Here is a 55,255-nt window from a genome sequence, read left to right as displayed (position 1 = left end):
GGTCGTCGTGGGCTATTTCATCGCCTTCGATCCGCTGAAGAAGACCCAGGCCTACTGCGCGATCATGCCCGACAGCATCGGCCTGTACGTCGGCAATCAGGTGACCATGCGCGGCATTCCGGTCGGCACGGTGACTTCCATTGCCAACCAGGGCAAGGCGGTGAAGGTCGAATTCGCCGTCGAGGCCGATAAACCGGTGTACGCCGACGCCGGCGCGACCACCCTGGCCGACAGCATCGTCGCGGCCCGGCAGCTGGCGGTGGTGTCCAGCGGTAAGAACACCGCGCGCTGGAATCCCTCGCAGTGCATCACCAAGACGCTCACGCCCAAGAGCGTCAGTGAGACGCTGAACGCGGTCGCGCAGCTGTCCAAGGAGATCGACGGCGGCGATTCGAATACCTCCCGTGCGCTGGCCCACGGCCTCGGCGAACTCAACGAGGCCACCGTGGGAACCGGGCCGCAGATCAACGAGATCATCCGCAAGCTCAGCGGCGCCATGGCCTCGCCCGATGCCGATATCGGCCATCTGGTCGGCGTTTTCGACGCCTTCTCCTCGGTCGGCAAGAAGGTCGAGGAGCACTGGGGCGATATCGAATCCATGTTCACCCGCCTCGCGCCGACGCTCATCGCCGCCCGCACCGATCTGCTGGAACCGGGCGCGCAGGTGATCGACGGACTCGCGGCACTGCTGCCGGTGCTCAACGATCTCATCACCGCCTTCGGCGACCCGATTCTGAAGGGCCTGGATGTGACCGTGCCACTGGTGAAATTCCTGCGGGCCCGGGTGGGTTCGCTGTCGCAGATCATCTCGATGATGCCGGTGCTGACCGATGCGGTGCGCTCGGTCGGGCAGTCCGGAATCGCCTATGCCCCACCGAAGGTCGCACTCCCGCAGCCGAATGCCGATCAGGTGTGCGCGGCGGTGAACGCGATGGCGCCGGGGCGCTGCACGCCCGACGGCGGAGTGGCGAAGGTCGACCTGGCGACGCTGGTATTCGGAATGGCGGGTGCGCGATGAGGATTCGACATTTCGTCACCGCGATGGCGCTGGCGCTCGCGGCCGCGGTACCCGCCGCGGGCTGCGCCTTCGACCCCTCGTCGGTCCCGGTGCCCGGGTCCGAGGTATCGGGGGACACCTACAACATCCGTATCCAGTTCGCGAATGTGCTGAATCTGCCCGCGCGCGCCAAGATCATGGCCAACGGCGCTCAGGTCGGCACGGTTTCCGGTGTGTCGGTGGTGGATTCGGCCAAGGCGAGCGGTCACGGCGGCTATGTCGAGGTCGATGCGAAGATCTCGCGTTCGGTTCGGCTGCCCGCGAAGACGCGGGCCGAGTTGCGTCAGAACACGGTGCTCGGCGATATCCACGTCGCCCTGATCACCCCGCCCGACGGCTTCGGCGACCTGCTCCCGTCCGGCGGCACGATTCCGTTGGCCCAGACGAAACCGCCGGTCCAACTGGAGGACACGATGGCGGCGCTGGCCACCTTCACCCAGGGCGGCGCGGTGCAGCAGGTGCAGGACACCATCAATCAGATCAACGACGTCCTGCCCAAGGACACCGCGCAGACCAAGCGGATCGGCGACACCATGGCCGCCGACGCCGTCGATCTGGGCAACCATCTCGACCGGCTCGATTCGCTGCTCGACGGTATCGATAACAACACCAATGTGCTGCACGGCATTCAGCCGGTGCTGGTCGATCTGCTGAACCAGGCGTCGGTGGATCAGATGAACGGCATCGCGCCGTCGATCGTGGGCGTATTCAAGATCTTCGACAAACTCGGCCCGATCGGCACCTCGCTCACCTGGCTGGGCCCGCTGCTGACCAACGCCGACGGCACGGTGCAGGCGTTCCTCCCGCTGCTGGCCTCGGCGCGGCCGCTGGATCTGAGCCAGCCGTCGAATCTGCAGGCGCTGATCTCGCTGATCCGCGACAAGATCATTCCGTTCGCCGAGCACGGGCCGAAGGTGAATATCACCGGCGTGAAAACCGATGCGCCCGTACCGATTCCGGATCAGACCGATCGCATCGTCGCGACCCTGCGCATGATCGGAGTCGTGCGATGAAACTCGGTTCGCTCGCTTCTCTCGGCGGCATCGTCGCCATCACCGTACTCGGCGCGAGCTATCTGACCTTCGGCGTGGTGCGGGCGAATCCGCTCGCCGATTTCACCCACGCCACCATGGTGCTGACCAATTCCGGTGGGCTGGCGGTGAATTCGCCGGTGCTGCTCACCGGCATCGAGGTCGGCCGCGTCAGCTCGGTGAGCAACAGCGGCGGCGGTGTCGAGGTCGGCCTGAAGCTCGCCGCGGACCGCCACGTGCCCACCGACAGCACGGTCACCATCGAACATCTCTCGGCGCTGGGCGAACCGTATGTGGAGTTCCGGCCGAATTCCGACGGTGGACCCTACATTCGGGACGGACAGCAGCTGAAGACCGCGAATGTGCGGATGCCGCTGTCGATTCCGGAGGTCGCCCGGCTGGCCACCAAGACGCTCAACCAGCTCGATCCGAAGGTGGTCGGCTCGCTGGTGAGCACCGCCGAGCAGTCGCTGACCGGCACCGACGGCGCGATTCCCAATCTCGAACGGTCGGGTGATCTGCTCGCGGCGGCCATCATGAGCCGGAATCCGAAGATCGTCTCGCTGCTCAACAGCTTCCAGAACACGGCGGCCGATATGGATTGGGTCGGCCCGTCGTTCAGCGCCGCCGCGCCCGAGTGGGTGAAATTCACGCAGGCATTGAACGAACTGGTCGCCCATGTCGGCCGCATGGTCGACAGCGAGCCGATCGACCAGTACACCACCGGCAACGGCATCGCGCCGTTCACCGAGAAGAACATCGCGGCGCTGCGCGAATTGCAGCCGGAGCTGAGCTCCCTGCCGACCGTGCTGCGCCCGCTCATCGATGCCATAGTCGGCGCCGCGCCGCGCATCGATATTTCCAGCCTCATCTCCCAGGCCCTCGCCGACGTCGATTCCGACGGCGCGGTGCGGGTGCGGGTAGCCGTCAAATAAGGAATGGAGGACGCGATGTCGAATGATGTTGTGACCGAACCGAAGCCGGAAGTCTCGGCCGAGGAGAACGTGAGCGCCTCCGACTCGGCGCACACGCCGCGGACCCTGTCGATCCGACTGTCGACCGTGGCGGTCGCGGTCGCGGGAGTGGCGCTGATCGCCGCGACCGCGATCTTCGCGTCGCTGTGGCTGTCGGCGCGTGGTGAGGTGAGCGATCGCGATGCCGCGGCCGCCGCCGATCGCCACGCCGAGCAGGTCGCCACCGATTACGCGGTGGGCGCCTCGAATATCAACTTCCAGGACGTCAATGCCTGGGTCGCCAAGCTCAAGGCCAACACCACCCCGCAGCTGGCCAACAAGTTCGACGCGACCGCGCCGAAGCTGCAGGACATTCTGGTTCCGCTGAAGTGGACCTCGACCGCCACCCCGATCACCGCCAAGGTGATGAATACCGACAACGGGGTCTACAAGGTCGACGTCTTCCTCAATGTCACCTCCACCAGCGCCCAGACCCCCGAGGGCGCGCAGACCACTGTCACCTACACCGTGAACGTGGATCCGAACAACGGCTGGAAGGTCGCCGACGTCGGCGGAATGGCGGGCGCGCTGCCCAAGCAGTGACCCTGCCCGGAAATGACACGCGCAGCTCGGCGGGGCCGCGCACCGCGGGACGCACGGTAGCCTCGTCGTCATGGTGATGCGGCTTCGCTCGACGGCGCTGATGGTGTGCGCCTTCGTCGTCTCCGCCTGGGCGGCCGTCCTGCTCCCGGCCGGCGAACCGGGTTCGCTGCTGGCCGTCGGCGCGGCCGCCATGCTGGCGCTGGCCGTCGTTGCCGCGTATTCGGCGCGGGTTCCGCTGCTGCCGTTGGCACTACGCGCGGGGCCGCCGGTCTCCGCGCTGCGCCGGAGACGGGGATCGTTCCTGCGCCAGAGCAATCCGGACACACCGGGCCGTGCGCGGCCCAGGGCACCGGGTCACGACCGCTGATCGTTCGATCGGCTTTCTCTCGTCGACCCAATTCACTTTCAACGTGAGGTGTTCTGTCATGCTCGATTTCATCTATTATCCGGTGTCGGCTGTGCTGTGGGTCTGGCACATCGGATTCGCCGCGATTTTCGGCGCCACCAGCGGACTGTCGTGGGCGCTGGCGATCGTCTTTCTCGTCGTCACGCTGCGACTGGCGCTGTATCGACCGTTTCTCGCGCAGGTGCGCTTCGCCCGCACCATGGCCGAATTGCAGCCGAAGGCGCAGGAACTGCGCAAACGGTTCGCCGGTGATCGCGAGCGCATAGCTCGCGAAATGCAGGAGCTGCAGCGGGAGCACAAATTCAACGTCTTCACCGGATTCCTGCCGATCGTCGCGCAATTGGTGATCTTCATCGGACTGCTGCACGTGCTGCGGTCCTTCGATCACATCGGCGGCAATTACGTGTTCTCCGCGAATCAGGTGCAGTCGTTCCTGCGGGCCGATCTGTTCGGCGTATCGCTCGAGGCGACCCTGGCCCATCCCGGCGGAGCCCTGATCTCCGTTGTCGCTCTGATCATTCCGCTGGTCATGATCTCGGCGACGGCCACGCACTGCACCGCCCGCGCCGCCGTAGCCCGCCAGACCCAGGTCACCTCTCAGACCCGCGTGGTCAATGCGATGAGCCTGTGGCTGCTGCCGATCTGCTCGCTGCTGGCCGGCCTGATCATGCCCGTCGGCATTCTGATCTACTTCGCCACCTCGAGCGCGTGGACCTTCGCACAGCAGCTCTACGTGCACCGCAAGGACGAACCGGTGGCCGCGGCCCCGGCGGATGCGGAGAGCTGACAAACGTACCGGTCCTGTTCAAATGAACTGGGCCCCAACAGTTTCCGCAAGTCGTAGCATGAATTGGGTCTCGATTCACGCGGAGGCTCCGATGCGGAAACCGACCATCGACAATCTCTACAACGATCTCACCCAATGGGCGGCCACCGACGCGGTCGCGCTCAACGAGGCCGTGGCGCTGTCCAATAACGCCGGCTGGGAGCAGTGGTGCGTAGTGCAATTCCTGCGCTGGCAGCACCACCAGCCCGAGGCCGCCCAGGGGGTGAACTTCCACCGCGAATGGCGCGAGTGGAACCCCGCCAGCCGCCGCCGCTACGACATCGTCTACAACTCCCGCCCCGAGCCCGACGCCGGAGCTTATCCGGTGCTGGTCACGCAGTGGAAGGCGATGAAGGAGAACGTGAGCTACAACCTGTTCGAGGACATCGGAACGCTGACGGAGATCAACACCTACTGGGAACAGCATCAGCGAGCCTGGCTGCCGGTGCTGGTGGGGCTGACGATCGCGGGGGCCGAATTCCCCGGAGCCCGCGAACTTCCCACGGTTCCGGCGGCCAATGTGCGGTTGTACATCTCGACCGCGGAGACGTGGAAGCCGTTCTACAACAGGGTGAAAACCTGATCTCGTCGAGCCCCCGCCCGCACATTCGGTGCGGGCGGGGGCTCGACACTACTCAGCCGACACCCGGGCGACCCGAACCCCCGCGCCGCCCGGGCGGCCGGGGTGGGTGACCACCACCGCTGCCACGGTGAGGATCTGGTCCAGGTCCACGCCGGAGGCCGCCAGGCGGGCGATGATGCCCAGGCGGCGTTCCGGCCCGTTGGGCCGGATGTGGACCTCGCGTCCGGCGATTCGGGCCACGAACAGGTGGTTCGGGGCGTCGTAGCGGACGGGGACGCCGTCTCGGACCGCTCGGTAGGCCTCGAGGTCGAGGTCTACGTGGTGGTCCGGATCGATCAGCAGGTCGGCAATGAAGCGCTCGGCCTGATCGATCAGCAGCGAACCCGGCTCGAGGCCGAGGTCGGCCGCTCGCTGCGCAATCCGATGCCAGTACTCCTCGATCGGCTCGCGCAGCAACCACCGGTGTCGCTCGGCCTCCAGGCGGAGGCGGGCGACGTCGGCATCGGACGTCGACGAGTACGGATCGGACATGGGTACGCCTCTCGGTTGGTTGCGGAGAACTTTGTGGTGCAACCGGTTCGGCGTCCGATGGATATGAGTATGCCGCAGGGGTACGACAAGTTTCAGAGCGGTTTGGGCGCGCCGTAGCCGAGGCGGGCGGTGACCTCGCGGACCGCGTCCTGCTGGGTGTGGGTGAGTGGGCGGGGGACCCCGGCGGACAGGGCGTCGAGGTAGATGCCGCAGGCCCATTCCAGGAGGAGGGCGTATTCGACCGCCCGTTCCAGGGAATCGGCCGTGGTCACCGCGCCATGATTGGCCAGTAGGACCGCCTGCCGGTCGGTGAGCGAATCCCGTACGGCCTCGGCCAGTTCCGCGGTGCCGAACGGATGGAACGGCACGACCGGGGTCGGACCGCCCAGCGGCAGCTGCTGGTAGTGGACCACCGGCAGTTCGTCGCGGACCAGCCCCAGGGTGATCGCGCGCGGAGCGTGGGTGTGCACCACGGCCGCGGTCTCGAAGGCCCGGTAGATCCCCAGGTGCAACTGGAGTTCCGAGGTGGGGGCCAGCTCTCCGGCGACCACGTCGCCCGCGAGATCCACGACCGTGACCTCCTCGGGCGTGATTTGCTCCAGTACCGTCCCGGTCGCGGTGACCGCGACCCGATCCCGCACGCGCACACTCACATTGCCAGCGGTCCCGATCAGTAGGCCCGCCCGTGCCAGCCGCCCGCAGACCTCGGCGACCTCCGCCCGTTCACTGGACATGATCGTCGGCATCCGACCAGCGTAGGCGCTCAGCAGCCGGAGCTCACGAATGCCCTGATGTACCCGCCGGATTGGCGGATGTACATCCACGCCCAGTAGCGCAGGCCGGACTCGGCGGGACTGGCGACCATGGTGAGCTGTCCGTGGAAGCATTTGCCGACGATGTAGCGGGCGCGGGAGACGTGCGGGGTATTGGTGATCACGATGATGTGCCGCCACCCGTGGCGCGCGGTCTGGCGCGCGATCTCCTGCGCCTCGCCCTGGGTCGTCCAGGGATCGGGGACGAAACAGTCGACGTGGAACGGGTATTCGCGCGCGCAGTATTTGTCCATTACCGAATCGTCGGCCCCGGTGGAACGCGAGATGAGCAGTTCGGGGGCGTAGCCACGTTCGGCCAGATCCAGCCCGATGTCGAAGCGCTCGTAGGCCGTTCCGCCCAGGACGACGATGGCATCGGCCGGGCGCAGCGGATCGACCTGCGGGTGTACGAAGACCGGCAGGCCCGCCAATGCCAGAGCCGCGATCAGCAAGGCCACACCGGTCAGGACGACCGCGGCCCGTCGCAGTGCGCGCACACCGCGACGATACCGACCTCTACTGTGGGGCTTCTGTGGGCAGTGGTTCGGTCTGCCGGGTGCGCGAGTGGGTGCCCCAACCGGCCTCGGACTCCTCGCGCAGGCGCTGCACCATATGCGGATAGTGCAACTCGAAAGCCGGTCGCTCGGAACGGATTCGGGGGAGTTCGTAGAAGTTGTGCCGCGGCGGCGGGGAGGTGGTGGCCCACTCCAACGAATTGCCGTAGCCCCACGGATCGTCGACGCTCACCACCTCGCCGTATCGGTAGCTGCGGAAGACATTCCACACGAATGTGATCATCGACAGGCCCAGAACGAACGATCCGACCGTGGAAATGGTGTTGAGCGTGGTGAATCCGTCGCTGGGCAGATAGTCGGCATAACGCCGCGGCATACCCTCGTTGCCCAGCCAGTGCTGCACCAGGAAGGTCAGGTGGAAGCCGAAGAACGTGGTCCAGAAGTGGAGTTTGCCCAGCCGTTCGTTCAGGAAGCGGCCGGTCATCTTGGGGAACCAGAAGTAGATCCCGCCGAAGGTGGCGAACACGATTGTGCCGAACAGCACGTAATGGAAGTGCGCCACAACGAAATACGAGTCGGACACATGGAAGTCCAGTGGCGGGCTCGCCAGGATGACCCCGGACAGGCCGCCGAACAGGAATGTCGTGATGAATCCGATCGACCACAGCATCGGCGTTTCGAAGGTCAGCGTTCCCCGCCACATCGTGCCGATCCAGTTGAAGAACTTGACCCCCGTGGGCACGGCGATAAGGAAGGTCATCAACGAGAAGAACGGCAGCAGTACCGCGCCCGTGGCGAACATATGATGCGCCCACACCGCCACCGACAGCGCCGCGATACTCAAGGTGGCGTAAACAAGTGTGGTGTAACCGAATACGGGTTTACGGCTGAACACCGGAATGATCTCGGTGATGATCCCGAAGAACGGCAGCGCCACGATGTAGACCTCGGGATGCCCGAAGAACCAGAACAGATGCTGGTACAGGATCGCCCCGCCGGTCGCCGGATCGAAGACGTGCCCGCCCAGATGCCGATCGACCGCCAGACCCATCAGCGCCGCGGTCAGAATCGGAAAGGCCAGCAGCACAAGTACGCTCGTGACCAGGATGTTCCAGGTGAAGATGGGCATTCGGAACATCGTCATACCGGGCGCGCGCAGGCACACCACGGTGGTGATCATATTGACCCCGCCGAGAATGGTGCCGACGCCGGACAGGGCCACGCCCATGATCCACAGATCCGCGCCGACACCGGGCGAGTGCACGATATCCGACAGCGGTGTGTAGGCCGTCCAGCCGAAATCGGCCGCGCCGCCGGGGGTGATGAAGCCCGCGGTCGCGAGGGTCGCGCCGAACAGATACATCCAGTAACTCAGCGCGTTCAGTCGCGGGAAGGCCACATCGGGCGCGCCGATCTGCAGCGGCAGTACGCAATTGGCGAAGCCGAAGACGATCGGCGTGGCGTAGAACAGCAGCATGATCGTGCCGTGCATGGTGAACAGCTGATTGAACTGCTCGGGCGAGAGGAACTGCAGCCCGGGCCGCGCCAGCTCACTGCGCATCAGCAGCGCCATCAGGCCGCCGATGAGGAAATACGCCATGGACGTCACGATGTACATGACCCCGAGCAGCTTGGGGTCGGTGGTGGTCATGACGTCCCAGATATAGGAACCCTTAGGGGCGACCCGCCGCGGATAGGGCCTGACGGCTTCGATCTCGGGGGCGCCACGAGATGGTGCTGTGGTCACAGTTCCTCCTCGAGCCCAACCAGTTCCGAGTGTGGCACCGCCGCAAGATCGTTTGGCCGTATTCGATCAGGCATTCTCCCAACGGCGAGTCGCTCATCGGTGTGGCGGCAGAACTGAAACTCGTTCTAGAGTGTGGCTGTGGTACAGATCCGTGCCCTGAAGTATCGGTACCTGCGGGCGCTGGATCTCGAGTGATGGGACGAATTCGGCGAGACGCTGACCGAGGACGCGACGGGTGATTACGGTTCGCCCTCGGGCGGGCGGCCGCTGCGGTTCGCCCTGTTCGAGTCGATACCGGTCCCGGTAGCAGGCCGCGCCGCGGATCAGCACGCCATATTCGGGCACGATGACCGTATCTTCCAGACACCAACTGCCCATGGCGATTTCACCGTCCACCTCGATTTCTGGATGACTGCACACGTGCACGGGAGCCGAAATCGGCCTTCGCAGCCCTGGCTGCTGTTACGGCCGGGCTTGCGCCGGATCCCGCCGCACCGCCGACGGCGTAGCGCCCCACCAGCGTCGGCAGCACCGCGTGAACGTCGACTGCTCGGACAGTCCGATGAGCGAGGCGACCTGGCTCATCGGCAGATCGGTGGTGGTGAGGTAGCGGCGGGCCTCGCTGCGGCGTACATCGTCGAGAATTGCCGCGAACGAGGATTCGGCCGCCGTCAGGCGACGCTGCAGGGTGCGCGGGTGGATGGTGAGAATCCTTGCCACGGCGGCGATTTCGGGTGCGGTCGTGCCGAGCAGCTGGCGCACCGCGGCGCTGACGCGTGGCACGATCGACGCATCCGCGTCGCCGGACTGTTCGGCCAGATACGCCAGTGCCAACCGCTGCAGCGACTGATCGCCACCGGCGAGAGTGTGCGAGGCCAGGGTGCGCGGCAGCCGCAGCAGTGCGCTGGGGCGCTCGAAACGGACCGGGGCGCCGAAGATTTCCTCGTAGACCTCCGTCGGGGCGGGCGGGCGGTACGGCAGATCCACCGAGCGCAGATCGTAGGGTCCCTCCACGAGCCGCTGGATCGCGCGGTGCAGGAAGGCCAGGCCCAGATCGGTGCCCTGCACCGGCGGTGGGGGCGGTACGCCGTAGCGCAATGCGATCAGCGCGGGATCGCCGTAGGGATCGGGTTCCAGCGTCAGACTCAGCGATCGGGCATGGACGAACAGATAGCGCGAGGTGCACTGCAGCGCCTCGGTCAGCGTGGCCGAGGTGCGGATGGCGAGGGCCAGGGGGCCGAGCATGCCGAGATCCTGGCGGGCGGCGATGCGCAGGCCGAGGTCGGGGCAGTGCAACCGCGCGGCCGCGATCTCCAGTACCGTCGCCATGGCCGCATCGGAGACCAGTAGGTCGTCGGCGTCGAGGGCGGCCACGGGTAGACCGGCAAGCGCCGCGAATTCGTCGGCGTTGCCGCCCAGTTCCGCCACGGTCGCGCGGAAGCCCCGCAGCCCGGCGGATCGGATCACCGACATGTCGTCCAGAATCAAATACTTGTCGCGCAGAGTCAAGGAGTCCGGGCAGTGACGCAGCACACTGGAATCATGGAACATCTCGACGTCGTCATCGTGGGCGCCGGCCTGTCCGGAATCGGCGCCGCCTATCGGTTGCAGACTCAGATGCCCGGTAAGAGCTACGCGATCCTCGAGGCGCGCGATGCGCTCGGCGGCACCTGGGATCTGTTCCGCTATCCGGGCATCCGCTCGGATTCGGATATGTTCACCCTCGGCTATCCCTTCAAACCGTGGCGCGACGCCAAATCCATCGCCGACGGTCCGTCGATCCTGCGCTATGTCACCGAGACCGCGACCGAATTCGGCATCGACAAGCGGATTCGGTTCGGCGTCAAGCTGATCGCGGCGCAGTGGTCCAGCGCCGACTCGCGCTGGACGCTGACGCTCGAGCAGAACGGTGAGCGTCGCGAGCTGACCTGCGGCTTTCTGTACAGCTGCGCGGGCTACTACGACTACGACGAGGGCCACGCGCCGGAATTCCCCGGGGCCGAATCGTTTTCGGGCACGATCGTGCATCCGCAGTTCTGGCCGGAGGATCTCGACTACGCGGGTAAGCGGGTTGTGGTGATCGGCAGCGGCGCGACCGCGGTGACCCTGGTTCCGGCCATGGCCCCCGAGGCCGAACACGTGACCATGCTGCAGCGCACCCCCACCTGGATCTCGGCCCTGCCCGGCCGTGACCGCCGCGCCGATCGGATTCGCGAACTGCTGCCGCCGGGACCCGCGCACCGGGTGATCCGCGCCAAGAACATCCTGTTCAACGTCGGTTTCTATCAGTACTGCCGACGTCGCCCGCAGGCCGCGCGCCAGCTGCTGACCCGGCTGACCACCCGCATCCTGAAGGATGAGGCGCTGGTGGCCGAACACTTCACCCCGGACTACAACCCGTGGGACCAGCGGCTGTGCGTGGTCCCCAACGCCGACTTCTTCAAGGCGATGCGCAAGGGCAAGGCCGAGGTGGTCACCGATCACATCGAGACCTTCGTGCCGGAGGGTATTGCGCTGAAGTCCGGCCGGGTGCTGCCCGCCGATGTCGTCGTCTCCGCGACCGGGCTGAAACTGCTTGCCTTCGGCGGTGTTTCGTTCAGCGTGGACGGCGAGCCGGTCAAGCTCTCCGAGCGTTTCGTCTGGCAGAGCACGATGCTCACCGGCGTTCCCAACTTCGCCTTCTGCATCGGCTACACCAACTCCTCCTGGACGCTGCGCGCCGATCTGACCTCGCGACTGGTCTGTAAGGTGCTCGCACATATGGATCGCCGCGGGCACCGGGCCGTCGCGCCCGAACTAGACGGTCATCTGGAGGAACGGCCGCTGCTGAGCCTCGCCTCGGGATATATCCAGCGGTCGATCGGCGAGTTCCCGCGGCAGGGCGATCGGCATCCGTGGCAGATGCGGCAGAACTATCTGCTCGATTCGCTCACGACCCTGCGCACCGATCTCGATCGCACGCTGAAGCCGGTCCGGCCGTCCCGAACCCTGCAGCGGGCCTGATCACGGACGCGAACGCCATGGCAGATTTCCGCCAGTAGTGGCTGGGGGTGTGCGGCAGATTGAGTGGTGTACCACGACGGGATCGAAGGAAAGGATTCGAGATGACCGTGTACACCACCATCGACAGCCCCCTCGGTGAGCTGCTGCTGGTCGGGGAGGAGACCGGCGCCGCGGTCGTGCTGTCGGCGCTGTCCATCGCCGGTGGCAAGCGCACCGGAGTGCGCGAGGGTTGGGTCGAGCGGCCGGAGGCGTTCGCCGAGATCATCGCCCAGCTGCGGGCGTACTTCGCCGGGGAGCGCACCGATTTCGACATCGAATACCACGGCGTCGGAAGCGATTTCCAGCGCCGGGTGTGGCAGGCGCTGGACGAGATCCCCTACGGCAGCACCGCCACCTATGGCCAGATCGCGGCGCGGATCGGCGCACCGCGCGAGGCCGTGCGGGCGGTCGGGGCGGCGATCGGCGCGAATCCGCTGATGATCGTGCGCCCATGCCATCGCGTGATCGGCGCGAACGGCTCGCTGACCGGCTACGCCGGGGGCGTCGAGCGCAAGCGGCAGCTGCTGGAGCTGGAAAGTGTCGGATGAGGCGGCCCGGGTCGCCGAACAGGATTGGGACCGGTTGGCCGCCGAACTCGACGAGTACGGCCACGCGCTGACCGGCCCGCTGCTGTCCGGCGACCAATGCCGTGAGCTCGCGGGCCTGTACGGCCGCGACGAGTTGTTCCGCACCACGGTCGATATGGCCCGGCACCGCTTCGGCATGGGGGAGTACCGCTACTTCACCCATGATGTGCCCGAGATCGTGGGTGCGCTGCGGGCGGCGTTCTATCCGAATCTGCTTCCGGTCGCGCGGGATTGGGCCGCGCGACTGGGGCGACCCGGATCCTGGCCCGCGCGGCTCGAGGACTGGATCGCCCAGTGTCATCAGGCCGGGCAGCGCAAATCGGCGCAGATCCTGCTGCGCTACGGTCCGGGCGACTGGAATGCGCTGCATCGGGACCTGTTCGGGGAGATGATCTTTCCGCTGCAGGTCGTCATCGGCCTGGATGTGCCGGGCGTGGATTACACCGGCGGTGAGTTCCTGATGGTCGAACAGCGGCCGCGGGCGCAGTCACGCGGCGCGGCGGCGCTGCTGCCGCAGGGGCACGGGCTGATCTTCACCACGCGCGAGCGCCCGGTGCGCGGTGCGCGCGGCTGGTCGGCGGCGCCGATGCGGCACGGGGTGAGCACGGTGCGCTCGGGGCGGCGGCACACGCTCGGCCTCGTCTTCCACGACGCGTGATGTACACGCTGATCGGGGCGGACGGGCGGCCCTATCGCAGCGCGGATCCGGGTGCGCTGGGCGGACATCGGCGGCTGCGGATCTACGGGCGTCTGGACTGTCCGGCGGCGCTGCGGGCGCTGGCTCGGGGTGGATATGTCGCACAGCGGGTGTTCTTCGCCGATCCGGCCACCGCCGTCGCCGCCGGATATCGGCCCTGTGCGGTGTGTCTGCGCGCGGAATACCGACGCTGGAAAAGGAACGGGCGCAATCCGATTCGGGTGATTAGTCCGTTTGCGACGGGGCGCGATGCCGTCGGCGGATCGGGGTCGGATGCGGAGTGAAGCGGCGATGAATGTATTGCAGGGCAACCAGCAGAATCAGCGCGACCCCGGCCGCCAGATAGTCGCCGGTGACCACGCCGAGTATTGCCAGACCGCCGAATACCGGCGGTTCGAGCACCGAACACCAGCCCAGCACCCGCAATCGCGCGGAATGGGCGTCCAGCCAGGCCAGACCGTCGTCGACGATGTCCTCGGCGGTCTCGTACTCCACCAGCCCGTCGCCGACCTGTACGAAACGGTGTACAGCCTGTTCCCGGGTGATCCGGCCGAGCCAGGCCTGGTCGATGAGTCGCTTACCCTCTACGGCGACCTGCGTGATGACCGCGTCCATACTGCGGATCCCTTTCCAGTCAGTGCCGCAGATTCTAGGCTTATCATCTGGCTACCGTGTCGCTAACGTGCCAAAACCGTTAGCGCACGGTCGATGTGGGCATCGTAGTGGTGACACGGTAGCGGAAGCCGGAGAACACACGGACATGGACACATCATGCGAAGTGGTCGCCTCATCGGACAAGCCGCTAAGACGAGGGTCCCCGCGCGGCGAAGGCACTCGGCCCCGCGGCCGCCACCACCTCACCGTGTTCGACGATCAGCCAGCGGCCGCATACACAGCGCAGATAGCGCACGGGTCCGTGGGCCGAGATCGAAGTCGGCGTGGGCCAGGCGCAGGAGGGACAGGTGGCGCTCATGGGTTCCACCCTGATGTAATAGCTCAATGCAGTTCAACCCTTACGGCGGCTCGGCGGCGGAACTGGCCGCGCTGCTGGTGAACTCCGAGCCGGGCGTGGATCTGGTGCGACTGCTCACCGATTTCGGTTACCGGCCCGTCACGACCCTCGATCCGGTACAGGACGCCCGCCTGCGCGCCTGGATCCGCCGCCTCGACGAGGTCTTCACCGATCCCACCGTCGATCGCCTCAATTCCCTGCTCGCCGAAACGACAACCCGCCCATACATTTCCACCCACGACGACCGCCCCCCGCATCTGCACTACGCCTGGGAGGGCGATCCGATGGACGAACGCGTCAAGGCCTATACCGCGGCGGGCCTGGCCACCCTGTTCTGCGAGGCCCCCGGGCGAATCGGACGCTGCTCCCGCGACGGGTGCCCGATGGTCTTCATCGACACCTCCCGAAACGGCCGCCGGCGGTTCTGCTCCACCACATGCTCCACTCGGGTGCATGTGGCCGAACATCGCCGCCGGGCCGGATGAGCTACTTCACGACTTCGAATCGCAGGCAGGCGAATTCGCCGTTGCGGTCCATTTCCAGCGGGCGCAGCTCCACGTGGCGCGGCAGCAGCGGCGCGCCCGCGCCGATGGTGACCGGGGCGATGGACACCCAGACCTCGTCGAGCAGGCCGTGTTCGGCGAACTGGGCCGCCAGCCCGCCGCCGCCGACGACCCAGATGTCGCGGTCGCCCGCGATATCGGCCATCTGCTTGTGCAGAGCGGGGACCGATTCCTGGGTGAAGCGGAGGTCGGCGTCGGCGCGCGGGAGAAAATCGCGGTGGGTGAGCACCCAGGAGGGCGCCTGGTACATCCAGGGTTCGTCGCCGTGGTGATCGAGGAGCCACTGGTAGGTGTTGCTGCCCATGACTATCGCGCCCACGTTCTCGACGAACGCGGTGTATCCCATCGGTCCGTTGGGATCGTTGTCGCGAGTGACGAGCCAGTCCAGGGAGTGGTCGGGCGTCGCGATGAATCCGTCCAGGGTCGTGCCGGTGTAGTAGATGGTGCGTCGCATATCAGCCTCTCTGTCGTAACCACATGATCGGGTCGCCGTAATGGTCTGCGGCGCCTGATATTTCGCCGCGCAGCCAATGCCGCGCGAGCAGGCGTCGGTGTGCCGAGTAGGTGAGGACGTGCGCGAGTACGCTGCCGAGGACAAAACTCTCCGGCGGCTCGCACAGCGCGTCGATGAGGGTGTCGCCCCAGCCGCCGCGCCGATCGATCTCGCGCACGGCGTCGAGCCAGCGCGGCGCGATCTCGTCCAGCCGCCGCACGAGCGTGGGCAGATCGTCGGATCCGTGCTGGGGCTGATCGGAACCCTCGATACAGGCCAGCCAGACCTCCTTGGCCCAGATCAGATGATCGAGCACCACCGCGATGGAATCGTCGGGCCCGTCCCAGTCGAGCGTCATCCCGCCGTCGCGTCGCAGCCGATACCGCTCCTCGTCCAGACCGGCCGCGAGGTCGAGCAATTCGCGAGTGTCGTCCAGGTCGTGATGGATCAGTAGCGAGGTCGGATCCATATCGGGCCTGCCCTTCGTTTCGCTTTCCACCCACAGCGCCATCGGAGGGTGGAAGTGGATCCCGTTCACCGCGGGCAGCCAGCGCGCCTTCGGAGCCGCCGGGGTCGCGCTGGGCGCATGTCCGAACGCCCTGCTGAATGCCCGGCTGAACCCCTCGACCGAGTCGTAACCCGCCGCCCACGCCACCTCGGTGACGCTGTCCCCATTGCTCAACTGCCACGCCGCCCGCTCCAAGAGCACCCGCCGCCGCATGGCCACCGGCGCCTCACCCGCCCCCTTCGCGACCTGCCGCGAAAAGTGAAAAGGCGAGGCGAACGCGCCCGAGGCCATAGCCCCGAGCGTGGTATTCCCCTCGTCCAGCACCGCGTCGATCAGCTCCCGCAGCCGGTCTCGTCCCTTCGTCACGTCCACGAGTCTGACCGGTCCGCAGGTTCGACCGCTTGACCGTTCTTGCTCAGGGTGGGTCGAGGAAATGGCCGCAATTCGACTTAGGTTTGTAAAGCCTTGCGTTGCAATGCATTACCTAATTGTGCTGAGGCTTGCTTTGCTGGCGGTGTGCGAGGAGAGTCGATAATTTGGTCGGGTGACCGAACGTGGGACCGTCCAGATCGATAGACATTCCGAACCGCACGGCAACGGACTTGCGGGCCGGTTGAATTGGCTGCGGGCCGGGGTGCTCGGGGCCAATGACGGAATCGTGTCGGTGGCCGGGATCGTGGTGGGGGTGGCGGCGGCCACGACCGCGTCGGGGGCGATTCTGACCGCGGGGGTGGCCGGGCTGGTGGCGGGCGCGGTGTCGATGGCGTTGGGGGAGTACGTGTCGGTGAGTACCCAGCGCGACAGCGAGCGGGCCGTATTGGCCGTCGAGCGGCGCGAACTCGAGGAGATGCCCGAACAGGAGCTGGCCGAACTCGCGGCGATCTACGAGGGTAAGGGGCTCTCGCCCGCCACGGCGTGGAAAGTCGCCGAGGAACTCACCGCCAAGGACGCCTTCACCGCGCACGCCGAGGCCGAATTGGGCATCGACCCGAGCGATCTGACCAATCCGTGGCAGGCCGCGCTGTCCTCGGCGCTGTCGTTCACGCTCGGGGCGCTGCTGCCACTACTCGCGATCCTGACCCCGCCCACGGTCCGGGTGCCGTTGACGGTCGTCGCGGTGCTCGTGGCACTGGCGGTGACCGGAGCCGTCGGCGCCCGGTTGGGCGAGGCTCCGGTGTGGCGCGCCACGATTCGGGTTCTGCTGGGTGGCGCGTTGGCGATGGCCACGACATATCTTGTCGGGCATCTGGTGGGAATCGCGGTTTGAGAGGGTCGGCCGAGAAGAAGTTTCAGGGCGCCGAACGAGATGTGCCCCGGGATGTCGCAGACTCATCCCGGGGCGCGCCGGCTGCTCGCCGACGCGAAATCAGTGGTTCCCGAGCTGAATTCGCTCGAGTGCGGTGCGCAGCTTGGCCTGACGTTCCGGATCGTCGATCCGCAACCGGATGTGCACGTTCGAGGAGGGTGCGTCCACGATCACCGGCCCGGATTTCCGGACGGTGGCGCGAGCCGCGTGGGGTACTGCAGTCATGTTCACCAGTGTGCACTTACGGCAATCTTCTGGCAATGTGTTCTGCCACTCCATTCCGCGTCGAGACCAATTCGAAATGCTCGGAGGTGCACAAGCTTCCGGCTGCCGGCGAACCGGCTCCGCGAGTACCCAGTCGACAACCAGCTAACACGCGTGTGATCTCGCGGTCTCGCAGCGGGCCCGCAATAACCCTCGAGCACAGGCAAATGCGGCCCCGACGTGCCGAAATGTGTTGGTGAGCTGGACCGCGCCCCCGCGGCGGCAACCCCCCTGACGCGAAAGTGCCCGCGATCCGCGGAAGTCGGGCGCGCCGCCCCCGGAAGTGGCCCGCGGCCGGGAGGAATGGTTCTGGACGGGCCGAAATACCCCCGGCGACGGCGGGTGTAGAGACCGACCGGCCGAATTCCCGGCCCCAACCGGGAAATCGGCCTCTGACCGGCCGAACGGTATGTCGCTCAGCCCTTCGCGCCCACCAGGTCTCGCTTGGCGGCCTCGCGGGCCAGCGCCCGGTCGCGCTGCTCCTCGAACCGCGCGCAGTCCGATTCCAGCCGTTGCAGGAACTCCCCGAGCCGATTGCGGGCCTCATCGCCGCGGGCGCCGAAATCGTTGCGCTCGAAGACATTCCACTTGCGCAACACCGGCATCACGACCTCCTCGAGATGCTGGCGCAGATCGTAGATCCCGTGCTTGGCCATCAGCACGCCGTTGCGCCGCCAGTCGGGCATCCCGGCCCCGGGCATCTGGAAGTTGCAGACGATATCGGTGATGGCCTCGAGCGCCTGATCGGGCGCCAGATCCAAGGCCGCGCCGCACATATTGCGGTAGAAGATCATGTGCAGGTTCTCGTCGGCGGCGATGCGCTGGAGCATGCGGTCGGCGACGGGATCGTTGCAGACCTTGCCGGTGTTGCGGTGGCTGACGCGGGTGGCGAGTTCCTGGAAGGTCACATAGGCGACCGAATGCAGGAATCCGGTGTCGACCAGCTGATCTCCCGCGCCGGCCGCGCGGATGGCCTTCATCGGATTGAAGCCGTTGGTCATATGGATCATCCGCGCGTTCTCCAGCGCGACCGGATCCACGCCGCGCGTCACCACGAGATAGTCGCGAATGACGATGCCGTGCCGGTTCTCCTCGGCGGTCCAGCGGCCCACCCAGGTGCCCCAGGCGCCGTCCTGGGAGAAGTTCTCGGCGATCTCGCGGTGATAGGAGGGCAGATTGTCCTCGGTGAGCAGGTTGGTGATCATCGCCGCCTTGGCGACCTCGCTCAGTTGCGACTGTTCGGGGGCCCAGTCGATCCCGCCCATGGCGGCGAAATTTCGGGCCTCGTCCCACGGCACATAGTCGTGGGGATGCCACGCCTTTGCCATCGACAAGTGCCGGTTGACGTTCTGTTCGGCTACGGGTTCCAGCTCGAGCAGCAGTTCGAGCTGTGTGAGGTTCCTGGCCACGGTGATGCCTTTCCTCGATACGGATCGCGGTTGAGACGTTTCGGGAAGAAGCCGGTACAGTGCATTAGCGACCGGATTGCTGCGTGTCACGCGGTTTGGCCGGTCAGGTACGCCCCGATAATGTAGTCCCGCCTCGCCCTGGCCTTCGAGGCAGGAGGGCGCGTCGCATTAAAGAGGACCGAACTCCTGCTGAAGCAGTTTTCGAGGGTTCGGTCACCGGCACGAAAACGCCTGCTACGCAGGATGTTCCCGGCGCCGAGGTAAGTCACTCCCGCTTGTATTCGCCGCAGTATTGCCCCACCTCCGCAGTGTTGCCACCGAAAGAGAGCCGAGAATGACGATTTCCAGCCGTATGCGCTATCCCGACGTCGTCGTGACCAGCCTCGCGGCGACCACTTCGATAGCCGGTGACGTCGACTCCACGTGGAAGGGACTACTCAACGGCGAGAGCGGTATCGACGTTCTCGACGACCCCTTCGTCGAACGGTTCGAACTGCCCGTGCGCATCGGCGGCCACCTCAAGGTCAAGCCCGAGGCGAGCCTGTCGTGCGAGGAGGCCCGGCGCTACTCCTATGTGCAGCAGATGGCCCTGGTCCTCGGCCGCGAGGTGTGGCGCAACGCCGGTAGCCCCGAGGTGGATTCCGAACGTCTGGGCGTCTCCATCGGCACCGGGCTCGGCGGCGCGGAGATCCTCATCGACGCCGCGAACAAGATGCAGAACGGCGGCTACAAGCATGTGCCGCCGAACGCCGTGCCGATGATCATGCCGAACGGGGCCGCCGCGGTGGTGGGCCTCGAACTCGGCGCGAAAGCCGGTATCTGCACCCCGGTTTCGGCCTGTTCGTCGGGTTCGGAGGCGATCGCCAACGCCTGGAAGATGATCGTGATGGGCGATGCCGACATCGTCGTCACCGGCGGCGTCGAGGGTTCGATCCAGGCGCTGCCGATCGCGGCGTTCAGCATGATGCGCGCGATGAGCATGCGCAACGACGATCCCAAGCGCGCCTCGCGGCCCTTCGATGTGGAACGCGACGGCTTCGTATTCGGTGAGGCGGGCGCGATGATGGTGATCGAGACCGAGGAGCACGCCAAGGCGCGCGGGGCCACCATCCACGCCCGGTTGATGGGCGCCGGAGTCACTTCGGACGGCTTCCATCTGGTCGCGCCCGATCTCGAGGGTAAGGGCGCGGCGCGGGCCATCAGCCGTGCGATCGAGACCGCGGGCCTGACGAAAACCGATGTGGGGCACGTCAACGCGCATGCCACCGCGACCCCGATCGGCGACACCGCCGAGGCGAAGGCGATCGCGTGCGCGGTCGGTGGCCATGCCTCGGTGTACGCTCCGAAATCGGCGCTCGGCCATTCCATCGGAGCCGTGGGCGCGTTGGAATCGGTAATCACAGTGTTGAGTGTTCGCGACGGCATGGTGCCGCCTACGTTGAATTTGGACAATCAGGATCCGGAGGTCGATCTCGACGTCGTCAGGGGTCATGCGCGACCCGGTCGGATCGATTACGCCATCAACAACTCGTTCGGCTTCGGCGGACACAACGTGTCGCTGACATTCGGGCGATATTGAGCGAAATACCGCCGAAGCGCTGCTAGTCTTCGGGCTTCGGTGTCGATCTGTATCGGTGTCATTGCACGGCCCGAAGCGGCGTGCGTGAAAAAGGATAGGGAATGATCGGCGAGACTTACGACGACTATTTGGACGAGCACGGCAACATCACGATCCCGGATGATTCGACCTGGATCGACTTCGTCGACAGGCACAGCGCGACGAATGGTGACGAGCTTGCGTATCGCTATATCGACTATTCGCGCGAAAGGGACGGGGAGTATCACGAACTGACCTGGCGCCAGTTCGGCGTACGGCTGCGCGCGGTGGCGGCCCGGTTGCAACAGGTGACGACGTCGGGCGATCGCGTCGCGATTCTGGCGCCTCAGGGCCTGGACTATGTGGTCTCGATCTTCGCGGCGGTCTACGCGGGCAATATCGCGGTGCCGCTGTTCGATCCGGAGGAGTTGGGCCACAGCGACCGCCTGCACGCGGTCCTGCGGGACTGCCAGCCCTCCTCCATCCTGACGACGAGTTCGTCGGCGGCGAAGGTGCGGGACCTGTTCCGCGAGTTGCCGGCCTCGAAGCGACCGCGCATCATCGCCGTGGACGCGATTCCCGACAGCGTCGGCGCGAGCTGGGTGCGGCCGGACATCAGCATCGATAGCGTGGCGTATCTGCAGTACACCTCGGGCTCCACGCGCGTGCCCGCCGGAGTCGAGATCACCCATCGCTCGGTGGGTACCAATCTGCTGCAGATGATCGATGCGCTCGGCCTGGTCGAGAACGCGCGCGGCGTCACCTGGCTGCCGATGTTCCACGATATGGGTCTGCTGTGCGTGATCCTGCCGACCATCGTCGGCAAATTCATCACGATCATGTCGCCGAGCGCCTTCGTGCGCCGCCCGTACCGCTGGATCAAGGAATTGGCCGCGGCGTCCGACGGCGCGGGAACCTACGCCGCCGCACCGAATTTCGCGTACGAGCACGCGGCCGCGCGCGGTCTGCCCAAACCGGGTGAGAGCCTGGATCTGTCGAATGTGATCGGACTGATCAACGGCAGCGAGCCGGTGTCGGTGACGTCGATGAAGAAGTTCAACGACGCCTTCGTGCCGTACGGCTTACCCAAGACGGCCATCAAACCCTGCTACGGCATGGCGGAGGCGACGCTGTTCGTCTCGGCGACCCGGCGCGACGACGAGGCCCGGGTGGTCTACGTCGACCGCACCGAACTCAATGCCGGTCGCATGGTCGAGGTCGATCCGGACGCCGAAAGCGCTGTGGCGCAGGTGTCGTGCGGTTACGTCGCCCGTTCGCAGTGGGCGGTCATCGTGGATCCGGCCACCGGCGTCGAGCGGCCCGACGGTCAGGTCGGCGAGATCTGGTTGCACGGCGACAATATGGGCATCGGGTACTGGGGCAGGCCGGAGGAGAGCGAGGCCACCTTCCATAATGTGGTGACCGAGCGCCAGCCGGGCGGTAGTCACGCCGAGGGCACCCGCCCCGACGCGAACTGGATGAGCACCGGCGATTTCGGCGCCTACCTCGACGGCGAGCTGTACATCACCGGCCGGGTCAAGGATCTGGTGATCGTCGACGGCCGCAATCACTATCCGCAGGATCTGGAGATGTCGGCACAGGAATCCTCCGACGCGCTGCGGCCCGGCTTCGTGGCCGCGTTCTCGGTGGCGGCCGAGGAGCTACCGGAGGCCGCGCGCGCCGGAATCGGCTCGGGCACCGAGCAATTGGTGATCGTCGCCGAAAGGAACACCGGCGCAGCGAAATTGGATCCGGAACCGGTGGCCGAGACGGTGCGCGGCGCGATCGCCAAGCGGCACGGCGTGACCGTGCGCGAGTTGCTGCTCGTGCCCGCGGGATCGATTCCGCGCACGTCCAGCGGCAAGATCGCCCGGCGGGCCTGCAAGGCGGCGTATCTGGAGGGCACGCTGCGCGGCGGGCATAGGCAGCAGGCGTTTCCGGACGTTTCCGAATGACACGGTCCGGACGCCGTGCCCAAAATTAGCCGGAAACCGCGTTCTGACCAGCAATAGTCCGGACACGACGCGGTTTCGGCGATGGTTTTCGGGCAACCAGGTGTCCGGCCTTTGTCCTGGGGCGATGGGTCGTTCCCGAGCTACTGTGTAGTTACGGACATGGTTGGTTTTCACCCGACCCCAGGGAGTTCGCCATGGAGTATTCGATAGCGGATTTCATTGCACTGACTGCACATTCGGCCCCCGATCGGCCGCTGTCCACCGAGCGCGCGCACCGGGTGATGCAGATGCACACCGATTGCTCCACCGACTGCTGCCGGAACAAGCGCGCCGCCTTCGACGCGCTCGTCCGCGCCGGACATCTGGTGCCCGACAGCTGTCGTCGTTCCTATCAGGCCTCTGGGTAGCACTCGATGATCGTGGCATTGGCCAAACCGCCCGCCTCGCACATGGTTTGCAAGCCGTAGCGGCCGCCGGTCTGCTCGAGATGATTGACCAGGGTGGCCAGGATACGGGTGCCGGAGGCGCCCAGCGGATGGCCCAGTGCGATCGCGCCGCCGCGCGGATTCAGTCGCTGCGGGTCGGCCCCGAGCTCGTGCTGCCACATCAGCGGCACCGGGGCAAAGGCCTCGTTCACCTCGTAGGCGTCGATGTCGGCAATGGTCAATCCCGCGCGCGCCAGCACATTCCGGGTCGCGGGGATGACCGCGGTGAGCATCAGCAGCGGATCGTCGCCGGTTACCGCGAACGAGTGGAATCGCGCGCGCGGCCGCAGGCCCAGTCGATTCGCGGTGTCCTCGTTCATGATCAACGCCGCGGACGCGCCGTCGGTGAGCGGGGAGGAATTGCCCGGCGTGATGGACCAGTCGATCTCGGGGAAGCGGCGGGCGTACTCTTCGTTCACGAAGGCGGGTCGCAGGGCCGCGAGGCCCTCGGCGGTGGTGCTCGGGCGGATGGTCTCGTCCGCGGTCAGTTCGCCCGCGGCCACCAATTCGTTCGCGAAGCCGCCCGCGGCCGCGGTCTCGGCGGCCAGGTGATGGGAGCGGGCGGCGAATTCGTCCAGTGCGGCCCGGTCGAACTTCCAGCGAGCCGCGACTACCTCGGCCGAAATGCCTTGCTGGACTAGACCTTCCGGATAGCGGTGCGCGATGGGCCCGCGATTGGCGTCCGCGCCCTGCGCATTGGAGAACATCGGCGCCCGCGACATCGACTCCACTCCGCAGGCGATGGCGATGTCGTAGGCTCCGGCCAGGACGCCCTGCGCCGCGAAATGGGCCGCCTGCTGGCTGGATCCGCACTGGCGATCGACCGTGGTGGCCGGAACCGACTCCGGGAATCCGGCGGCCAGCACGGCCGTGCGGGCGATATTGAACGCCTGCTCGCCGCTCTGGGTGACACATCCGGCGATCACGTCGTCGACCAGGGCCGGATCCAGATCGTTGCGGGTCACCAGTTCCGACAGCACGCCGGCCAGCAGAGTGGCCGGATGCACTCCGGACAGTCCGCCGCCGGGCTTACCCTTGCCGGACGGTGTGCGGACGACGTCGACGATGACGGCAGAGCTCATGGCGACTCCGATCGAATGGATGCTTCACGTCGCCATTAAGTTAACACGGATTCTCGAGTGGTTCAGCTGGCGGCTTCGGCTTTCGTCGGACTGAAGTTAGCGCCGAATCCGTACAGGATGGGCAGGACCACGGCCGCGATCGGGCTGTAGATGTGCAGTTCCTGCGGCAGCGCGCCCAATGAGTAGGCCCAGATGACGAATGCGCCCACGCCGAAGCCGACGGGCAGCCACCGATGTCGATATCTCGTCGCCGGATACTGCTTGAGCAACAGCGGAATCGTGCCGAGGCCGAAGACCGCGAAGATGGCCAGCATCCACACCGTCCGGGAGGTGGTGTCGGCATCGGTCATACCGGTCACCGCCGCCGAGGCGGCCAGATACGGCCCGCTGGTCTCGATCGGGAAATATTTGGCCAGCCGCTCCTGATAGGAGTCGCCCTTCTCCTCATCGGGCGCGGCGTCCTTCGCGCGCACCACCGGAGCCACCGCACGCGCCATGGCCATACCTCCGTAGTCCCCTCGCTGCGTCCAGAATGCGCCGATCACCGCAGAACGCGGAGCCTATTCGCAAGATCGGGAGCGCGTGCGAACGGAAGCTGAACGTCGCGTGGCGATCAGCGGCCGCCCTCGGGCAGATCCAGCAGGCGGCGGGTCTGATCGGTGACGGCGGTGTGGGACATGGCCGTTGCTCCTTCGGGATGTGGCGCTCAGGCCGTGGGATGCCAGATCCGCTGATGGTCGCGATGCGTCGACAGGTAGGCGGTATCGGTGGCGACGGTGTCGTAGAAGTCCAGGTCGATGTGCTGGGCCTGTAGGTAGTTCATGATCCAGACGCTCGGCACGGTGCCGGGGAACTTGCCGAAGGTCTCATCGATGTAGGTCGCCTGTAGTGAAAGCAGTTCGCGGAAGCGGCGATCCCACGGGGCCGCCGCCGCGCGCACGCCGGGATTGTCGGCGAACGGACCGGGAGTGGCCGGATGGTACGGGCCGCCGGGGCCGAATTTGCGTTCGGCCAGCGCGTCGACGGCCGCGGCCATCGACGGGTGATGCGGTCGGCAGCTGGCCTCGAAGATTCCGGGCAGGCCGGTGGGATTGGGCTGCGCCCAGCGCGGATCGGTGTCGTAGCGGAAGCCCAGGCCCGGAATATCGGCCCGGCCGCTCGCGCCCAGCACGGTCAGGCGATCGATGCCGTCGAAGGTCCAGCCGCCCAGGCCCAGCGCGCCCAGCAGCAGATGGCCGTTGTGCACCGCGGCCATGAGTTCGGCCGTCGCCTCGGTGAGCGAATACTGCTCGACGAAGCTCAGCGGCATCGGATCGGTGAAACGTAAACGGTCCCGGTAGTTTTCGATGCCCGGAATGGGGCGGTCGTGGATGTCGTCGTAGATCGCGAATCCGTTCTGGGTGAAGAAGGCGATATTGGCCAGGGTCTGCTGGGCGATATCGGCGACCGGGATCACCAGCAGTGAGCCGGGGTGATTGGCGATCCACGTGTTGTGGCCCTCGAGATACGGTTCCTCGCGGGGTATGTGAATTCGGCTGTCGGACAATCTGATGACGCGCGAGAGCAGGGCGTTCAACTGATCCTCGGCCGCGCCTTCGCCCTCGGCGTAAACGCGATCGGGTGGCGCGTCGCGGGTCGGCAGGAAGTAGGTGCCGGAATCGTCGGTGAAAAAGAATTCGCTGGTGTGGAATCCCGCCGCGGAGCCGAAGGTGCGGCCGGTGGCCGAACCGTTGTAGTTCGGCCAGGCCGGGGCGTAACCGGGGTGGTGGCTGATGCCGAAATGCCAGCCGGTCCAGCCCGCGACCGTATTGAGCACGATCGCGCGTTCCAGATCGCTGAGCGGCTGCGGCGGTTGGCGGCTGGTGAAGGCGAGCGGGCCCGCGGGAATCGCGCCGCCGACCGGAAAGCGGCGGGAGCGTCGGCCGTAGATGGCGTCCAGGAGCGGGAATTCGGCCAGTTTCCCCAGCGCGGCCCGCTGCTTTTCGGTGAGTTCGAGGGGCGGCAGGCCCCCGGTGGAGGAGGCCGATTTCACAATTCCCGTATCCGTGACCGACATGGCATTCCTCCATCAAAGACGTACCATCTGGTCAACCAATATTCGTTCCGGTCGGAACGACTGTCAAAAGAATGTGATCCGACCCACGTCGCGGAAGGAGCGAAATGTTCGAGCTCGGCGGAAAGTCGGTCGTGGTGACGGGTGCGACGAAGGGGATCGGTTACGGCATCGCGGAGGTGTTCGCGAAGGCCGGTGCGAATGTGGCGGTGGTGGCCCGCACGGCCGAGGAGGTGCGACGGGCGGCCGACGCCCTGGACGCGGTCGGGTCGGGGAGGACGCTCGGCGTATGCGCCGATATCGGCGATCCCGAATCCTGCCGGGAGATGAGCGCCGGGGTGCTCGCGGCATTCGACGGGATCGACGTGCTGTGCGCCAACGCCGGAATCATGCCCCAGGCCCCACTGGCCACCATGACGGCCGCGGAACTGTCCTCGGTGCTGCGGGTGAATCTCGGGGGCACGGTCTTCGTCGTGCAGGCCTGCCTCGACGCGCTCACCGCCTCGGGCGTGGGGCGGGTCGTGCTGACCTCGTCCATCACCGGCCCGATCACGGGCTATCCCGGCTGGTCGCACTACGGCGCGTCCAAGGCCGCGCAGCTCGGATTCATGCGTACCGCGGCAATCGAATTGGCCCCGCGCGGGATCACGATCAATGCGATCCTGCCGGGCAACATCATGACCGAGGGATTGGCGGCGATGGGGGAGGAGTATCTGGCCGGGATGACCGCGGCCATCCCCGCCGGAGTCCTGGGCTCTCCCGCCGATATCGGCCACCTCGCGGCGTTTCTGGCCACGGCGGAGGCCGGATACATCACCGGGCAGGCGATCGCGGTCGACGGCGGCCAGACCCTGCCCGAATCGCCCGATGCCGTGCGGCCCCGCTAGCCGGGCGTTTCGACTGTCCTTCGTTGTCCGCGTCATCGACCGGGTGCCGGGCGCGAATCTGTGGCAGACTCGGCCACGCACAATGCGGCCGCTCGACGACCGTAGGTGGAAGGTGATGCGGGAGTTGGGAACGCGATGGAGTTGAGCGCCATCGAGCAACAGGTGGCCGACGAGAGACGGATCGCCGCTCAGGAGCGGACCGACGAGTCCGAGCTGCGGCTGGCCACCTCGCTGGTCGAACTGGCCAAGGCGTTCATGGCCACCAAACAGGATGGCACCGAACGCGATCGGTCGCCGGCCGCGCTGGAACCGGCCCAGGAGGCCGTGCTGATCCGGCTGCGCTGGCTGACCGCCGGACATGTGAGCGCGCAGTTCGCCGGGCAGGTGCAGGAGGCGATGCGGCTGTTCGAACAGGCCGCGCGCACCATCGGCCACCGCGAATTGGCGACGGCGACCATCCGGCAGGCCTGCGACGCGTATCACCAGGTGGCCCAGCAGTATCCGCAGGCCGCGGGCGTATGCGCCGACGGGTTGTCCAAATGCGGGGTGTGGCTGTGCCGGTTGGATCCCGGTTCGGCGGTCGCGGCGAGTTCGGAGGCCGTGCGAATCCGCGCGGGGCTGTTCGCGGCCGATCCGGATTCGGCGGGCCGATTCCTGGCCAGCCTGAACATGTTGCTGCGCACCCTGATGATCGGCCGTCCGCGTAAACAGGCGCTGGCCATGTATCGCGAGCGCTATTCCGCGTGGACCACCTCCGCGATGACGACGCGGCTGCGCGAAACCCCGATCGAGGAACTGGAATTCACCAGTAAGACCCTCGCCGCCCTGCAGAAGCTGGACACCGCGACCCTCGATCGGGCCGCGCGGCTCACCCAGCAGCAGATCCTGTATCAGACCTCCGGTGATCTGAGCACCATCGAGGAGATCAACTGGAAGCTCGGCCTGGTGGGCCTGAAGCCGTTGATCGCCGGGGCGCTGCCGGATCTGCCCTCCAAACCCGTCGATATCGCCCACTCGTTCGGCACGCTCAGCGTGCGCTGCACCGCGCCCGACGCCCTGGCGCAGGTGCGGGCGGCCGTGGTGGCGGCGTATTCCGTCGACGATGTGCGTCCGGTCGGCAGTGGCTTCTTCCACGGTGTGCACAAGATCCAGTCGGCCATGGCCGATCCGGAGTTGAATCTGACCGAGCGGCTCGGCGACGATGTGGTGCTGATCGAGCGTTCGGGCGGGCACTGGATTTCGGTGATGAGCCTGAACTGGGAGCTCGCGCCGGTGGGCAAACATCCGCTGGCGCTGCGGCTTTCGCAGGACTGGCCGGTCATCGCGGTGAGCACCACCGAGAATCTGGCCTACGAATTGTGCTGGTACGCCGACGGTTCGGCCACCCAGTACGCCGCCCTCGGGCGTCCCGCCGGACAGCCCCCGCTGGACAAACCCTTGGCGCCCTTGGATTTCGCCATGCTCGCCGAGTACGGCGCCGACTACGCCTCCGAGACCCAGGTGCGGGCGGCGTTCGGCAATACGGCCATGTTCGCCAAGCTCACCAACCTGCCCGCCAGCGGTATCCGGCAGGCGGGTCAGACCAGGCCGCTGGCCGATTACGGCGACCAGATCCTGTTCCTGCGCCGCCGGGGGAATGGGGACTAGCGTCTCGGGTATACGGCAACCATGACTGCCGACAAGTCGAAGGTAACGCCGGACGACCTACGTCAGCTGCTCGACGCCGGAAGCCCGCACACCCGCTTGGCCCTGGCGCAGGGTCGCATGCGTATCGAGCCCGCCAGCGACGACGATCTGGATTCGCTGGTCGTCATCACCCGCGGTGAACTGGCCGCCCGGGTGGGCGACCGGCCCGACGCGGCAGCGCTGTCGAGGCAGGCCGCCGCGTTGAACACCGAGATCGGAATGTTGGGGGCGTAGGGCCTCCGCTGGATGTCACCGCACAACCGCCCGGCCGGTTTTTGTGGGTGGGGGAACCATATTCGGGTGCGGAGATATGGGTCTGGCGGACGTGGTCGCGGTCACAGCGGTTGGGGAAATATCTGAACCCTCGCACGATGAAGGGTTCGACGATGAAACGACTTCTGTTGGCTGCGGCGGTGATCGGGTCCGCGTTGGTGGCCGGGGTTGCGTTCGCGGCTGCGCCGCAACCGGTTTCGGGGACGTTGGCCGGCTACAAGATCGATGGTGTGTATGTGGCCGGGGTGTCTTCGGGTGGGTATATGGCCAATCAGTTGCATGTTGCCTATTCCGGAACTTTCAAAGGGGCGGGGATATTCACCGCGGGGGCCTATGACTGTGCGCAAGGAAGTGTGAATACCGCGCAGTACGCGTGTATGCAGACCTATCAGGCGCGGAAGACGCCTGCGCAGTTGGAGCAGGAGACCAGGGATCGGGCGGGGAAGGGGACCGTGGACGCGGTGTCGCTGCTGAGCGGGGCGAAGGTGTACCTGTATCACGGGAGCAGTGACAACACCGTGGTCGCGGCGGTCAATGATGATTTGGCCAGGTATTACCGGGATTTCGGGGCGGATGTGGTGTACGACAACGGCACCGCGGCGGGGCATGCGTGGGTGAGTCCGTTGGGGCCGGTGGCGTGTTCCGCTACCGCGTCGCCGTTCGTGAACAGCTGCGGCAATGATCCCGAGCACGATATGCTCGCGCATCTGCTGGGCGGGGTGCGGGGCCCGGCGTCGGCGTTGAACGGCACGTTGATTCGGTTCGATCAGGGTAGGTACGCCGGGGGGTCGGCGGCCTCGATCAGTATGGACGCCAATGGGTTCGCCTATGTTCCGGCCGCCTGTGCGTCGGGGGGTTCGTGCAAGTTACTGGTCGCGCTGCATGGGTGTAAGCAGGGGTACGGCTACAGCGATCCGGCCGCGGGGGCGTTCGGCGACAAGTTCATGAAGTACGCCTATCTCAACGAATACGCCGATACCAACAATCTCGTGGTGCTGTATCCGCAGGCGGCGGCCTCGACGAATCTCGGTAATCCGAACGGCTGCTGGGATTGGTGGGGCTATGCGGGCGGCGGTTATGCCGAACACGCGGGGCCGCAGATGAAGGCGATCATGGGTATGGTCCACGACCTGACCACCGGAACCACGCCGCCGTCCACGACGACGCCCCCGCCGACCACCACGACCCCGCCCGCGACCGAATGCGTGAAAGCCTCCAACTACGCCCACACCCAGGCCGGACGTGCCCATCAGTCCGGAGGCAATACCTTCGCCAACGGCTCCGGCGACGCCATGGGCCTGTGGAACACCCTCGTCGTGCACAGCCTGAAGAAGACCGGCGACAACTACTGGGTGCTCGCCGACGGTCAGTGCTGACCGTTCAGCGCACAGGTATCGCGCAGACGCAGACGCAGGCCAGGACGATGGTCGCGATTCTCACACGATGACGCTACGAAGATCCGACCGGCGACTCCTACGTGTGCCGGGCACGTAATCGGCGCGTTGGATATGGCGTCGAATCACATGTCCGGGCGGGCAGGCGGATTCAGAATGGGTGCTATGAGTTGGGAGGTCTTCCTCGGATTACTCGAACGGGAGGCCTCCGCGGTCGAGTTCGAGGCCCCGGTGCTGGCGGCCCGGGCGGGCGGCGCGTCGGCGGCCGAACTCGCGCGGCTCGAGGACGCCAAACTCGCCGCGCTGCGGGTGCGGGCGCTGCTGGATCGGCGTGCGCGGCGGGAGGCGGAGCTGGCGGCGCTGTTCGATACCGCGAGCGATCTGGCCGCGCTGCGCGATGTCGACGCGGTGCTGCGGGCGATCGTGCATCGCGCCCGCAGGCTGCTGCGCGCCGATATCGCCTATATATCCCTGCCCGATCCGCAGCGCGGGGACACCTATGTCCGCGTCACCGACGGGTCGGTCTCGCGCATCTTCCGCGCGTGCCGATTGCCGACCGGCGCGGGGCTCGGCGGGCTGGTCGCCGAGACCGGGATGCCGTACTGGTCCGCGGACTACTTCGACGATCTGCGCTTCCGGCACACCGCCGGAATCGACGAGGCCGTGAAGGATGAAGGGATCGTGGCGATTTCGGGCGTGCCGATGAAACTGGGCGAGCGCGTGATCGGGGTGCTGTTCGCCTCGCATCGCAGCGTGCGCCGCTACGCCCCCGAGGAGATGGCGCTGCTCGGTTCGCTGGCCGCCCATGCCGCCATCGCACTGGACTCGGCGCGGTTGCTCAGCGAGATCAGTACCGCGCTGTCGGAGTTGAGTGACGCCAACGAGGCGCTGCGGGAACATAATTCGACCGTCGAGCGGGCAGCCGAGGCGCACGATCGGATGACCGATCTGGTGGTTCGCGGCGGCGGTGTGGCCGATATCGCGGCGGTGGCCGCCGATATCCTCGGCGGCGCGCTGCGGGTGCTCGGCCCGGACGGGCGGTCGCTCGCCGAGGTCGGGGTCGCGCATGGCGATCGGCTCGCCGACGCCGAATCGATACACGAGATCGTTTGTGCCGCACAACGGTTGGGACGCACCGCGCATATGGGCGAGCTGTGGGCCGCGCCCGGTGGCGCGGGTAATGAGACGCTGTGCGTGCTGGTCCTGCGGTGCCCGGGTGAGCTGTCCTCTTCGGACCGCCGGATCCTCGAACGCGCCGCCCAGACCACCGCGATGCTGCTGCTGTTCCGCCGCGGTATCGCCGAGGCCGAGGGCCGGGTGCGCGGCGCGCTGCTGGACGATCTGCTCGCCGATCGAATCGACGCCGAGACCCTGCGGGCCCGCGCCGCGCCACTGACATTCGATCCGGATCGCGCCTACGTCCTGGTGGTGGCCGAGCACGGCGGTCACCGCCGCGCGCCCGCGCACGCCACCGCCTACGCGCTGGTCCGCCGCGGTCTGGCGGCCGCCCGCGGCGATCAGTCCGTGCTGCTGCTACCCGGCGAAAATCCCACGGCCGCAGCGCGGTCGGTCGCGGCCGAACTCACCCGCGCCCTCGCCACGCCGGTGACCGCGGGCGGCTCCGGTCCGGTCGCGCTGCCCGCCGGTGTGGCCCGCGCCCATGCCGAGGCCGAACGCTGCGTCCGGTTGCTGCACGCCCTCGATCGTCGCGGCGCGGCCGCGAGCACCGCCGATCTGGGTGTGACCGGTCTGCTGGTCGGCGACACCCACGACGTGCTCGGCTTCCTGAGCCACACCCTCGGCCCGCTCATCGACTACGAAACCCGGCGCGGCACGCCGCTGCTGGCCACCCTGGAAGCCTATTTCGCCACCGGCTCCAGCCGCGCCGAAAGCGCCGCGCGCCTGCACATCCACGTCAATACCGTCACCCAGCGCCTGGATCGGATCACCGCCCTGCTCGGCACCGACTGGCGCACCCCCGAGCGTGCCCTCGACATCCAACTGGCCCTGTGCCTGCGCCGCCTGCACACCGCCGCGGCCCTGCCGCCGGCGTAAATCGCTTGGCCACCGGGTTGTTCGGCGGTGCCATGACCGGAAGATGGACGACAAACGGATGGTGCGTATATCCAAACGCCGAGACCGACACGATGGATACCGCGACCAAGGTCGGCGCGCGTCGCGGCGCACCGGTGGTGCTGCGGGTGGACGCGGGTCGGATGGCCGCCGACGGCCATCCGTTCTTCGTCAGCGCCAAGGGTGTCTGGCTGGTCGACCGGGCGCCGTCGGAGTATCTGGACGGCTAGTACCGTCGAAATCATGCAGCTCTACGTCGGATGTGCGCAGTGGACGCATCCTGCCTGGCAGGATCGGCAGCCCGATGCGCGGGCGCGGCTGCGCGGATATGCGCGGTGGTGTAATGCGGTCGAGGGCAACACCACCTTCTACGCGACGCCGGCTCGGCGCACGGTGCAGTCGTGGGCCGAGCAGACCGACGCGGACTTCCGATTCGTGGTCAAGTTGCCGAAAGTCATTACCCACGAACGGCGGATGACCGAGGTCGAGGGCGAGGTGCGGGCGTTTCTGGACGCCATGGAACCGCTGGGGCCGCGGGCGCACGCGCTGTGGATCCAGCTGCCTCCGTCCTTCGCGCCGGGCGAACTCGGTGCGCTGGCCCGCTTTCTGCGTCTGCTGCCTTCGGAGCATCGCTATGCCGTGGAGGTCCGCCACCGCGCCTTCTTCGACGATGAGCAGACCGCGCGGCAGCTGGAGTATGTGCTGTCGCGGGCGGATGCGGAGTGGATGCCGTTCGACACCACAACGCTGTTCGCGACGCGACCGAACAGCGCCACCGAGCGCGACGCGTGGACGCGTAAGCCGCGCACGGCGTTGCGTACCCGGGCGCTGACCGATCGGCCGATCGTGCGCTACATCGGCCGCGACGATGCCGAGGCCACCATCGCGGGCTGGCGGCGCTGGGTGGACATCTGCGCCGACTGGCTGACCGAGGGCCGTTCGCCGACCGTATTCATCCACACCCCCGACAACGCCGAAGCGCTGGTACTGGCACGTCGTTTCCATGCCGACGTCCGCGCGCGCCGGCCGGAACTCGAGCCGCTGCCCGAGCCCGCGCCGACCGAGCCCATGACCCTGTTCTGAGAAAACGATTTGCGGACGGGGCCCGGGCCGTGCGTATAGTTGGCATAGGCAACTAGTTGTAGGCGCTAACCAAACACTGAAAGCTCATGGGTAAGAGGGGTATCCCGATGACCACCGCCGGCTTGGACCGCAGTGCGCTCGCCCTCGACGACGCGGATCGTCTCGGCGCGCAGCTGATCCGGTTCGTGCGCGCGATCAATCGGGCGAAGACACAACTGGCCAAACACGGTCCGGACGGGCTGGAGAAGCTCGCCTACGCCGTGCTGTTCTGCCTGGTACACGACGGCCCGCAGCGCACCGGCAAACTCGCCGAACAGCTGCACGCCGAGATCTCGACCATCAGCAGACAAACCCGAACGCTGGTGGCGCACGGCCTGGTAGAGCGCCGGGCCGATCCGATCGACGGCCGAGCGTGCGTATTGGCCGCCACCGACGAGGGGCAGCGGGTATTCGAGGAGAACCGCCGGCTGCGCAATCTCTGGATGGCCGAGATTCTCGCCGACTGGCCCGCGCACGACCGCGGCACACTCATCACCCTGCTCGACCGACTCAACAGCAGTATCGAAGCAACCCCACCACCGACAGCCGAACCGAAATAGGGCCTCAACCATGACGAATTCGACCACCCAGGCACCGGCGGCAGCGCAGCCGCCGAACCTGGAGGCGGGTGCGAGCACGTCACTGTCGCATCGGCAGATCCTGACCATCCTGTCCGGACTGCTGCTCGGCATGTTCCTCGCCGCCCTTGATCAGAACATCGTGAGCGTGGCGATCGTGCGGATCGCCAACAGCCTGCACGGATTCGATCAGCAGGCATGGGCGACGACGGCGTATCTGATCACCGCGACGATCAGCACCCCGCTGTACGGCAAACTCGCCGACATCTACGGCCGTAAGCCGTTCTATCTCATCGCGATCGGCGTCTTCGTCGCCGGTTCGTTCGCGTGCACCTTCGCCACCTCGATGTACGAGCTGGCCGGGTTCCGCGCCTTCCAGGGCCTGGGAGCCGGTGGCCTGATGTCGCTGGCGTTCACCATCATCGGCGATATCGTCCCGGCCCGAGAGCGCGTGCGCTATCAGGGCTACTTCATGATCGTGTTCGGCAGCGCGACCGTGCTGGGTCCGGTGCTGGGCGGCTGGTTCTCCGGCTTCGACCACCTGTGGGGTCTGGACGGCTGGCGCTGGGTGTTCCTGGTGAACGTGCCGATCGGCGCGCTGGCGCTGCTGGTGGTGGCGCGGGTGCTCAACACCCCGCATCAGCGGCAGAACCATCGCGTGGACTGGTTCGGCGCGATCGCACTGGCGATCTGTGTGGTGCCGCTGCTGGTGGTCGCCGAACAGGGCCGCGGCTGGGGCTGGGAATCGCGTAAGGCGCTGGTCTGCTACGCGATCGGCGTCATCGGCCTGCTGCTGTTCGTGTTCGTCGAGTACGTGATGAAGGACGCGGCGCTGATTCCGCTGCGGCTGTTCAAGAGCTCCACGTTCAGCGTCACCATTCTGGGCGGCTTCATCGTCGGTGTGGCGATGTTCGGCGGCATTTCGATGGTTCCGCTGTATTTGCAGGTGGTGCGCGGCTTCTCGCCGACCAAGGCCGGTCTGATGATGCTGCCGATGGTGTTGGGCATCATGCTCGGCTCCCAGATCGCCGGGCAGATCACGCGATTCACCGGACGCTACAAATTCCTGCCGGTGCTGGGCACCTTCATCGTGGCCGTCGGCACCCTGCTCTACGCCCAGGTGCACTTCGACAGCGCGCTGTGGCAGCCGCTGCTCTACAGCGGCGTGATCGGCTTCGGCCTCGGCGGCTGTATGCAGACGCTGATCATCGCGGCCCAGAACGCCGGTCCCCGTTCGGATATGGGTGTGTCGACCGCATCGGCCACCTTCTTCCGGCAGATGGGCGGCACGCTGGGTGTGGCGGTGTTCCTGACCATCCTGTTCAATCTGCTGCCGCACCGCATCGTCGACGCGTTCGGCGGTAAGCTGCCGCCCGGTTTCGACACCGAGAAGCTGAGCCAGCTGCAGAGCAATACCAGCGGTCTGGCCGAACTGCCCGCACAGGTGAAGGAGCCGATTCTGATCGGCTTCACCAACTCGCTGCACGGGGTGTTCTACGCGGCCGGTGCGGTGGCGCTGCTGGCGACGCTGGTGCTGTCGTTCATGAAGGAGATTCCGCTGCAGGATTCCGGCGCACCGGCCGCCGCGCCGAAGGCTCCGGACGAGCCCGCGCGGACCCGGACGCCCGAACCCGAATTCGCGGCCGTGGGTCACGACGCCGGCGACCGGTTCGCCCTGGCGGGCAACGAGATCGGAAACGGGCACGCGCGGGTGACCGCGGGTGCGCGGACGGCCGTGCCCGTGGCCGCGCGCGCGCCGATGGCCACCAACGGCAATGCCGCGTATTCCGGTGCGGTGGCGCAGCTGGCCGAGTCCGAATCGGCCGGATATCCCGAGGGTGAGGATCTGCCGCATCTGGTCGGCGGGCGGGTGCACCGCGAGGACGGACATCCCGTGCCGGGGGCCGCGCTGACGTTGATCGACCAACGCGGACATCAGGTTTCGCGCGGTACCGGCGGTCACGACGGCGGCTATCGGATCGGCGCGCCCGCCTCGGGACACTATGTGCTGATCGTGTCGGCCGGTGGCCATCAGCCCGCCGCGGTGAATGTGAGCATCGGCGACGGATCGCAGGCGCTGGACATCACGCTGCTCGGTTCGGGCGAGCTGTCCGGCGTGGTGCGCTCGGCCGGGACCGGCGAGCCGATCGGCGGGGCCACGGTCACCCTCACCGACCTGCGCGGCGAGGTCGTGGGCGCGGCGGTCACCCGCGAGGACGGCGCCTACGTCTGCCAGGGCGTGGTGTCGGGCACCTACACTTTGGTGGCGGTCGCCGACCATATGCGGCCCAGCGCAACGACATTGACGGTGCCCGACAGCGGCCTGCTACGCCACGACGTCGACCTCGTGCCGATGACGGTGCTGACCGGGTCCGCGTGGGCCGAGGGCCGGATGGTGCCCGACGCGCAGGTCGCGGTGCTCGACCGGCACGGTGACGTGATCGCTACGGCGCGGACGGATGAGAGCGGACACTATGTGGTGACCGATCTGCCCGAGGGTGAGTACACCGTGGTGGCCCGTGGCTATCCGCCCGCGACCAGCCGGGTCACCGTGGCCGGCGGCGAGATCACCCACGACGTGCGGCTGGGTTACGAGGAAACGACGGCGTAAGCGGGTAGTTCCAATGAGTGGTTTGACCGCGCGCATCCACACCGCCGAGGGTTGGCCGGTGCCGGATGCCGTTCTGACGGTGACGGATTCGAGCGGGCGGCAGCTGGCGCGGGCCGTGGCCGACGCGACCGGGGCCGCGGCCACCGAGCCGCTGCCCGCGGGTGTGCACACGGCGGTGGTGACCGCGCCCGGCTTCCGGCCGATCGCGCAGATCGCCCGGGTGGCCGGTGACGGTTCCGGGCGGCTCGGCGATGTCGTGCTCGAGCCCGAGGCGGGCGCCATCGCCACCCCGCCGCCCGGGCCGTGGACCATCGATCCGGTGCATTCGACGGTGCAGGTCACCGCGCGGCATCTGGGGATCGCCAGTATCAAGGCCCGGTTCGCCGAGGTGAGCGGGCGGCTCGACATCGCCGAAAGTTTCGAGCAGTCCAGCGGACTCGCGGAGATCAAGTCGGCGAGTATTGATACCGGAATCGGGATGCGTGACGATCACCTGCGCTCCGCGGAGTTCCTGGACGCCGAGCGCTATCCGTTGATCTCGTTCGCGGCCAAGGGATTTCATCGCACCGGGGCGGATACCTTCACCATGCCGGGCGAGCTGACCCTGCACGGGCAGGTGCGGCCGATCGAACTCGACGTGACCTACGGCGGGTTCGGACCGGATCCGTGGGGCGGGGTGCGCGCCGCCTTCCACGCCGAAACACTGTTGCACCGCAACGATTTCGCCATCGACTACAACGCGATCGTGCGGGCCGGGGTCGCGGCGGTCGGGACCACCGTGCGGATAGAGCTGGATATCGAAGTGGTGCAGGGCGCGCAGCTGCCCGCGATGTGACGGGACCGGGTCATACCCGGCCGACCGCGATGAGCGGCCGGCCGGGCCCGTCCCCCCGGGACGATTCGGGTTCGCCGTCTCCGGCGTGGGCGACAATGCGGCCGTAGAGGCGAATCAGGGCTCGCTCCAGGGTGATTCCCAGCTCTGCCGCGCGGAAGGCGGCCAGCTCCCAGGCGAGGCCGTTGTGCACCAGCCTGGGGTCGCTGAGGGTTTCGTCGAGCACCATGCCGCTGATGGCCTGGTCGCGGGTCAGCGCGGCCTCGGGCAACCAGCTCAGGGTCCAGACGCCGCTCTGTGCGGTCGGTAGGTACTGCGCGAATTCGGGACTGAGATCGCTGGTGATCAACCAGGCGGTGATCCGGAGTGCCATGGGACGGGCCCCTCCTCGGTTGTCGAGGCCATCGAGCTCTGAGAAGCAATGGCCGTCACTAAATGCTAGAAAGCGGCGCTCCCGAGTGTCAATGTAAGCGCAGTGCCACATCGGGATATTTTTGTGGCCGAAATGCCTACTGTGAGTCATAATGTCGACATTTTGTCGCGACTGAGCCCGGGGTCGGGAGATCAATGCGCGAAATGATGCTGATGCCTGCGCATTTGGGCGAGGCGGATCGCATTGAAGCCGATTGGTGTATCGCTACAATCACCCGTCGATGGGCGGTTTGCCCCCAAAAAGTTTGGCACGCTATTTGATTGACACGCGCTGGCATATCTGTGGCTAGAATCGGGCACCGTGACACTCTCTGGGCATGCGAGTGGGGAGCCGATCGGTCAACTGGTGCGCCGCCTCCGCACGGAGCGGGGGTACACGCAGGCCGCTCTCGCGAAAAAGGCAGACTGCTCGCGCAGTCTGATTCAGCAGATCGAGAACGGGACGAGAGTCCCGCCGCTATCGCTGCGCGAACGGTTGAGCTCGGCGCTGGGCGAGGAACTTCCGATGGCGGCCGTGCACGATACCGCCGCCGACACCTCCGGCGGGCACTACGACCTGCGCATGCGATTCAATATCCTGCTGGGCAAGGATCCGGATGTGGTCGAGCGGGTGCTGTCGATCGCGCAGAGCGTGATCGATGCGCGAACCTCGACCGAGGACATCGAACCGCTGCGGCTGATCGCCTCCCGGCAGCTCGACCGGGCCGAGGAGATTTTGGCCCAGATCTCCTCGCGCAGCGCGACGGTGTGGGAATGGAACACCATCAATGACTGGCTGACCATTCTCGAACAGGCCGAACTGTCCATCCGCGCGATACATACCGCCGATCTGGGCACCATCGGCGGCGACGTCGGCGACGACTACCACGCGGCGATCGTCCGGCTGGCCGACGATGTACACGAGCCGAAGGTCCAGGTGCGCCGCATGTATGTGCTGGATCGCATCGAGGACGTCTGGCCCTATGACGACAAGCTGTGGTGGCAGGCGCGCTCGGGTGTGGAAACCGTTCTGGTCAAACGGCAACACGCGCGCAATGCCCAGAGCATGCTGATCGTCGACGATCGCTATGTCTGCGTCGGCGAGTACGACTATTCGCGTCAGGCCCGTGTCGCCACCCGCTTCTCGGTGCTCAAACACGATGTGGCCTTCGCGATCCGGCGCTTCGAGAAGCTGTACGAACTGCGCCAGATCGGTTCGGCGATCGTGGTCGGCGATATCGCGGGCGCGCCGCCGCTGTCCGAATTCGAGCGGATCACGCAGGGTGACTGCCGGGACCTGTTCCGCGATGCCCTCGCCCACGCGTGGGAGCGCATCCCCGCGCCCGGCGAGCCGGTTGTCGAAGCCGGGCAGTCGTGAGCTCGGATCACATGGTCGCCGACATCCGGGCGCTGTCGGATCGGTCGGAGGTGCGTAAACGGCTGGTGCGCCGCGCTCTGGCACCGCGGTCGCTGTTCGAGGGCACGGGCGGGCGGGTCTACTCCGGAATCATCGACGCCTATCACGGCGAGACCGGTCTGCCGATGGACGCCGCCGCCACCAGCGCCCTGGATCGGGCGTGGGGCGAACTGCTGCACACCGAACCGCCGCCGGAGTACGCCGACGGACGGCTCTACGACAAGCGCCAGCCCCTGGCGCTGCGGGAACTGGCCGCGCACAAGCTGTTCGGGCGGCTGGACGCCGTGCGGCCCGATGAGGTCGTCGTATGCCCGTATTCGAGCACGGTGCTATTGGAGGAGGCCGTCGCGACGCTGGCACGGCCGGGCGGCGTAATCGTCTGCCCCGAGGGCTTCTACAAGAGCGCGGCCATCCACATCCAGAAGTCCGGTCTGCGGATCGTCACCTGCCCGGCGACTCCGGACGACCGCTTCGCGATCGATCCGCGGGCGCTGGCGGAATGTCTGGATCGGTATCGGCGCTCCGGCGAGCTGTGCGGAGTGGCGCTGACGCTGCCGGGTAATCCTGTGGTGGCGCGGTATTCGAGGGAGCAGCTGCTGGAGGTCGCGCGGGTACTGGCCGCGGCGGGGACGCGGGTGATCTGCGATATGGCCTTCGATCAGATGGTCGCCGAACATCTGCCCATCGCGGCGCTCGAGGTCACCACCGACGCGGGGCCGGTGCGGCTCTACGACCGAGTCTTGACGATCACCGGTAATTCCAAGGGATACAACGCCTTCGGGCCGTGCAAGATCGGTGCGGCCTGCACCGGTGATTCCGAGTGGCTGGATCTGATTCGATCCCGGCTCACCGTCGCCTTCCAACGCGAGACCACCCATCTGGCACGAGCGGTCATCGAGCACACCCCGGAGAGCTACTTCGAACACAATCGCAAGATCATGCGCGAGCAACTCGTCCGATCGCTCGAGCTGATCGACGGGATCGAGCGGCGGCAGGGGCGTAAGGCGCTGCGGCCGTTGGGCCGTGCCGAGGGCATGTTCCTCACGGTGGTGTTCGACGAGCCGATGCTCGACGCCGCGGGCATCCACTCCGGGGCGGTCCTCGAGGATCTGTTGCTGATCGCGGCCGGGGTCGACAGCGTGGCCCTGGATCGCACCGGGTCGCCGCGGCGCGGGGTGCGGCTCAATGTGCTCGCGCCGCGCAAGGCCCCGCGCCAGGAGTCGCGGGCGCTGACCGATGAGCTGTTCGATCGGCTGGAGCGGTTCGTGGAACGGCTCACCGGCGGGCTCACCTACCCCGCCGCGCTGGCCGAATACGATCTGGCGGAGGTGGATTCGGTGGTGTTGCCGTGATCGTGGGCGTACTGCGGGAGACGGCGGCGCGGGAGCGGCGGGTCGCGCTCGTGCCCGCGGATGTGCGGCGGCTGACCGCGGCGGATGTGGCGGTCGTGGTGCAGTCCGGGGCGGGTGGATACGCCGGATTCGACGACGCGGCGTACCGCGCGGCCGGTGCCCGGCTGGTCGGCTCGGGCGCGGAGGTGTTCGCGCCCGCCGATCTGGTCGCGTGGGTGAAGCCGCCGGTATTCCCGGTGGAGTCGATGCCGCGTCGGCGGGGGCTGACCCTGGTCGGTTTCCAGGATCCCATCCATCGGGCCGCGCAGATCGCGAGCCTGCGCGCGCTGGGGGTGGAATCGGTTGCCTTCGAATCGGTTTCGCCGGGGCAGCTGCCCGCGGCGGATGCGCTGACCGCCATGAGCCGCATCGCCGGGAGTGTGGCGTATCGAGCGGGGCGGCGGCTGGTTCCCGCGCATCGACGGCCGATCCGGTCGCTGCTGCTCGGCTGTGGGCAGGCCGGGCGTTCGGCGCTCGAGACGGCGCATGCCTGCGGGGACGAGCCGCCGGTGGTGGTCGGCAATCGCGATGAGCAACGAGCGATGGTCACGGCGTTGGGGCCCTGCGATTTCCGGACGAACGCCGTGGGTGATCCGGCGCTGATTCGCGATTGGATCCGCGATACCAAACCCGATCTGGTGGTGTGCGCCGCGGCCCGGCGTGGTTCGCGCGCGCCGATTCTGATCGATCCGGCGGGGCTGGCGGCCCTCGGCTCGGGCGCGGTGGTGGTGGATCTGGTCGCCAAGGCGGGCGGCAATTGCGTTGCGACCGTGGTGGATGCGACCGTGATCAGCGCCGACGGCGTGGTGGTGACGCATCGATCGAACTATCCGGCCCGCCGCCCGGCCGCGGCCAGCCGGTCCTACAGCGCCGCGGCCCTGGCCATGATCGGGCGATTGGCGAATGTGTCGGTGGGTGTGAGTAGCGTCGGGGGCGCAGACGACGACTTCATGGGAGGGAGCGACTCATGACCAGCGCCGAGGTGCTGACCGATGCGTTCGAGCGGATTCGCCAGGTGGTCCACCATACGGTCGACGGCCTGGGGGAGGACGCGCTGACCTATCGGGTCGACCCGGAGGCCAATTCCATCGCCTGGCTGATCTGGCATCTGGCCCGAGTGCAGGACGACCACGTCGCCGAGGTCGCGGGCGTCGAACAGGTGTGGACCGCACAGGGCTGGTTCGAGCGATTCGCCCTGCCGGTCGATCCGGCCGATATCGGCTACGGCCACAGCGCGGCCGAGGTCGGGCGGATCACCGCGTCGGCCGAACTGCTCACCGGCTACTACGACGCGGTGCATCAGCAGTCCCTGGACTTCCTGAAGGGGCTCACCGACGCGGATCTGCCCCGGGTCGTCGACCGTCGCTGGGATCCGCCCGTCACGCTGGGCGTGCGGCTGGTCAGCGTGATCTCCGACGATCTGCAGCACGCCGGGCAGGCGGCGTATCTGCGCGGGGTGATCGACCGTACGCGTTAGCGGCGCGTTACTGCGCCGGGCCGACGTATTCGCGTGGGGGCGCGCTTAGTTCGATATCCGAGGCGGGCTCGCCGTTCGGCGAGCGATGCCGCCGGTTGTAGACGACGCTGCTCAGGTAGGCCGCGATGATGATGGCCACGCCGAGCAGGCCGGTGGTGATCTCGTCGATGTGGTGGCCGGTCGAATAGAGCAGGACGAATGCCAGCGCGCCGATCGCCCAGTGCGCGCCGTGCTCGAGGTACACGTACTCCGACAGCGTGCCCTTGCGGACCAGATAGACGGTGATCGACCGGACGAACATCGCCCCGATCAGGCCGAGGCCCAGGGCGATGACGATCGGATCCGCGGTGATGGCGAACGCGCCGATCACGCCGTCGAACGAGAACGACGCGTCGAGTACCTCGAGGTAGAGAAAGGTGAAGAACGCGGCCTTGCCGACCAGTACCGCGGCGGGTGAGGGGGCGCGGCCCTCCTCGTCGATCTCGTGGTCGAAATGCGCGCCGAGCCCGTCGACGAGGATGTAGGTGACCATGCCCAGCACGCCCGCGACCATCACCACATCGGCCTTGTCGTCCGGGGCGACGAAGCCCGCGACCAGCACCAGCAGGATGAGCGAGACGATGGTGGTGAACATGTTGAACCGGCCGAGCCGGGCCAGCGGGCGCTCCAACCAGGACAGCCAGGTCGTCTCGCGTTCGGCGCAGACGAAGTTCAGGAACAGCAGCAGCAGGAACATTCCGCCGAAGGCGGCGATCTTGGGATTGGCCTCGTTGAGCAGCGTTTCGTAACTCGGTCGTCCGTCCGAGAAGTAGGCCATTCCGTCCGGCGGCGGATTGAGCGCCAACTCGAGGGCCTTCACCGGATCCAGATGTGCGGTGATGGCCACGACGAGCAGCGGGAAGACCAGCCGCATGCCGAAGACCGCGATGAGTACGCCGACGGTCAGGAACATGCGCTGCCAGAACTTGCTCATCCGTTGCAGGACAGACGCATTGACCACGGCATTGTCGAATGACAGCGACACCTCGAGCACGCCGAGGATCGCGGCCAGAACCAGCGCCTCGGGTCCGCCGTAGATCAGCGCGACCACCAGCGACAACACAGTGACTATGACGGACAGGGCGAACACACGCACGAACATGGCCGATGCCTTTCGTTAGCCCGACACCCGCGGGGGACACAACTCCACGGGCAGCAGCAGTCAGGTGCTCGCAACCCTCTCTTCGATTCTGCCAGGCGCGCGCGGGGGGTCACAATCGTTACCGGGCGGCACTACCGGTATGTCGAGCTCATCGCGTCAGTACCAGCCGTGCGCCTGCCAGAATGCCCAGGCTCCGTTCGGACTGCCGTAGCGTTGGTTCATATAGTCGTAGGCCCAACGGATCTGGGTGACCGGGTTGTACGGCCAGTCGATGCCGTGCGTGGACATCTTCTCCGGCGGCAGCGCCTGCGGCAGGCCGTAGGCGCCGGAGTGCGGGTTGATGGCGAAGGTGTTCCACCCGCTCTCGCGCGTGATGATGTTGTCGAAGGCGTCGAACTGGTCGGGCGGCACGATGAAACGCGCGATGGTCTGCGGCGCCAGGCGAAACAGCGGCAGCACCAGTCCCACGCTCATGCCGATCATGTTCGGAACGGCGAGGGCCAGACCGGAGGTACTCGAGGAGATGTCCTCGGTGATCTCGTCGGAGGCGATTTCGGTGGAACAGTCTGCCTCGCAATCCGCCGAAGCGGGACCGGCGCAGACCGACAGAGCGCACACCGCCATGGCCGCAATGGCCAATTTCGCGATCGATCGCATTAATAGAGCAAATCATTAGTTATTCGATTTGCCGGTAATGTCCGCGGCGTGTTGATTGACCGTTTAGTCGCGCTCGGGAAGTAGCAGCCTGCGCAGATGTCGGGGAGAGGGCGATCCGTGCGCGAGCATGGCATCGTGCCACTGCCGCAACGGGATACCGCTGGGCCGGTCCGCCGCGATCTCGGACATTTCCGAGTAACCGACAAAGTAGGTGGACAGCTGAGTGGAACCCAGCTGGGCGCGCCGCCATTTACCGGCCGCCTCGCCCTCCTCCTGGAATCCCCGGCGCAGCATGAGATTCATCGCCTCGGCCTCGGTCATCCCGGTGCAGTGCACGCCGTGGTCGAGGATCGCGTTGACGGTCATGCGCAGATGCGATTTCAGCCGCTGCAGCAGCACCGGCAGGCCGCCGAAGCCGTACCGGGACATGAGCTCCTCGGTGTACACGGCCCAGCCCTCGATGAATGTGCCACTGGCGCACAGCGCCCGGACCGGGGTCGAGCCGCGGAAGCGGCGGGCGTGGGCCAGCTGCAGAAAGTGGCCCGGCATCGCCTCGTGCACGGTGATATTGCGCAGCATGTGGTTGTTGTATTCACGGTAGAACGAGGCCACGCGCTCGGCCGGCCAGTCGGCCGGGGTGGGCGAGATGGCGTAGAACGTTGGCAGGTCCGCGGTTTCGAGCGGGCCGACCGGATCGCAGTAGGCCACCGCGACGCCGCGGGCGAATTCCGGCATTTCCTGGACCACCAGTTCGTCGGGCACCGGCGTGGCCAGATCGTGTGTCGCGACGAAGGTTTCGGCCTCGGCGAGGGCGGTGCGGATCCCGGCGATGACCGTATCGTTGCTCGGATAGTCGGCCGCCAGCCGGTCCAGGGCGGTGCGGACGGTCGCGTCGTCGGGATCGGCGACACCCAGCAATTCACCGGCGGCGGCGCGGATCTCGGTGGTGACGCGGTCCATGTGCCGGTGCGCGCGGGCCAGTACCTCGTCGGCTCCGAAATCGCTGTCGAGGGTATGCCAGAGTTTGGCCTCGAAGAGTTTGCGGCCCAAGCGCGGATCGCGGTCGGAGGTGTCGACGCGGGCGCGCAGCCAGTCGACGAACTCGGTCAGGGCGGCGGTCGCGTTCGCGGCGATCGCGTCGATCTTCGCGCCCGGGACCTCGGCGACCAGTGCGGGCACCTGATCGCGGATCAGCGCGGCCACGCCGCCGAACTGACCGATGGCGGTTTCGACGTGTACGCGCGGCGATTCGGTCAGCGTCGCGCGGGCGGTGGCCAGCGCGTCCGGCACGGCCTCGAGCCGGGCCGACAGCGCCGCCAGCCGCTGCTCGGGTGGGGCGAAGGGGCGGGCCAGCAGGTTGTACAGCAGCGGTCCGGGGTTGTGCAGCAACGGGTTCCACTCGTGTTCGCGGATCTCGCCGAGCAGGAACAGGCGCGCGTCGACCTCGCGGTGCAGCAGCGCCAGATCCACCGCGTCCTCGGCGTCGAGGTCGTCGGGGTCCACCTCGGCCAGCGCATGCGAGGCCTCGCGCAACATGGCGGTCCGCGCGCGCACGGCCTCGGGCGACCAGTCGGGCAGTCGATCGTCGGCCCGGTGGTCGCCCGCCCAACCGGCGCCCTCCGGATCCACCTCCAGGATGGCGTCCACGATTCGACCGGCCCGCTCGACGAAGCTCTGCGACATGCCGGTCACCCTACTACTCGACGCGAATGACGTTGTGTCCCTTGCCAAGGACGCGCGGGACTGTTCGATCGGCGGCTCGGCGCGCACAATGCCGGTATGGACGATTCGGCGGCACGGGCGAAGGAACTGGTTCAGCGGGCATATGCGGAGATCACCGCCGCGCCCAATCGTTTCCTGGATCTGCTGGAGGCGGGCGAGCTGCCGCGGGAGCGGCTGAATTCGCTTGCGGGAGAGGAGTATCACATCGTCCGCAGCGATCTGCGCAGCTTCGCGCACTTCGTCACGCGATATCCCGATCCACCCGCGGCGGATTTCTTTCTGACGCTGGCGGGCGGGGAATCGGGGGCGCTGCGGCTGCTGCTGGGATTCGGGGCCGGGCTGGGGCTGGACGAGCAGTGGCTGCGGACCTATCGCCCCCGGCCGCTGGCACAGGCATATCCGGCCTATATCGCCCAGCGCGCGCTGGTGGGCAGCGCGAGCGGGACGGCGCTGGCCATGCTCGCCAATCTCGACGAGTGGGGCGGCTACTGCGCGCGGGCCGCGGACGCGCTCGTGGCCCGCTACGGCCTCGGCGAGGACGAGGTCGGCTTCTTCCGCTACTTCGCGGCCAGCCCACCCGGATTCGCCGAGCAGGCAACCGATGTCGTGGCGCAGGGGCTGCGCGCGGGCGACGATCCCGAACAGGCCCTGCACGAGGCGCGGACGCTGCACGTCTTCGAGACGGCCTTCTGGAATTCGCTCGTCGAGGACTGACCGATCAGCTGCCGCCTGCGGGCGGTACGCCCAGTTCGGCGCCGAGGGCGGGCCGGAAGCCCGCGCCGACACCGTTGTTCGCGTCCAGATCCGTCTGGATCGCGGACATGGTCGTGCCCACCTCGGGTCCGACGCAGCCGACGGCCAGATAGGCGTTGACCATGCCGACCAGGGTCGTCCCGACCACCACGGGCGCACCGGAATCGCCCGGCAGCACGCACATCTGGGTCCAGGTCTCGGTGCCGCGGGCGAAGACGTCGCCCCAGACCACGCCGCAGTTGGTGCCGGTGGTGCGGCCCTTCTTGCAGACCGTCGCCGGGAATTGGGCGGGACCGCCGACCGCGGTGATGCTGACCGAGCCGACCCGCTCCGACGGCGCGACCCGGTCGGCGTCGAAATCTATGACGGCGTAGTCGAGTTCGTGATTGTTCGCGGCGATCCGGCCGATGATCCCGGCGTTCGGATCGGTTTCCGACACCACGCTCTGGCCCGGTTCGCCGCAGTGTCCCGCGGTGAGGCCCACCAGACGGTCCGCATTGTCGTGGCCGATGGTGGTCAGCGTGCATTCGATGGTGTTGGCGATGACGATGCCCGATCCGCCGCCGATGACGGTCGGTTCGGCCGCGTCGGCGCTACCCGCGCCCGCGGTCAGCGCGGCGGCGAGCGCCACGGTCGTGGACAGCGACCAGCGCGCCGGTGCGAGATTCGACATGGGGTCCTCCCGAGATCGGTGACATTCAGGCGGCCTGTCGTGAGCGCGGCGCCTCCAGGGCCTGGGCCTGCAGGGTGCGCAGGGTTTTCGCCAGAATGCGTGAGACGTGCATCTGCGAGACGCCGAGCTCCGTGGCGATCTGGGCCTGGGTCTTCGATTCGAAGTAGCGCAGGATCAGCGCCCGGCGGTCGCGCTCGGGCAGTTCGGCCAGTAGCGGTCGCACCGCCATCGCCTGCTCGAGCAGTTCGTAGCAGGGCTCCACATCGCCCAGGGTCTCGCGCAGCGAGCTCGCGGTCTCCTCGCCGTCGTCCACGCTCGCCTCGAGTGAATCGGTGCGATAGCCGTTGGAGGCGACGAGAGCGTTGGTGATCTCGGTGACCTCGACCTCCAACTCCGCCGCGAGCTCGCGCGCGGTGGGCATGCGGCCCAGGCGCTGCGCCAGTTTCTCGGTGGCCGGGCCGATCAGCTGCTGAATTTCCTTGAGCCGACGCGGCACTCGCACGGCCCAGGTGCTGTCGCGGAAGTACCGGCGAACCTCGCCCATGATCGTGGGAACCGCATACGACAGGAAGTTGGCTCCGCGGGTCACGTCGAAGCGGTCCACCGACAGCACCACTCCGACCCGGGCCACCTGCAGCAGGTCCTCGAACGATTCCCCGCGCCCGGCGAAGCGCCGCGCGATGTGCTCGGCCAAGGGCAGGCAGCGGCCGATGATCTCGTCACGCAATTGGGCGCGGTGCGGATCGTCGGCGTCGAGGGAGGCGAGCTTGTCGAACCAGGGTTCGATGTCGTCGTAGCTGTCCTTGCTCGTCCGAGACTCGTCGTAACGGTTGGCCGTCATCTTCGAGTTCCCTTCGTGGTGCGACTGTGTTCGGTAACAGGCGTATAACCCGGCACGCCGGTTCGAAACGTGCCGGCCGAGTGATGAGAATCGCCCGGTCGTGAGCGTGTTCGAGGCCATGGAGCAGCGAGGCGTTGCCAAAGCTCGGCCGTACCGTTATGGACCCCTAGGCATCGAGGAGGACCCGGCGGCGACCGGAGGATGACCCCGGTCGCGACCGGTGGGCGATGTGTGGAGGGTGTCGGGTTTTCCAGAATCGAGAGGGTAGGAATTCGAACCTCGGTGGACTGGAACGGATATGACGGTCGAGGTGCAGGCGGGGGTGCGGCGGCTGTTCGATCGGCACGGGTCACAGCTGTGGGGGGTGCTGGACTGGGTACCGGGGGGATGGGCCGGGCAGCTGGTGACGCTGCTGGTGATCGCGGTGATCGCGGGTTTGGTGGCGTGGCTGGTCGGCCGGGCGGCTCGCAGTGGGCGTGTCCGATTGAATTCCGACGAATCGGGGTAATCCTGGGACAGGGCGGTCCGGCTGCGGACCCAGCTCAGGAGGGTAAGGCCATGACGTCGACCTCGATCAACTCCTGCACTTCCGCTCACGAGCGGGCCCGGCGCCTTCTCGGTGGCGCCGAAATCGAACCCGATCTGCGGCCCTATCCCGCGCGGCCGCGTCGGGGCGAAACCAAAGTATCCAGATTCGATGCCGTACTGGCGGGTCTGCGCGTGGCCGCGCTGGCCCGGCGCACCGCCGGATGATTCCACCGGTGTAATTCGGCTCCCCGGTGGGAATTCCGCTGTCACTCGAAGTTCCATCCGATCGCCACCGACGAAAGGACCGGGGTGGTGCAGATGATCGAGACAGTGCAGCCCGCACCAGGGATGACCGATCTGTGGCTCGCGCAGTACCGTGATTGCTCGACCGAGCCCATCGGATTGTCCCCGGAGAAGGCGCATTTCCTGCTGGTAGTGCATGCGGGGCACGGCCCGGGATGTCGGCCGTACCTGGCCGCGGCGTCGTTCGAAGGTTGACCCTGTCCGCTGACCCTCCACGGGGCTTATGCAAAATGCATAAGCCCCGTTGATCATTTTCATGTGTCTGCAGGTACCGCTGAAACCGGCTTGTGCTGTTTGCTGATAGCGCATAACCGCGGCGGTGCGGGCTCCTTCCGGGCCGTACGCGGCCGGTCCAGGAAGGTCGAAGTGAGCGTCACCAAGTTTCGCGCGGCACCGCGTCGTCGGTGGCCGTTGATCATAAGTCTTGTCGCGGCATCCGTCGTAGCCGTTGTGCAATCGGGGGTAGCCGCGGCGGATTCACCACCGGTCCCAGTTCAACCGGCACTGCAGTTCCCGGTGCCGCCGTCCCCGCCGGAGCTCGATCCGGCCTTCTACGATCCGCCCGCCGAGGTGGTCGCGTCCAAACAGCCGGGTGAGATCATCGCCGCGCGCGAGGTGCATCTGGCCTTCTATTCGGTGATCCCGTTCAATATCGACGCCTGGCAGCTGTCGTTCCGGTCGACCAATACCCGGGGCGAACCCATCGCGGCCGTCACCACGGTCATGAAGCCGCGCGGCGACAATGGCGGGCAGGCGCGCAATCTGCTGTCGTATCAGTTCCCCACCGATTCGCTCGCCCAGTACTGCCAGCCCTCCTACGTGATGCAGCAGGCGTCGGTGCCGGGCACGATCACCGGGCAGTTCGACATCCCCTTCGAATTCGTCGCCCCGTTGACCGCGCTCGGTGCGGGCTGGGCGGTCAACATGCCCGATCACGACGGCCCCAAAACCGCCTTCGGCGCGGGTCCGCTCGAGGGCAGGATCACCCTCGACAGCATTCGTGCCGCCGAGAATTTCGCCCCCGCGGGGCTGCCCGGTCGCGCGACCAAGGTGGGCATCGCCGGATATTCCGGTGGGGCCATCGCCACCGGTCACGCGGCCGAACTGCATGCCTCCTACGCACCGGATCTGAATATCGTCGGCGCGATCGCCGGTGGTAATCAGCCGGATCTGCGGGACACGATCGCGCTGGCCAACAACAATCTCGGTTCGGCGTTGATCATGGGCGGCATGATCGGCGTCTCGCGCGAGTACCCCGAACTCGACGCGTATTTCAAGCAGCATATGAACGGCTTCGGCCAGGCCATGTTCGGTTGGCCGAAGAACTCGCTGTGCCTGTGGGGCGCGGGCATCCTGCCGTTCGTGAACATCGTGGGGTTGTTCGACAGTCCGGATCCGTTCCACGATCCGGTGCCCGCCAAGGTATTCGACGCGATCTCGCTGGGGCATTCGACACCGGATATGCCGGAGTTCCTGTACCAGTCCAATCCCGACGAATTCGCTCCCGTCGGTCCGGTCAATCGGCTGGTGGACAAGTACTGTCAGGATCCGAAGGCGCGGGTGACCTATGTCCGCGACAACTTCAGTGAACACATCAGCCTCGAAATCGTCTCGATCGCAAGGGTTTTGACCTGGCTGAAGGATCGCTTCGACGGGGTGCCCGTGCCCGACGGCTGCGATATCCACCAGGAGGGTTCCATGGCCCTGGATCCGGCGAGCTGGCCGGTCTGGCTGCAGGGGGTGAACACCCTGCTGGGCGGTCTTCTGCAGCAGCCCATCGGCAGCCGCCGCTGACCCCTGGCGTGGCGTGACCGACGTGGAGTGCCTCGCGCAGTAGCATTCGAAACTGCTGCTCGAGGCACTTTTCGCGGTTACCGGTCAGGTAGGGGAAGGGTGGAATGAGCGTCACGGTGTCGTCCCGGCGTCGGCTGCTGCCGAGTCTCGTCGGTGTGCTCGCGACCGGTCTGCTGATCACCGCCTCGGCGAATACCGCCCTGGGTGAACCGACCTCGGACGGCGACGCCCCCGCCGTCGAGGTGCAACCCGCGCGGCCGTTCCCGCTGCCGCCGAGTCCGCCGGAATTCGATCCCGAATTCTACGAGCCGCCCGCGGATGTGGTGGCCGCCAAACAGCCCGGGGAGATCATCGCGGCCCGGCAGGTGAATCTGGCCCTGTACTCGACGGTTCCGTTCAATATCGATTCGTGGCAGCTGTCGTATCGGTCGACCGACACCCGCGGTGAGCCGATCGCGGCCGTCACCACGGTGATGAAGCCTCGCGGGGACAACGGCGGCAAGCCGCGCAATCTGCTGTCGTATCAGTTCCCGGTGGATTCCGGGGCGCGGTACTGCTCGCCGTCGTATGTGCTGCAGCAGGGGTCGATTCCAGGCAATGTGACCGGACAGTTCGATGTGCCCTTCGAATTCCTGGTCGGCCCGATCACCGCGCTCGGCGCGGGCTGGGCGGTGGCGATTCCGGATCACGACGGCCCGAATACCGCCTTCGCCGCCGGACCGCTGGAGGGGCGGATCACTCTCGACGGTATCCGCGCCGCGGAGAATTTCGAGCCGATGGGCTTGCCGGGCAGGGACACCGAGGTCGGAATGGCCGGATATTCCGGCGGCGCGATCGCCACGACGCATGCCGCCGAACTGCATGCCGCCTACGCCCCGGAGCTGAAGATCGTGGGCGCCGCGTCCGGGGGCGGGCAGGCCGATCTGAGGGCGACGGTGCTCAATGCCAGCGGCAATCTGGGTTCGGGACTGATTCTGGGCGGCCTGTTCGGTGTCGCGCGCGAATATCCCGAACTCGCGCGGTATCTCGACGAACATCTGACCCCGGCCGGTAAGGCGCTGCGCGTGCCGCATCGTTCGCTGTGCCTGTTCGCGGCCGGAATGCTGCCGTTCATGAATCTGGAGAGCCTGTTCGACATTCCGAATCCGCTCGACGACCCCGTGGCCAAGTCGGTGTTCAACAAGGTCTCGCTGGGACATTCGGCGCCGGATATCCCGACGCTGCTCTATCAGACCAAGAACGACGAATTCGCCCCGGAACCACCGATGAAGCGACTGGTGGAGGAGAACTACTGCCGCGATCCGGAGGTCCGCCTGCAATATGTGCGCGATTCGCTGAGCGAACATCTCATACTGCAGACCCTCGCCGCGCCGCGCGTACTGCTGTGGCTCGAGGACCGCTTCTCCGGCGTAGCGATGAAGCGGGGCTGTGAGATTCGCGAGGAGACCTCGATGGCCATGGAGCCGGACACCTGGCCGGTGTGGCTGAAGGGTGCGGGCAATGTGCTGGCCGGAGTGCTGCAGCAGCGCATCGGCCATCCGGACACCGCCTATCCGATCCGGCCGAGGGCCTCGATCGGCGCGCGCTGACCCGCAGCCGGCCCGACCACGATGTCGTAGGCCTGCGACAGCGCGTCCTCGACGAGAGTGTCGATATCGGCGCGGAATTCGACCCGCGCCAATTCGGCCGGGGTGGCGCGGGTGCTCACCTCGGGCGGGACGAACAACCGGCAGCAGTCCTCGTCCGGCAGCGCGGAGATGTCGAAGGTGCCGATCCGCCGCGCCTCGGCGATGATCTCCTGTTTGTCCCAGCCGATCAGCGGGCGCAGCACCAGCAGATCGCACGCACCGTCGGTGGCGGCGAGATTGGGCAGTGTCTGGCTCGCGACCTGACCGAGGCTGTCGCCGGTCACCAGCACCTGATTGTTGTGGCGGCGAGCCAGGCGCTGGGCCACGCGCAGATACAGCCTGCGCTGCGCGACGGTCTGCAGCGGCCCGGATCCGGAGGTGGCCAGGGCCTTCTGGGCGCGGCCGACCGGGACCACGTGCAAGCGCGCCCGCGGTTGATAGCGCGCGAGCCGGTAGGCGAGGGCGTATGCCTTGTAGGTGGAGGCGGGATCGGTGTAGGGCGCGCCGGTGAAATGCACGTAGTCGCAATGCAATCCGCGCCGCATCGAGCGGTAGGCCGCGACGGGGGAGTCGTAACCGCCGGACAGCAGCACCAGCGCCCGTCCGGTGCAGCCCACCGGCAGCCCGCCCTGTCCGGGTAGGCGATCCACCGAGACGAAGATCTCGTCGGGATCGACCTCGACCACCACCGGCAGTTGCGGGGACCGCAGATCCACCGGCCAGCCGAATTCCCGACAGATCCGTGCCCCGACGTAGGCGGCCAGTTCATCGGAAGTGAGCGGAAAGTTCTTGCCGCGCCGTCGAACTCGCACGGCGAAGGTGGGCGCGGTCTCGCCCTCGCGGGCGCGCAGCAGTTCGACGGCCGCCTCGGCCGCGGCCTCGGCGGTGAATGGCACGCGCACCGCGGGCTGCACCACGTTCAGGCCCATGACCTGTTGCAGACGTCGCGTCAGTTCGGCGGATTCCAGCTGCGGTGCGGAGACGATGAGAAAGCCCCCGCGGCGGCGGATGTCGACCCGACGCACGCCGATCGCGCGGCGCATATTGCGAATCAGCGCGTTCTCGAACCAGCGCTGATTGCGGCCCTTGAGCGTGATCTCGCCCAATTTGGCCAACACACAGGTCGCGGCATCCATCGTGCCATTGTGGCCTACCGGCGGGGGCGGTCCTCAGCTGGTCAGAGCGCTCGGCACGGCCGTGTCGGAGCCCGGCGCGGGGAACGCGGCCGGGGCGGGGCCGAAGGCCTTGCGGGCGTTGCCGACCACCGACTTGCCCATCACCCGGTTGCCGAATCCGCCGACGACCGCGCCGATCCCGGCGGGCAGCACCTTGCCGAACATGAGCACCGCGCGCTTGGTGATCAGCTGGACCACGAACCGCTTCATCAGCCCGTCGTTCATGCCGCGAATGCCCGGGATCTTGTTGGCGAGCAGATCGGGCCAGTTCTTCGCGGACTTCCCGACGCCTTGCTCCACCGCGCGCATGCCGGTCTCGCCGAGCGCGACGCCGAGTACCAACGCGCGCCGACGCTCGCGATCCTCCAGCACGATGCCGTGCACCGCGGCGACGGCCAGGGTGAACACCGCGGCGGCCTCGAGGAAGAACGCCGTCTCGGCGGTCATCGCGAACAGCGACAGGATGGTGCCGATGCCGGGGACGGCGGCGATCGCGCCGACCGTGGTGCCGCTCGCGGTCACCATGAATACGAAGCGCCGCTCGAGCCGGGCGATGAGCTGCGCGGGGTTGTCGGTGGGGTGTTTGCGGCGCAGGTTGTCCACATACCGAGCGACGGCTGGCGCCTGCAGCCGTGAACCGTTGTCCAGCAGCGACCGCACCATCTTCTCCACGCCGGTCTTGAACATCCGGGCACCGCCTCTCTCGTTGCGTGTCAGGCACCGAATATCCAGTATTGCGCATTCGACACCCCCGGCCCGCCGTGCTCGCCGAGCGGGGGTGTGCGATTCGCGGTAGGGTTGCTTCTGTTCGAAAGCGATGGGGGCGGGCGACGATTTCGGGGGCTCGATGGAGCATCTGACGGTTCGGACGCCGCGGCTCGAGGTCGAGGTGCGGTTATACGGGGCGACCGGTGGGACACCGGTGTTGCTGGTACACGGCTGGCCCGACGGTCCCGCGGGCTGGGACGGGATCGCCGGAAAACTCGCCGCGCAGGGTTTCCGGGTCGCGGTTCCCGCGCTGCGCGGCTTCGACGGCACCCGATTCCTCGACCCGGCCGCGCCGCGCCGGGGACGGCTGACGGAATTGGCCGACGATCTGCTGGCGCTGGCCGACGCGCTCGACTGGCCGCGTTTCCACCTGGCCGGACACGATTGGGGCGCGCGCACCGCCTATCGCGTCGCGATCCTCGCCCCCGAACGGATCGACCGCCTGGCCACACTGGCCGCGCCGTGGGCGCCGACCGTACCCGAGCCGATCGTCTCCGTGCGGCAGGCCCAGATGTATTGGTACCAATGGCTTTTAAATACGCCCATGGGTCCGCGCCTGCTGGCCGCGGACCGGCACGAATTCGTGCGGCACATCTGGCGGGAGTGGTCGCCGACCTGGCAGCCGGGTCCCGATGAGATCGAATCGGCCCTGCGCGCCAGCGACAATCCGGACTGGATCGCGGTGACCCTGGACTATTACCGCAACCGCTGGGACTGGGGTGGGCCGGACGAGGCGGATCCGGAGGTCCGCGCGACCCGGATCACCGTGCCCACCTTGACGATTCACGGTCGCGCCGACGGCTGTGTCGCACCGGCCGCGCTCGATGGGATGGCCGAGCGCTTCCCGGCCGGATTCGAGGCGGAACTGCTCGACGACGTCGGTCACTTTCCGCATCGTGAGGCCCCCGACGCCGTCGCGCAGGCCCTGCTGCGCTGGTTCGGAAGACCGCAGCGGTGAATGCCGCCCCGCCCCGCGATGTCGACGCCGTCTGCGCCGAGCTGG

At 67.1% G+C, this 55,255-nt stretch carries 59 protein-coding genes (1 of these 59 cut by a window edge); 37 read left to right on the top strand and 22 right to left on the bottom strand.

Going from position 1 to position 55,255, the window contains the following annotated elements:
• From NP4_RS31180 to NP4_RS31150, 7 genes are all read left to right on the top strand, one after another.
• Positions 1–1,018: the 3' portion of an MlaD family protein gene (locus tag NP4_RS31180; protein WP_068005649.1), read on the top strand. 65 nt of this gene lie to the left of the window's left edge; only the last 1,018 of its 1,083 coding nucleotides appear in the window; the start codon falls outside the window, past its left edge; its stop codon occupies positions 1,016–1,018.
• Complete coding sequence (locus NP4_RS31175; protein WP_082876374.1) at positions 1,015–2,070, top strand: MlaD family protein; 1,056 nt, start codon at positions 1,015–1,017, stop codon at positions 2,068–2,070. The genes NP4_RS31180 and NP4_RS31175 overlap by 4 nt, the downstream gene beginning before the upstream one ends.
• Positions 2,067–3,023 (top strand): MlaD family protein, encoded by a 957-nt coding sequence (locus tag NP4_RS31170; RefSeq protein WP_068005593.1) that lies wholly within the window; start codon positions 2,067–2,069, stop codon positions 3,021–3,023. Before NP4_RS31175 ends, NP4_RS31170 begins: the two co-directional genes overlap by 4 nt.
• A gap of 15 nt (positions 3,024–3,038) precedes the next feature.
• Positions 3,039–3,644: a hypothetical protein gene (locus NP4_RS31165; RefSeq protein ID WP_068005643.1), complete on the top strand. Its 606-nt coding sequence runs from the start codon at positions 3,039–3,041 to the stop codon at positions 3,642–3,644.
• 70 nt (positions 3,645–3,714) lie between these two features.
• Positions 3,715–4,011, top strand: coding sequence for a DUF6412 domain-containing protein (locus tag NP4_RS31160; protein WP_082876373.1), 297 nt, complete (start codon positions 3,715–3,717; stop codon positions 4,009–4,011).
• A 58-nt stretch (positions 4,012–4,069) separates the two neighbouring features.
• Positions 4,070–4,837, top strand: coding sequence for a membrane protein insertase YidC (gene yidC / locus NP4_RS31155; protein WP_068005591.1), 768 nt, complete (start codon positions 4,070–4,072; stop codon positions 4,835–4,837).
• A gap of 91 nt (positions 4,838–4,928) precedes the next feature.
• A complete protein-coding gene (locus NP4_RS31150; RefSeq protein ID WP_147288082.1) occupies positions 4,929–5,459 on the top strand; it encodes a hypothetical protein in 531 nt (176 codons plus the stop codon).
• A 48-nt stretch (positions 5,460–5,507) separates the two neighbouring features.
• Here NP4_RS31150 and NP4_RS31145 read toward each other — a convergent pair whose 3' ends face one another.
• From NP4_RS31145 to NP4_RS31120, 5 genes are all read right to left on the bottom strand, one after another.
• The gene (locus NP4_RS31145) at positions 5,508–5,990 is read right to left on the bottom strand and encodes a hypothetical protein (protein WP_068005587.1); all 483 of its coding nucleotides are present in this window, start codon (positions 5,988–5,990) and stop codon (positions 5,508–5,510) included.
• Positions 5,991–6,082: 92 nt separating this feature from the next.
• Complete coding sequence (locus tag NP4_RS31140; RefSeq protein WP_068005584.1) at positions 6,083–6,736, bottom strand: class II aldolase/adducin family protein; 654 nt, start codon at positions 6,734–6,736, stop codon at positions 6,083–6,085.
• 17 nt (positions 6,737–6,753) lie between these two features.
• Positions 6,754–7,299 carry a YdcF family protein gene (locus tag NP4_RS31135; protein ID WP_082876372.1) on the bottom strand — a complete coding sequence of 182 codons (546 nt, stop codon included), beginning with the start codon at positions 7,297–7,299 and terminating at the stop codon, positions 6,754–6,756.
• A gap of 19 nt (positions 7,300–7,318) precedes the next feature.
• Positions 7,319–9,064: an aa3-type cytochrome oxidase subunit I gene (ctaD, locus tag NP4_RS31130; protein WP_068005581.1), complete on the bottom strand. Its 1,746-nt coding sequence runs from the start codon at positions 9,062–9,064 to the stop codon at positions 7,319–7,321.
• A gap of 462 nt (positions 9,065–9,526) precedes the next feature.
• Positions 9,527–10,597 carry an AraC family transcriptional regulator gene (locus NP4_RS31120; protein ID WP_245998553.1) on the bottom strand — a complete coding sequence of 357 codons (1,071 nt, stop codon included), beginning with the start codon at positions 10,595–10,597 and terminating at the stop codon, positions 9,527–9,529.
• Between the two features lie 9 nt (positions 10,598–10,606).
• Between NP4_RS31120 and NP4_RS31115 the strand changes: the two genes are divergently transcribed.
• The 4 genes from NP4_RS31115 to NP4_RS31100 all read left to right on the top strand — a co-directional run bounded on the left by NP4_RS31115 (position 10,607) and on the right by NP4_RS31100 (position 13,674).
• Complete coding sequence (locus NP4_RS31115; RefSeq protein ID WP_068005578.1) at positions 10,607–12,067, top strand: flavin-containing monooxygenase; 1,461 nt, start codon at positions 10,607–10,609, stop codon at positions 12,065–12,067.
• Positions 12,068–12,168: 101 nt separating this feature from the next.
• Positions 12,169–12,654, top strand: a complete 486-nt coding sequence (locus tag NP4_RS31110; protein WP_068005575.1) for a methylated-DNA--[protein]-cysteine S-methyltransferase — start codon at positions 12,169–12,171, stop codon at positions 12,652–12,654.
• Positions 12,644–13,351: a 2OG-Fe(II) oxygenase gene (locus NP4_RS31105; RefSeq protein ID WP_068005573.1), complete on the top strand. Its 708-nt coding sequence runs from the start codon at positions 12,644–12,646 to the stop codon at positions 13,349–13,351. The genes NP4_RS31110 and NP4_RS31105 overlap by 11 nt, the downstream gene beginning before the upstream one ends.
• Positions 13,351–13,674, top strand: coding sequence for an Ada metal-binding domain-containing protein (locus tag NP4_RS31100; protein ID WP_082876371.1), 324 nt, complete (start codon positions 13,351–13,353; stop codon positions 13,672–13,674). The genes NP4_RS31105 and NP4_RS31100 overlap by 1 nt, the downstream gene beginning before the upstream one ends.
• Here the strand turns inward: NP4_RS31100 and NP4_RS31095 are convergent.
• Complete coding sequence (locus NP4_RS31095; protein ID WP_068005571.1) at positions 13,616–14,005, bottom strand: hypothetical protein; 390 nt, start codon at positions 14,003–14,005, stop codon at positions 13,616–13,618. The two genes, NP4_RS31100 and NP4_RS31095, sit on opposite strands and share 59 nt — an antisense overlap.
• A gap of 187 nt (positions 14,006–14,192) precedes the next feature.
• Complete coding sequence (locus NP4_RS41780; protein ID WP_169813833.1) at positions 14,193–14,363, bottom strand: hypothetical protein; 171 nt, start codon at positions 14,361–14,363, stop codon at positions 14,193–14,195.
• Positions 14,364–14,389: 26 nt separating this feature from the next.
• Between NP4_RS41780 and NP4_RS31085 the strand changes: the two genes are divergently transcribed.
• Complete coding sequence (locus NP4_RS31085) at positions 14,390–14,887, top strand: CGNR zinc finger domain-containing protein (protein WP_068005568.1); 498 nt, start codon at positions 14,390–14,392, stop codon at positions 14,885–14,887.
• Between the two features lies 1 nt (position 14,888).
• Here NP4_RS31085 and NP4_RS31080 read toward each other — a convergent pair whose 3' ends face one another.
• Together NP4_RS31080 and NP4_RS31075 are read right to left on the bottom strand one after the other, a co-directional pair.
• A complete protein-coding gene (locus tag NP4_RS31080; protein WP_068005566.1) occupies positions 14,889–15,419 on the bottom strand; it encodes a dihydrofolate reductase family protein in 531 nt (176 codons plus the stop codon).
• Between the two features lies 1 nt (position 15,420).
• Positions 15,421–16,332: a helix-turn-helix domain-containing protein gene (locus tag NP4_RS31075; RefSeq protein WP_211335964.1), complete on the bottom strand. Its 912-nt coding sequence runs from the start codon at positions 16,330–16,332 to the stop codon at positions 15,421–15,423.
• Positions 16,333–16,510: 178 nt separating this feature from the next.
• On the opposite strand from NP4_RS31075, the gene NP4_RS31070 reads away from it, so the two are divergent.
• On the top strand, positions 16,511–17,233 hold the full coding sequence (locus tag NP4_RS31070; protein ID WP_114755867.1) for a VIT1/CCC1 transporter family protein: 723 nt from the start codon (positions 16,511–16,513) through the stop codon (positions 17,231–17,233).
• Between the two features lie 99 nt (positions 17,234–17,332).
• On the opposite strand, the gene NP4_RS41295 is transcribed toward NP4_RS31070, so the two are convergent.
• Positions 17,333–17,497 (bottom strand): hypothetical protein, encoded by a 165-nt coding sequence (locus NP4_RS41295; RefSeq protein ID WP_156524955.1) that lies wholly within the window; start codon positions 17,495–17,497, stop codon positions 17,333–17,335.
• 455 nt (positions 17,498–17,952) lie between these two features.
• Complete coding sequence (locus tag NP4_RS31065; protein WP_068005562.1) at positions 17,953–18,945, bottom strand: acyl-ACP desaturase; 993 nt, start codon at positions 18,943–18,945, stop codon at positions 17,953–17,955.
• Between the two features lie 334 nt (positions 18,946–19,279).
• Here NP4_RS31065 and NP4_RS31060 point away from each other — a divergent pair, with 334 nt between their 5' ends.
• From NP4_RS31060 to NP4_RS31050, 3 genes are all read left to right on the top strand, one after another.
• Positions 19,280–20,524 carry a KasA/KasB family beta-ketoacyl-ACP synthase gene (locus tag NP4_RS31060; RefSeq protein ID WP_068005560.1) on the top strand — a complete coding sequence of 415 codons (1,245 nt, stop codon included), beginning with the start codon at positions 19,280–19,282 and terminating at the stop codon, positions 20,522–20,524.
• Positions 20,525–20,625: 101 nt separating this feature from the next.
• Positions 20,626–22,497 carry a long-chain-fatty-acid--AMP ligase FadD32 gene (gene fadD32 / locus NP4_RS31055; RefSeq protein WP_068005558.1) on the top strand — a complete coding sequence of 624 codons (1,872 nt, stop codon included), beginning with the start codon at positions 20,626–20,628 and terminating at the stop codon, positions 22,495–22,497.
• Between the two features lie 194 nt (positions 22,498–22,691).
• On the top strand, positions 22,692–22,904 hold the full coding sequence (locus tag NP4_RS31050; RefSeq protein ID WP_068005556.1) for a hypothetical protein: 213 nt from the start codon (positions 22,692–22,694) through the stop codon (positions 22,902–22,904).
• Here NP4_RS31050 and NP4_RS31045 read toward each other — a convergent pair.
• The 3 genes from NP4_RS31045 to NP4_RS31035 form a co-directional block, all read right to left on the bottom strand.
• On the bottom strand, positions 22,889–24,064 hold the full coding sequence (locus tag NP4_RS31045; protein WP_068005553.1) for a thiolase family protein: 1,176 nt from the start codon (positions 24,062–24,064) through the stop codon (positions 22,889–22,891). The two genes, NP4_RS31050 and NP4_RS31045, sit on opposite strands and share 16 nt — an antisense overlap.
• 62 nt (positions 24,065–24,126) lie before the next feature.
• Positions 24,127–24,561, bottom strand: a complete 435-nt coding sequence (locus NP4_RS31040) for a hypothetical protein (RefSeq protein WP_147288081.1) — start codon at positions 24,559–24,561, stop codon at positions 24,127–24,129.
• A gap of 209 nt (positions 24,562–24,770) precedes the next feature.
• Positions 24,771–26,120 carry a hypothetical protein gene (locus NP4_RS31035; RefSeq protein ID WP_068005548.1) on the bottom strand — a complete coding sequence of 450 codons (1,350 nt, stop codon included), beginning with the start codon at positions 26,118–26,120 and terminating at the stop codon, positions 24,771–24,773.
• A gap of 104 nt (positions 26,121–26,224) precedes the next feature.
• On the opposite strand from NP4_RS31035, the gene fabG reads away from it, so the two are divergent.
• The 10 genes from fabG (at position 26,225) to NP4_RS30990 (ending at position 37,576) form a co-directional block, all read left to right on the top strand.
• A complete protein-coding gene (fabG, locus tag NP4_RS31030; protein ID WP_068005546.1) occupies positions 26,225–27,004 on the top strand; it encodes a 3-oxoacyl-ACP reductase FabG in 780 nt (259 codons plus the stop codon).
• Between the two features lie 135 nt (positions 27,005–27,139).
• Positions 27,140–28,651 carry a hypothetical protein gene (locus tag NP4_RS31025; RefSeq protein ID WP_068005545.1) on the top strand — a complete coding sequence of 504 codons (1,512 nt, stop codon included), beginning with the start codon at positions 27,140–27,142 and terminating at the stop codon, positions 28,649–28,651.
• Positions 28,652–28,672: 21 nt separating this feature from the next.
• Positions 28,673–28,924: a hypothetical protein gene (locus NP4_RS31020; protein WP_068005543.1), complete on the top strand. Its 252-nt coding sequence runs from the start codon at positions 28,673–28,675 to the stop codon at positions 28,922–28,924.
• Positions 28,925–29,076: 152 nt separating this feature from the next.
• The gene (locus NP4_RS31015) at positions 29,077–30,339 is read left to right on the top strand and encodes an extracellular catalytic domain type 2 short-chain-length polyhydroxyalkanoate depolymerase (protein ID WP_068005541.1); all 1,263 of its coding nucleotides are present in this window, start codon (positions 29,077–29,079) and stop codon (positions 30,337–30,339) included.
• Positions 30,340–30,522: 183 nt separating this feature from the next.
• Positions 30,523–32,412, top strand: coding sequence for a helix-turn-helix domain-containing protein (locus tag NP4_RS31010; RefSeq protein ID WP_211335963.1), 1,890 nt, complete (start codon positions 30,523–30,525; stop codon positions 32,410–32,412).
• 92 nt (positions 32,413–32,504) lie between these two features.
• Positions 32,505–32,660 (top strand): RNA 2'-phosphotransferase, encoded by a 156-nt coding sequence (locus tag NP4_RS41290; RefSeq protein WP_174556190.1) that lies wholly within the window; start codon positions 32,505–32,507, stop codon positions 32,658–32,660.
• A 13-nt stretch (positions 32,661–32,673) separates the two neighbouring features.
• Positions 32,674–33,513, top strand: coding sequence for a DUF72 domain-containing protein (locus tag NP4_RS31005; protein ID WP_068005535.1), 840 nt, complete (start codon positions 32,674–32,676; stop codon positions 33,511–33,513).
• Between the two features lie 107 nt (positions 33,514–33,620).
• The gene (locus NP4_RS31000) at positions 33,621–34,112 is read left to right on the top strand and encodes a MarR family winged helix-turn-helix transcriptional regulator (RefSeq protein ID WP_068005533.1); all 492 of its coding nucleotides are present in this window, start codon (positions 33,621–33,623) and stop codon (positions 34,110–34,112) included.
• 10 nt (positions 34,113–34,122) lie between these two features.
• Positions 34,123–36,741 (top strand): MFS transporter, encoded by a 2,619-nt coding sequence (locus tag NP4_RS30995; protein WP_068005530.1) that lies wholly within the window; start codon positions 34,123–34,125, stop codon positions 36,739–36,741.
• Positions 36,742–36,754: 13 nt separating this feature from the next.
• Entirely contained in the window at positions 36,755–37,576 is an 822-nt protein-coding gene (locus NP4_RS30990) for a YceI family protein (RefSeq protein ID WP_068005528.1), read from the top strand.
• 10 nt (positions 37,577–37,586) lie between these two features.
• Here NP4_RS30990 and NP4_RS30985 read toward each other — a convergent pair whose 3' ends face one another.
• Positions 37,587–37,946 (bottom strand): hypothetical protein, encoded by a 360-nt coding sequence (locus tag NP4_RS30985; protein ID WP_068005526.1) that lies wholly within the window; start codon positions 37,944–37,946, stop codon positions 37,587–37,589.
• A 360-nt stretch (positions 37,947–38,306) separates the two neighbouring features.
• Here NP4_RS30985 and NP4_RS30980 point away from each other — a divergent pair, with 360 nt between their 5' ends.
• The 4 genes from NP4_RS30980 to NP4_RS30965 are packed head-to-tail and all read left to right on the top strand — an operon-like array spanning position 38,307 to position 42,269.
• Positions 38,307–39,362 (top strand): helix-turn-helix domain-containing protein, encoded by a 1,056-nt coding sequence (locus NP4_RS30980; RefSeq protein ID WP_082876370.1) that lies wholly within the window; start codon positions 38,307–38,309, stop codon positions 39,360–39,362.
• The gene (locus NP4_RS30975; protein WP_068005522.1) at positions 39,359–40,753 is read left to right on the top strand and encodes a pyridoxal phosphate-dependent aminotransferase; all 1,395 of its coding nucleotides are present in this window, start codon (positions 39,359–39,361) and stop codon (positions 40,751–40,753) included. The genes NP4_RS30980 and NP4_RS30975 overlap by 4 nt, the downstream gene beginning before the upstream one ends.
• Positions 40,750–41,763, top strand: coding sequence for a Rossmann-fold NAD(P)-binding domain-containing protein (locus NP4_RS30970; RefSeq protein ID WP_068005520.1), 1,014 nt, complete (start codon positions 40,750–40,752; stop codon positions 41,761–41,763). Before NP4_RS30975 ends, NP4_RS30970 begins: the two co-directional genes overlap by 4 nt.
• Complete coding sequence (locus NP4_RS30965) at positions 41,760–42,269, top strand: mycothiol transferase (RefSeq protein ID WP_068005518.1); 510 nt, start codon at positions 41,760–41,762, stop codon at positions 42,267–42,269. Before NP4_RS30970 ends, NP4_RS30965 begins: the two co-directional genes overlap by 4 nt.
• A 7-nt stretch (positions 42,270–42,276) precedes the next feature.
• On the opposite strand, the gene NP4_RS30960 is transcribed toward NP4_RS30965, so the two are convergent.
• From NP4_RS30960 to NP4_RS30950, 3 genes are all read right to left on the bottom strand, one after another.
• The gene (locus NP4_RS30960) at positions 42,277–43,410 is read right to left on the bottom strand and encodes a DUF475 domain-containing protein (protein WP_068005516.1); all 1,134 of its coding nucleotides are present in this window, start codon (positions 43,408–43,410) and stop codon (positions 42,277–42,279) included.
• 156 nt (positions 43,411–43,566) lie between these two features.
• The gene (locus NP4_RS30955) at positions 43,567–44,067 is read right to left on the bottom strand and encodes an aggregation-promoting factor C-terminal-like domain-containing protein (protein WP_174556189.1); all 501 of its coding nucleotides are present in this window, start codon (positions 44,065–44,067) and stop codon (positions 43,567–43,569) included.
• Positions 44,068–44,130: 63 nt separating this feature from the next.
• Complete coding sequence (locus tag NP4_RS30950; protein WP_068005513.1) at positions 44,131–45,750, bottom strand: DUF885 domain-containing protein; 1,620 nt, start codon at positions 45,748–45,750, stop codon at positions 44,131–44,133.
• Between the two features lie 96 nt (positions 45,751–45,846).
• On the opposite strand from NP4_RS30950, the gene NP4_RS30945 reads away from it, so the two are divergent.
• Entirely contained in the window at positions 45,847–46,503 is a 657-nt protein-coding gene (locus NP4_RS30945; RefSeq protein WP_068005511.1) for a thiaminase II/PqqC family protein, read from the top strand.
• 4 nt (positions 46,504–46,507) lie between these two features.
• Here the strand turns inward: NP4_RS30945 and NP4_RS30940 are convergent, their stop codons facing one another.
• Together NP4_RS30940 and NP4_RS30935 are read right to left on the bottom strand one after the other, a co-directional pair.
• Positions 46,508–47,215 (bottom strand): chymotrypsin family serine protease, encoded by a 708-nt coding sequence (locus NP4_RS30940; RefSeq protein ID WP_068005508.1) that lies wholly within the window; start codon positions 47,213–47,215, stop codon positions 46,508–46,510.
• A 25-nt stretch (positions 47,216–47,240) separates the two neighbouring features.
• The gene (locus tag NP4_RS30935) at positions 47,241–48,056 is read right to left on the bottom strand and encodes an RNA polymerase sigma factor SigF (protein ID WP_068005506.1); all 816 of its coding nucleotides are present in this window, start codon (positions 48,054–48,056) and stop codon (positions 47,241–47,243) included.
• 298 nt (positions 48,057–48,354) lie between these two features.
• On the opposite strand from NP4_RS30935, the gene NP4_RS30930 reads away from it, so the two are divergent.
• The 5 genes from NP4_RS30930 to NP4_RS30915 all read left to right on the top strand — a co-directional run bounded on the left by NP4_RS30930 (position 48,355) and on the right by NP4_RS30915 (position 52,270).
• Positions 48,355–48,564, top strand: coding sequence for a hypothetical protein (locus NP4_RS30930; protein WP_068005503.1), 210 nt, complete (start codon positions 48,355–48,357; stop codon positions 48,562–48,564).
• 50 nt (positions 48,565–48,614) lie between these two features.
• Complete coding sequence (locus NP4_RS30925; RefSeq protein ID WP_068005501.1) at positions 48,615–48,809, top strand: hypothetical protein; 195 nt, start codon at positions 48,615–48,617, stop codon at positions 48,807–48,809.
• Positions 48,810–48,902: 93 nt separating this feature from the next.
• Complete coding sequence (locus tag NP4_RS41285; RefSeq protein ID WP_147288080.1) at positions 48,903–49,082, top strand: hypothetical protein; 180 nt, start codon at positions 48,903–48,905, stop codon at positions 49,080–49,082.
• A gap of 171 nt (positions 49,083–49,253) precedes the next feature.
• On the top strand, positions 49,254–50,681 hold the full coding sequence (locus NP4_RS30920) for a lipase family protein (protein WP_082876369.1): 1,428 nt from the start codon (positions 49,254–49,256) through the stop codon (positions 50,679–50,681).
• 104 nt (positions 50,682–50,785) lie between these two features.
• Entirely contained in the window at positions 50,786–52,270 is a 1,485-nt protein-coding gene (locus NP4_RS30915; protein ID WP_068005498.1) for a lipase family protein, read from the top strand.
• Here the strand turns inward: NP4_RS30915 and thiI are convergent.
• Together thiI and NP4_RS30905 are read right to left on the bottom strand one after the other, a co-directional pair.
• Positions 52,231–53,445 (bottom strand): tRNA uracil 4-sulfurtransferase ThiI, encoded by a 1,215-nt coding sequence (gene thiI, locus NP4_RS30910; protein ID WP_068005496.1) that lies wholly within the window; start codon positions 53,443–53,445, stop codon positions 52,231–52,233. The genes NP4_RS30915 and thiI overlap by 40 nt on opposite strands.
• Positions 53,446–53,478: 33 nt before the next feature.
• Entirely contained in the window at positions 53,479–54,171 is a 693-nt protein-coding gene (locus tag NP4_RS30905; protein ID WP_068005494.1) for a hypothetical protein, read from the bottom strand.
• 160 nt (positions 54,172–54,331) lie between these two features.
• On the opposite strand from NP4_RS30905, the gene NP4_RS30900 reads away from it, so the two are divergent.
• Complete coding sequence (locus tag NP4_RS30900; RefSeq protein WP_169813832.1) at positions 54,332–55,210, top strand: alpha/beta fold hydrolase; 879 nt, start codon at positions 54,332–54,334, stop codon at positions 55,208–55,210.
• Positions 55,211–55,255 lie beyond the last annotated feature (45 nt).

Source organism: Nocardia pseudobrasiliensis NBRC 108224, assembly GCF_001613105.1.
Lineage (GTDB): Bacteria > Actinomycetota > Actinomycetes > Mycobacteriales > Mycobacteriaceae > Nocardia > Nocardia pseudobrasiliensis.
Note: the sequence above shows the minus strand (reverse complement) of the source record. Positions and strands in the feature narration are given on the sequence as shown.

Excerpts from the sequence above, each read along its gene's own strand:
- NP4_RS30930 (WP_068005503.1), top strand. The coding sequence starts at position 48,355 with ATGACGGTCGAGGTGCAGGCGGGGGTGCGGCGGCTGTTCGATCGGCAC.
- NP4_RS41780 (WP_169813833.1), bottom strand. The coding sequence starts at position 14,363 with ATGAGCGCCACCTGTCCCTCCTGCGCCTGGCCCACGCCGACTTCGATC.
- NP4_RS31150 (WP_147288082.1), top strand. The coding sequence starts at position 4,929 with ATGCGGAAACCGACCATCGACAATCTCTACAACGATCTCACCCAATGG.
- NP4_RS31100 (WP_082876371.1), top strand. The coding sequence starts at position 13,351 with ATGTACACGCTGATCGGGGCGGACGGGCGGCCCTATCGCAGCGCGGAT.
- NP4_RS31000 (WP_068005533.1), top strand. The coding sequence starts at position 33,621 with ATGACCACCGCCGGCTTGGACCGCAGTGCGCTCGCCCTCGACGACGCG.
- NP4_RS30965 (WP_068005518.1), top strand. The coding sequence starts at position 41,760 with ATGACCAGCGCCGAGGTGCTGACCGATGCGTTCGAGCGGATTCGCCAG.
- fadD32 (WP_068005558.1), top strand. The coding sequence starts at position 20,626 with ATGATCGGCGAGACTTACGACGACTATTTGGACGAGCACGGCAACATC.
- NP4_RS31095 (WP_068005571.1), bottom strand. The coding sequence starts at position 14,005 with ATGGACGCGGTCATCACGCAGGTCGCCGTAGAGGGTAAGCGACTCATC.
- NP4_RS31165 (WP_068005643.1), top strand. The coding sequence starts at position 3,039 with ATGTCGAATGATGTTGTGACCGAACCGAAGCCGGAAGTCTCGGCCGAG.
- NP4_RS31005 (WP_068005535.1), top strand. The coding sequence starts at position 32,674 with ATGCAGCTCTACGTCGGATGTGCGCAGTGGACGCATCCTGCCTGGCAG.
- NP4_RS31060 (WP_068005560.1), top strand. The coding sequence starts at position 19,280 with ATGACGATTTCCAGCCGTATGCGCTATCCCGACGTCGTCGTGACCAGC.
- NP4_RS30940 (WP_068005508.1), bottom strand. The coding sequence starts at position 47,215 with ATGTCGAATCTCGCACCGGCGCGCTGGTCGCTGTCCACGACCGTGGCG.
- NP4_RS30915 (WP_068005498.1), top strand. The coding sequence starts at position 50,786 with ATGAGCGTCACGGTGTCGTCCCGGCGTCGGCTGCTGCCGAGTCTCGTC.
- NP4_RS31010 (WP_211335963.1), top strand. The coding sequence starts at position 30,523 with ATGAGTTGGGAGGTCTTCCTCGGATTACTCGAACGGGAGGCCTCCGCG.
- NP4_RS30935 (WP_068005506.1), bottom strand. The coding sequence starts at position 48,056 with ATGACGGCCAACCGTTACGACGAGTCTCGGACGAGCAAGGACAGCTAC.
- NP4_RS41290 (WP_174556190.1), top strand. The coding sequence starts at position 32,505 with ATGGATACCGCGACCAAGGTCGGCGCGCGTCGCGGCGCACCGGTGGTG.
- NP4_RS30960 (WP_068005516.1), bottom strand. The coding sequence starts at position 43,410 with ATGTTCGTGCGTGTGTTCGCCCTGTCCGTCATAGTCACTGTGTTGTCG.
- NP4_RS30900 (WP_169813832.1), top strand. The coding sequence starts at position 54,332 with ATGGAGCATCTGACGGTTCGGACGCCGCGGCTCGAGGTCGAGGTGCGG.
- NP4_RS31175 (WP_082876374.1), top strand. The coding sequence starts at position 1,015 with ATGAGGATTCGACATTTCGTCACCGCGATGGCGCTGGCGCTCGCGGCC.
- fabG (WP_068005546.1), top strand. The coding sequence starts at position 26,225 with ATGTTCGAGCTCGGCGGAAAGTCGGTCGTGGTGACGGGTGCGACGAAG.
- NP4_RS31080 (WP_068005566.1), bottom strand. The coding sequence starts at position 15,419 with ATGCGACGCACCATCTACTACACCGGCACGACCCTGGACGGATTCATC.
- NP4_RS31140 (WP_068005584.1), bottom strand. The coding sequence starts at position 6,736 with ATGCCGACGATCATGTCCAGTGAACGGGCGGAGGTCGCCGAGGTCTGC.
- NP4_RS30990 (WP_068005528.1), top strand. The coding sequence starts at position 36,755 with ATGAGTGGTTTGACCGCGCGCATCCACACCGCCGAGGGTTGGCCGGTG.
- NP4_RS30945 (WP_068005511.1), top strand. The coding sequence starts at position 45,847 with ATGGACGATTCGGCGGCACGGGCGAAGGAACTGGTTCAGCGGGCATAT.
- NP4_RS30955 (WP_174556189.1), bottom strand. The coding sequence starts at position 44,067 with ATGCGATCGATCGCGAAATTGGCCATTGCGGCCATGGCGGTGTGCGCT.
- NP4_RS31145 (WP_068005587.1), bottom strand. The coding sequence starts at position 5,990 with ATGTCCGATCCGTACTCGTCGACGTCCGATGCCGACGTCGCCCGCCTC.
- NP4_RS31050 (WP_068005556.1), top strand. The coding sequence starts at position 22,692 with ATGGAGTATTCGATAGCGGATTTCATTGCACTGACTGCACATTCGGCC.
- NP4_RS30985 (WP_068005526.1), bottom strand. The coding sequence starts at position 37,946 with ATGGCACTCCGGATCACCGCCTGGTTGATCACCAGCGATCTCAGTCCC.
- NP4_RS31015 (WP_068005541.1), top strand. The coding sequence starts at position 29,077 with ATGAAACGACTTCTGTTGGCTGCGGCGGTGATCGGGTCCGCGTTGGTG.
- NP4_RS31040 (WP_147288081.1), bottom strand. The coding sequence starts at position 24,561 with ATGGCGCGTGCGGTGGCTCCGGTGGTGCGCGCGAAGGACGCCGCGCCC.
- NP4_RS30950 (WP_068005513.1), bottom strand. The coding sequence starts at position 45,750 with ATGTCGCAGAGCTTCGTCGAGCGGGCCGGTCGAATCGTGGACGCCATC.
- NP4_RS31035 (WP_068005548.1), bottom strand. The coding sequence starts at position 26,120 with ATGTCGGTCACGGATACGGGAATTGTGAAATCGGCCTCCTCCACCGGG.
- NP4_RS31115 (WP_068005578.1), top strand. The coding sequence starts at position 10,607 with ATGGAACATCTCGACGTCGTCATCGTGGGCGCCGGCCTGTCCGGAATC.
- NP4_RS30995 (WP_068005530.1), top strand. The coding sequence starts at position 34,123 with ATGACGAATTCGACCACCCAGGCACCGGCGGCAGCGCAGCCGCCGAAC.
- NP4_RS41285 (WP_147288080.1), top strand. The coding sequence starts at position 48,903 with ATGATCGAGACAGTGCAGCCCGCACCAGGGATGACCGATCTGTGGCTC.
- NP4_RS31025 (WP_068005545.1), top strand. The coding sequence starts at position 27,140 with ATGGAGTTGAGCGCCATCGAGCAACAGGTGGCCGACGAGAGACGGATC.
- NP4_RS31045 (WP_068005553.1), bottom strand. The coding sequence starts at position 24,064 with ATGAGCTCTGCCGTCATCGTCGACGTCGTCCGCACACCGTCCGGCAAG.
- NP4_RS31160 (WP_082876373.1), top strand. The coding sequence starts at position 3,715 with ATGGTGATGCGGCTTCGCTCGACGGCGCTGATGGTGTGCGCCTTCGTC.
- NP4_RS41295 (WP_156524955.1), bottom strand. The coding sequence starts at position 17,497 with ATGACTGCAGTACCCCACGCGGCTCGCGCCACCGTCCGGAAATCCGGG.
- thiI (WP_068005496.1), bottom strand. The coding sequence starts at position 53,445 with ATGGATGCCGCGACCTGTGTGTTGGCCAAATTGGGCGAGATCACGCTC.
- NP4_RS31110 (WP_068005575.1), top strand. The coding sequence starts at position 12,169 with ATGACCGTGTACACCACCATCGACAGCCCCCTCGGTGAGCTGCTGCTG.
- NP4_RS31170 (WP_068005593.1), top strand. The coding sequence starts at position 2,067 with ATGAAACTCGGTTCGCTCGCTTCTCTCGGCGGCATCGTCGCCATCACC.
- NP4_RS30925 (WP_068005501.1), top strand. The coding sequence starts at position 48,615 with ATGACGTCGACCTCGATCAACTCCTGCACTTCCGCTCACGAGCGGGCC.
- yidC (WP_068005591.1), top strand. The coding sequence starts at position 4,070 with ATGCTCGATTTCATCTATTATCCGGTGTCGGCTGTGCTGTGGGTCTGG.
- NP4_RS31020 (WP_068005543.1), top strand. The coding sequence starts at position 28,673 with ATGACTGCCGACAAGTCGAAGGTAACGCCGGACGACCTACGTCAGCTG.
- NP4_RS30905 (WP_068005494.1), bottom strand. The coding sequence starts at position 54,171 with ATGTTCAAGACCGGCGTGGAGAAGATGGTGCGGTCGCTGCTGGACAAC.
- NP4_RS31085 (WP_068005568.1), top strand. The coding sequence starts at position 14,390 with ATGCAGTTCAACCCTTACGGCGGCTCGGCGGCGGAACTGGCCGCGCTG.